The organism is Geothrix sp. (genome assembly GCF_049292215.1).
Classification (GTDB): domain Bacteria; phylum Acidobacteriota; class Holophagae; order Holophagales; family Holophagaceae; genus Geothrix.
In genome coordinates this window covers 1-53,651 of record NZ_JBATQW010000061.1, presented here as the reverse complement: position 1 = coordinate 53,651, position 53,651 = coordinate 1, and the positions used below count along the sequence as shown (strand labels likewise).

54 protein-coding genes and 1 tRNA gene are annotated in these 53,651 nt (G+C 67.9%); 30 read left to right on the top strand and 25 right to left on the bottom strand.

Annotation, left to right across the window (positions count from 1 at the left end):
- Positions 1-199: 199 nt before the first annotated feature.
- Genes WAS25_RS10550 through WAS25_RS10540 form a run of 3 tightly spaced genes read right to left on the bottom strand, consistent with a single transcriptional unit; the run spans position 200 to position 2,756 of the window.
- A complete protein-coding gene (locus WAS25_RS10550; RefSeq protein WP_422311822.1) occupies positions 200-871 on the bottom strand; it encodes a hypothetical protein in 672 nt (223 codons plus the stop codon).
- A gap of 29 nt (positions 872-900) precedes the next feature.
- The gene (locus WAS25_RS10545; RefSeq protein WP_422311820.1) at positions 901-1,374 is read right to left on the bottom strand and encodes a cytochrome C; all 474 of its coding nucleotides are present in this window, start codon (positions 1,372-1,374) and stop codon (positions 901-903) included.
- Positions 1,374-2,756, bottom strand: coding sequence for a hypothetical protein (locus WAS25_RS10540; protein ID WP_422311818.1), 1,383 nt, complete (start codon positions 2,754-2,756; stop codon positions 1,374-1,376). Before WAS25_RS10540 ends, WAS25_RS10545 begins: the two co-directional genes overlap by 1 nt.
- Positions 2,757-3,251: 495 nt before the next feature.
- Between WAS25_RS10540 and WAS25_RS10535 the strand changes: the two genes are divergently transcribed.
- The 6 genes from WAS25_RS10535 to WAS25_RS10510 all read left to right on the top strand — a co-directional run bounded on the left by WAS25_RS10535 (position 3,252) and on the right by WAS25_RS10510 (position 10,214).
- On the top strand, positions 3,252-4,913 hold the full coding sequence (locus WAS25_RS10535) for a thiamine pyrophosphate-dependent enzyme (protein ID WP_422311816.1): 1,662 nt from the start codon (positions 3,252-3,254) through the stop codon (positions 4,911-4,913).
- A complete protein-coding gene (locus WAS25_RS10530; RefSeq protein WP_422311814.1) occupies positions 4,910-5,509 on the top strand; it encodes an indolepyruvate oxidoreductase subunit beta in 600 nt (199 codons plus the stop codon). The genes WAS25_RS10535 and WAS25_RS10530 overlap by 4 nt, the downstream gene beginning before the upstream one ends.
- Position 5,510: 1 nt before the next feature.
- On the top strand, positions 5,511-7,649 hold the full coding sequence (locus tag WAS25_RS10525) for an acetate--CoA ligase family protein (RefSeq protein WP_422311813.1): 2,139 nt from the start codon (positions 5,511-5,513) through the stop codon (positions 7,647-7,649).
- A 62-nt stretch (positions 7,650-7,711) separates the two neighbouring features.
- Positions 7,712-8,479, top strand: coding sequence for a YwiC-like family protein (locus WAS25_RS10520; RefSeq protein ID WP_422311811.1), 768 nt, complete (start codon positions 7,712-7,714; stop codon positions 8,477-8,479).
- Positions 8,480-8,561: 82 nt separating this feature from the next.
- Positions 8,562-9,005 (top strand): RrF2 family transcriptional regulator, encoded by a 444-nt coding sequence (locus WAS25_RS10515; protein WP_422311809.1) that lies wholly within the window; start codon positions 8,562-8,564, stop codon positions 9,003-9,005.
- Between the two features lie 69 nt (positions 9,006-9,074).
- Positions 9,075-10,214 (top strand): molybdopterin molybdotransferase MoeA, encoded by a 1,140-nt coding sequence (locus WAS25_RS10510; protein WP_422311807.1) that lies wholly within the window; start codon positions 9,075-9,077, stop codon positions 10,212-10,214.
- Between the two features lie 6 nt (positions 10,215-10,220).
- On the opposite strand, the gene WAS25_RS10505 is transcribed toward WAS25_RS10510, so the two are convergent.
- The 4 genes from WAS25_RS10505 to WAS25_RS10490 form a co-directional block, all read right to left on the bottom strand.
- Positions 10,221-10,895 (bottom strand): Crp/Fnr family transcriptional regulator, encoded by a 675-nt coding sequence (locus tag WAS25_RS10505; RefSeq protein ID WP_422311805.1) that lies wholly within the window; start codon positions 10,893-10,895, stop codon positions 10,221-10,223.
- A gap of 293 nt (positions 10,896-11,188) precedes the next feature.
- Positions 11,189-11,755 (bottom strand): elongation factor P, encoded by a 567-nt coding sequence (gene efp, locus WAS25_RS10500; RefSeq protein WP_422311803.1) that lies wholly within the window; start codon positions 11,753-11,755, stop codon positions 11,189-11,191.
- A 94-nt stretch (positions 11,756-11,849) separates the two neighbouring features.
- Positions 11,850-11,924, bottom strand: a tRNA-Val gene (locus WAS25_RS10495).
- 55 nt (positions 11,925-11,979) lie between these two features.
- Complete coding sequence (locus WAS25_RS10490) at positions 11,980-13,188, bottom strand: pyridoxal phosphate-dependent aminotransferase (RefSeq protein WP_422311801.1); 1,209 nt, start codon at positions 13,186-13,188, stop codon at positions 11,980-11,982.
- Between the two features lie 22 nt (positions 13,189-13,210).
- Between WAS25_RS10490 and WAS25_RS10485 the strand changes: the two genes are divergently transcribed.
- Together WAS25_RS10485 and WAS25_RS10480 are read left to right on the top strand one after the other, a co-directional pair.
- Positions 13,211-14,182: a YeiH family protein gene (locus WAS25_RS10485; RefSeq protein WP_422311799.1), complete on the top strand. Its 972-nt coding sequence runs from the start codon at positions 13,211-13,213 to the stop codon at positions 14,180-14,182.
- A 22-nt stretch (positions 14,183-14,204) separates the two neighbouring features.
- Entirely contained in the window at positions 14,205-14,786 is a 582-nt protein-coding gene (locus WAS25_RS10480) for a gamma carbonic anhydrase family protein (RefSeq protein ID WP_422311797.1), read from the top strand.
- A 27-nt stretch (positions 14,787-14,813) separates the two neighbouring features.
- Here WAS25_RS10480 and WAS25_RS10475 read toward each other — a convergent pair whose 3' ends face one another.
- Positions 14,814-15,551, bottom strand: coding sequence for a hypothetical protein (locus WAS25_RS10475; RefSeq protein ID WP_422311795.1), 738 nt, complete (start codon positions 15,549-15,551; stop codon positions 14,814-14,816).
- Positions 15,552-15,646: 95 nt separating this feature from the next.
- On the opposite strand from WAS25_RS10475, the gene WAS25_RS10470 reads away from it, so the two are divergent.
- From WAS25_RS10470 to pyrH, 6 genes are all read left to right on the top strand, one after another.
- Positions 15,647-16,726 carry a hypothetical protein gene (locus tag WAS25_RS10470; RefSeq protein WP_422311793.1) on the top strand — a complete coding sequence of 360 codons (1,080 nt, stop codon included), beginning with the start codon at positions 15,647-15,649 and terminating at the stop codon, positions 16,724-16,726.
- 108 nt (positions 16,727-16,834) lie between these two features.
- Positions 16,835-17,269 (top strand): 50S ribosomal protein L13, encoded by a 435-nt coding sequence (gene rplM / locus WAS25_RS10465; protein WP_422311791.1) that lies wholly within the window; start codon positions 16,835-16,837, stop codon positions 17,267-17,269.
- A 13-nt stretch (positions 17,270-17,282) separates the two neighbouring features.
- Complete coding sequence (gene rpsI / locus WAS25_RS10460) at positions 17,283-17,675, top strand: 30S ribosomal protein S9 (RefSeq protein WP_422311789.1); 393 nt, start codon at positions 17,283-17,285, stop codon at positions 17,673-17,675.
- 139 nt (positions 17,676-17,814) lie between these two features.
- Positions 17,815-18,567, top strand: coding sequence for a 30S ribosomal protein S2 (gene rpsB, locus WAS25_RS10455; RefSeq protein ID WP_422311787.1), 753 nt, complete (start codon positions 17,815-17,817; stop codon positions 18,565-18,567).
- Positions 18,568-18,649: 82 nt separating this feature from the next.
- Positions 18,650-19,300, top strand: coding sequence for a translation elongation factor Ts (gene tsf, locus WAS25_RS10450; RefSeq protein ID WP_422311785.1), 651 nt, complete (start codon positions 18,650-18,652; stop codon positions 19,298-19,300).
- An 80-nt stretch (positions 19,301-19,380) separates the two neighbouring features.
- A complete protein-coding gene (pyrH, locus tag WAS25_RS10445) occupies positions 19,381-20,085 on the top strand; it encodes a UMP kinase (RefSeq protein WP_422311783.1) in 705 nt (234 codons plus the stop codon).
- A 13-nt stretch (positions 20,086-20,098) separates the two neighbouring features.
- On the opposite strand, the gene WAS25_RS10440 is transcribed toward pyrH, so the two are convergent.
- Positions 20,099-22,618 carry a PAS domain S-box protein gene (locus tag WAS25_RS10440; protein WP_422311781.1) on the bottom strand — a complete coding sequence of 840 codons (2,520 nt, stop codon included), beginning with the start codon at positions 22,616-22,618 and terminating at the stop codon, positions 20,099-20,101.
- 45 nt (positions 22,619-22,663) lie between these two features.
- On the opposite strand from WAS25_RS10440, the gene WAS25_RS10435 reads away from it, so the two are divergent.
- Entirely contained in the window at positions 22,664-24,001 is a 1,338-nt protein-coding gene (locus tag WAS25_RS10435; RefSeq protein WP_422311779.1) for an FAD-binding oxidoreductase, read from the top strand.
- Here the strand turns inward: WAS25_RS10435 and WAS25_RS10430 are convergent.
- Positions 23,998-25,188, bottom strand: a complete 1,191-nt coding sequence (locus tag WAS25_RS10430) for an HDOD domain-containing protein (RefSeq protein ID WP_422311777.1) — start codon at positions 25,186-25,188, stop codon at positions 23,998-24,000. The two genes, WAS25_RS10435 and WAS25_RS10430, sit on opposite strands and share 4 nt — an antisense overlap.
- 118 nt (positions 25,189-25,306) lie before the next feature.
- Here WAS25_RS10430 and WAS25_RS10425 point away from each other — a divergent pair, with 118 nt between their 5' ends.
- Positions 25,307-25,966, top strand: coding sequence for a glycerophosphodiester phosphodiesterase (locus tag WAS25_RS10425; protein ID WP_422311775.1), 660 nt, complete (start codon positions 25,307-25,309; stop codon positions 25,964-25,966).
- Positions 25,967-25,983: 17 nt separating this feature from the next.
- Positions 25,984-28,113, top strand: coding sequence for a M28 family peptidase (locus tag WAS25_RS10420; protein WP_422311773.1), 2,130 nt, complete (start codon positions 25,984-25,986; stop codon positions 28,111-28,113).
- A 169-nt stretch (positions 28,114-28,282) separates the two neighbouring features.
- Here WAS25_RS10420 and thrC read toward each other — a convergent pair whose 3' ends face one another.
- The 4 genes from thrC to WAS25_RS10400 all read right to left on the bottom strand — a co-directional run bounded on the left by thrC (position 28,283) and on the right by WAS25_RS10400 (position 34,549).
- Positions 28,283-29,551: a threonine synthase gene (gene thrC, locus WAS25_RS10415; RefSeq protein WP_422311771.1), complete on the bottom strand. Its 1,269-nt coding sequence runs from the start codon at positions 29,549-29,551 to the stop codon at positions 28,283-28,285.
- Complete coding sequence (locus WAS25_RS10410) at positions 29,548-30,564, bottom strand: homoserine kinase (protein ID WP_422311769.1); 1,017 nt, start codon at positions 30,562-30,564, stop codon at positions 29,548-29,550. The genes thrC and WAS25_RS10410 overlap by 4 nt, the downstream gene beginning before the upstream one ends.
- A complete protein-coding gene (gene thrA / locus WAS25_RS10405) occupies positions 30,564-33,041 on the bottom strand; it encodes a bifunctional aspartate kinase/homoserine dehydrogenase I (RefSeq protein ID WP_422311767.1) in 2,478 nt (825 codons plus the stop codon). Before thrA ends, WAS25_RS10410 begins: the two co-directional genes overlap by 1 nt.
- 221 nt (positions 33,042-33,262) lie before the next feature.
- The gene (locus WAS25_RS10400; RefSeq protein WP_422311765.1) at positions 33,263-34,549 is read right to left on the bottom strand and encodes an NTP/NDP exchange transporter; all 1,287 of its coding nucleotides are present in this window, start codon (positions 34,547-34,549) and stop codon (positions 33,263-33,265) included.
- A gap of 89 nt (positions 34,550-34,638) precedes the next feature.
- Between WAS25_RS10400 and WAS25_RS10395 the strand changes: the two genes are divergently transcribed.
- Complete coding sequence (locus WAS25_RS10395) at positions 34,639-35,763, top strand: SDR family oxidoreductase (protein WP_422311763.1); 1,125 nt, start codon at positions 34,639-34,641, stop codon at positions 35,761-35,763.
- A gap of 64 nt (positions 35,764-35,827) precedes the next feature.
- Here WAS25_RS10395 and WAS25_RS10390 read toward each other — a convergent pair whose 3' ends face one another.
- The gene (locus tag WAS25_RS10390; protein ID WP_422311761.1) at positions 35,828-36,256 is read right to left on the bottom strand and encodes a CBS domain-containing protein; all 429 of its coding nucleotides are present in this window, start codon (positions 36,254-36,256) and stop codon (positions 35,828-35,830) included.
- 244 nt (positions 36,257-36,500) lie between these two features.
- On the opposite strand from WAS25_RS10390, the gene WAS25_RS10385 reads away from it, so the two are divergent.
- The 6 genes from WAS25_RS10385 (at position 36,501) to WAS25_RS10360 (ending at position 41,308) form a co-directional block, all read left to right on the top strand.
- Positions 36,501-38,024, top strand: a complete 1,524-nt coding sequence (locus WAS25_RS10385; RefSeq protein WP_422311826.1) for an acyl-CoA carboxylase subunit beta — start codon at positions 36,501-36,503, stop codon at positions 38,022-38,024.
- Positions 38,025-38,065: 41 nt separating this feature from the next.
- Positions 38,066-38,407: an acetyl-CoA carboxylase biotin carboxyl carrier protein subunit gene (locus WAS25_RS10380; protein WP_422311759.1), complete on the top strand. Its 342-nt coding sequence runs from the start codon at positions 38,066-38,068 to the stop codon at positions 38,405-38,407.
- 85 nt (positions 38,408-38,492) lie between these two features.
- Positions 38,493-39,485 carry an ornithine carbamoyltransferase gene (argF, locus tag WAS25_RS10375; RefSeq protein WP_422311757.1) on the top strand — a complete coding sequence of 331 codons (993 nt, stop codon included), beginning with the start codon at positions 38,493-38,495 and terminating at the stop codon, positions 39,483-39,485.
- A 371-nt stretch (positions 39,486-39,856) separates the two neighbouring features.
- Complete coding sequence (locus WAS25_RS10370; protein WP_422311755.1) at positions 39,857-40,354, top strand: hypothetical protein; 498 nt, start codon at positions 39,857-39,859, stop codon at positions 40,352-40,354.
- A gap of 29 nt (positions 40,355-40,383) precedes the next feature.
- Positions 40,384-40,914 carry a hypothetical protein gene (locus WAS25_RS10365; RefSeq protein ID WP_422311753.1) on the top strand — a complete coding sequence of 177 codons (531 nt, stop codon included), beginning with the start codon at positions 40,384-40,386 and terminating at the stop codon, positions 40,912-40,914.
- A gap of 22 nt (positions 40,915-40,936) precedes the next feature.
- Positions 40,937-41,308, top strand: a complete 372-nt coding sequence (locus WAS25_RS10360; protein WP_422311751.1) for a cupin domain-containing protein — start codon at positions 40,937-40,939, stop codon at positions 41,306-41,308.
- 19 nt (positions 41,309-41,327) lie between these two features.
- Here the strand turns inward: WAS25_RS10360 and WAS25_RS10355 are convergent, their stop codons facing one another.
- The 5 genes from WAS25_RS10355 to WAS25_RS10335 all read right to left on the bottom strand — a co-directional run bounded on the left by WAS25_RS10355 (position 41,328) and on the right by WAS25_RS10335 (position 45,739).
- Entirely contained in the window at positions 41,328-42,671 is a 1,344-nt protein-coding gene (locus WAS25_RS10355) for a metallophosphoesterase (protein ID WP_422311749.1), read from the bottom strand.
- 65 nt (positions 42,672-42,736) lie between these two features.
- Positions 42,737-44,107 (bottom strand): NADH-quinone oxidoreductase subunit NuoF, encoded by a 1,371-nt coding sequence (gene nuoF / locus WAS25_RS10350; protein ID WP_422311747.1) that lies wholly within the window; start codon positions 44,105-44,107, stop codon positions 42,737-42,739.
- 13 nt (positions 44,108-44,120) lie between these two features.
- Positions 44,121-44,696, bottom strand: a complete 576-nt coding sequence (locus WAS25_RS10345; RefSeq protein WP_422311745.1) for an NAD(P)H-dependent oxidoreductase subunit E — start codon at positions 44,694-44,696, stop codon at positions 44,121-44,123.
- Positions 44,697-44,795: 99 nt separating this feature from the next.
- Positions 44,796-45,038: a CDGSH iron-sulfur domain-containing protein gene (locus WAS25_RS10340; RefSeq protein WP_422311743.1), complete on the bottom strand. Its 243-nt coding sequence runs from the start codon at positions 45,036-45,038 to the stop codon at positions 44,796-44,798.
- Between the two features lie 113 nt (positions 45,039-45,151).
- Entirely contained in the window at positions 45,152-45,739 is a 588-nt protein-coding gene (locus WAS25_RS10335; RefSeq protein WP_422311741.1) for a YceI family protein, read from the bottom strand.
- A gap of 111 nt (positions 45,740-45,850) precedes the next feature.
- Between WAS25_RS10335 and WAS25_RS10330 the strand changes: the two genes are divergently transcribed.
- Positions 45,851-46,345: a MarR family winged helix-turn-helix transcriptional regulator gene (locus WAS25_RS10330; RefSeq protein ID WP_422311739.1), complete on the top strand. Its 495-nt coding sequence runs from the start codon at positions 45,851-45,853 to the stop codon at positions 46,343-46,345.
- A gap of 12 nt (positions 46,346-46,357) precedes the next feature.
- On the opposite strand, the gene nuoD is transcribed toward WAS25_RS10330, so the two are convergent.
- Genes nuoD through WAS25_RS10310 form a run of 4 tightly spaced genes read right to left on the bottom strand, consistent with a single transcriptional unit; the run spans position 46,358 to position 49,052 of the window.
- Positions 46,358-47,512, bottom strand: coding sequence for an NADH dehydrogenase (quinone) subunit D (gene nuoD / locus WAS25_RS10325; protein ID WP_422311824.1), 1,155 nt, complete (start codon positions 47,510-47,512; stop codon positions 46,358-46,360).
- A 48-nt stretch (positions 47,513-47,560) separates the two neighbouring features.
- On the bottom strand, positions 47,561-48,049 hold the full coding sequence (locus tag WAS25_RS10320) for an NADH-quinone oxidoreductase subunit C (protein WP_422311737.1): 489 nt from the start codon (positions 48,047-48,049) through the stop codon (positions 47,561-47,563).
- A gap of 12 nt (positions 48,050-48,061) precedes the next feature.
- Complete coding sequence (locus WAS25_RS10315; RefSeq protein WP_422311735.1) at positions 48,062-48,670, bottom strand: NADH-quinone oxidoreductase subunit B; 609 nt, start codon at positions 48,668-48,670, stop codon at positions 48,062-48,064.
- A gap of 1 nt (position 48,671) precedes the next feature.
- Positions 48,672-49,052 (bottom strand): NADH-quinone oxidoreductase subunit A, encoded by a 381-nt coding sequence (locus WAS25_RS10310; protein WP_422311733.1) that lies wholly within the window; start codon positions 49,050-49,052, stop codon positions 48,672-48,674.
- Between the two features lie 138 nt (positions 49,053-49,190).
- Between WAS25_RS10310 and WAS25_RS10305 the strand changes: the two genes are divergently transcribed.
- From WAS25_RS10305 to WAS25_RS10285, 5 genes are all read left to right on the top strand, one after another.
- Complete coding sequence (locus WAS25_RS10305) at positions 49,191-49,448, top strand: phosphopantetheine-binding protein (RefSeq protein ID WP_422311731.1); 258 nt, start codon at positions 49,191-49,193, stop codon at positions 49,446-49,448.
- Between the two features lie 2 nt (positions 49,449-49,450).
- On the top strand, positions 49,451-49,858 hold the full coding sequence (gene fabZ, locus WAS25_RS10300; protein ID WP_422311729.1) for a 3-hydroxyacyl-ACP dehydratase FabZ: 408 nt from the start codon (positions 49,451-49,453) through the stop codon (positions 49,856-49,858).
- Positions 49,855-51,033, top strand: coding sequence for a beta-ketoacyl-[acyl-carrier-protein] synthase family protein (locus WAS25_RS10295; protein WP_422311727.1), 1,179 nt, complete (start codon positions 49,855-49,857; stop codon positions 51,031-51,033). The genes fabZ and WAS25_RS10295 overlap by 4 nt, the downstream gene beginning before the upstream one ends.
- A complete protein-coding gene (locus tag WAS25_RS10290) occupies positions 51,030-52,112 on the top strand; it encodes a beta-ketoacyl synthase N-terminal-like domain-containing protein (RefSeq protein WP_422311725.1) in 1,083 nt (360 codons plus the stop codon). Before WAS25_RS10295 ends, WAS25_RS10290 begins: the two co-directional genes overlap by 4 nt.
- Before the next feature lie 70 nt (positions 52,113-52,182).
- Positions 52,183-52,725 carry an SPOR domain-containing protein gene (locus WAS25_RS10285; protein ID WP_422311723.1) on the top strand — a complete coding sequence of 181 codons (543 nt, stop codon included), beginning with the start codon at positions 52,183-52,185 and terminating at the stop codon, positions 52,723-52,725.
- Between the two features lie 9 nt (positions 52,726-52,734).
- Here the strand turns inward: WAS25_RS10285 and WAS25_RS10280 are convergent.
- A partial coding sequence (locus tag WAS25_RS10280) for an NFACT RNA binding domain-containing protein (protein WP_422311722.1) occupies positions 52,735-53,651 on the bottom strand: 917 nt, incomplete at its 5' end.

Here is a 53,651-nt window from a genome sequence, read left to right as displayed (position 1 = left end):
GCGCCATTCTTGCCGTTGCAACCGACCAGCACGAGCATGATCGCTGCGGTGGCGATGAGCCCGCAGAGTTGTTTCAGAGGACGGTGCTTCATGGTCTTGTCTCCCTTGAGGTTTGGGGGGTGGAGCGTGATGGGAAAGGTCAGATCAACTGCAGGTCACTTTGTTCGGGATAGGGCACCTCCTGTCGGAGCAGAGTCCCTCAGGGGGCCGTGGTGGGCAGGATTCGGATGCCGGCAGCGGAGGAGATGGTCGTGCTGTGGCACATGGTGTCATTCAGGCAGCCCGGGGCGGTGCCGGCAGGCGGCGTGGTCAGCGGGTGGACGGTCGAGTTGGCCCCGGCCGCGTGGCACTTGAAGCACTCAGGGACATTGGCCTGGTCCGTGAAGATGTGGTTGGTCAACGTCATGGTGGTACCAGTCCAGGGCTTGTCGGGGTGCGGGGCCTTGGTGTGGCAGGCCTTGCAGGAGTTGGCGATCCCGCCCGCGTAGGTGGCGCCATGGCACTTGGCGCAGTGGCTGAAGCCCACCATGGCGATGGGATTGGCACTCGGCGCCTGCTTGGCGGCCAGGCCATGCTGGGCCGGGGCAGCCCAGCCAGTGGGGTGATTGACGCCGCCGGTGTGGCAGGTGAAGCAGCTGACCTTGGAGATGCCACCGGCAAGGGCGGGATCCGTGGTGGAGCCGTGGCAGGTCTGGCACTGCTCAGGCGTCCCGATGTAAGAGGCGTAATGGACCTGGACCCAGTTGGCCGGGTGCTGGCCCTTCACCTCTTCGAACGGAACGGCCTTCTGGGCCTTCCCGGCGCAGCCCCAGGCCAACAGGGCCAGGGCCATCGCAAAACAACTGCCCGCCATCCATTTAACGTTGCGCATCGTATTCCCCTTCGAGACTCAGCGGATGACTACCGATGACAAGCGCGGCACTTGTCGTTGTTGGCGCGGCCGTGGCACGTGTAGCAGCTCGACGGATCCATCTTCCCTTCCAGCTTGTGGAGGGTCAGGTAGTCGCCCCGGTGCGGCGCCAGCCGGTCCGGGCTGTCGCTCAGCTTGATCGCCGGCTTCATCGGCACCTTGCCACCGTGGCAGTCCGAGCAGAAGGACTGGGCGTGGCAGGAGGCGCAGGTGTTGGCATCCTGCGTCGCCTGATACTTGTGGCTCTTCACGAACGTCTGGGTGTGATCGAAGGCCGCGTAGGGCTTGAGGGCGCCCTTCGACACGTCCGTCGTGTGGCACTCGGAGCACATGGGCCGGCCGGCACCCACGCCTTCCGGATGGGTCGCCGCGAAGCTGGTCTCAGGCGAGATCAGGCTGCAGGCCATGAGCAGGCCCAGGCCGAACAGGATCCCGAAAAACTGGAGGACGGACTTGCGGGCCATTACTGACCTCCCTTCTTACCAAAGCCGAACCGATACTCGGCACGCAGCAGACCCCGGGTCTCATCCTTCGCCACCGGCGTGCTGCCGCGGCTGATGTCCCCCGACAGCTTCAGATTCTCGGTCGCCTTGAAGCCCACCGAAGCCACCACCTCGTAGAGGCTGGTGAGCCCGTTCAGGTAGGGGTTGCCTTCCTTGTACTGCTGGAAGATGCCATCGAGGCTCAGCGAGAGCCGCTTCCGCTCGATCATGGTGAAGGCCCGGAGCTCCGTGTGCGACAGGCTGCGGCCCGGCGCCGTGGGATCCACCTGGATGGTCTTGCTGGCGCTCACGGAACGCATGCCCAAACCGGCCATGTAGTGCTTCTCGGTGGAGGCGTAACGGACCTCGCCGCCGACCCGAGTCACATCCCCGAAGGACTCCCGGTTCATGTGCCGGAAATCGGCGACCAGCTGCAGGTTGCCGCTGGCGCTCACCGTCAGGCTGCCGCCGTAGCCCTTGTACTTGTCCTTCTCGTCCTGCCGGAACAGAGAGGGCAGGTTCGTGCCCGCGAAGTAGGCGTAGAAGTTCCGCTCCGCGACATTGGCCGTGACGGTCACCTTCGAACCGAACTTCACGATGGCCGTGTAGTCGTGCTCGGCGATGTTCGAAGGCTTTGCGGTCCCCGCGGGCAGCGCCGCGTGGTCGGCCAGATCGAAGATCGTCCGGCCGCGCAGCTGGAACGCCGGGGCCGGCGCGATCAGGAGGTCCACACCCATCTGCTTCCGGCTGTAGTCCACCGTCGAGGGGATCGGCAGGTCCTTGGCGGCCTTCGTCCCGTCCTGCAGGTATGACACGCCGATCTCGCCCACCTTCGGGATGCGCCAGCCCAGCCGCGTCCCGTAGATCACGTCCCGCTGGAAGTCGTAGTCCTTCTGCGAGGTGAGGTCCACCGTCTTGTAGAGGACGGGCTTGCCCCCGAAGGCCGAGAAGGTGAAGCCGCCCCGCAGGTCCGTCCGTAGGCTGACACCATCCACCTGCTCGAAGCCGGTGCCCTGGCTCACCGTGAAGCGGCCAGCCTTCACTTCAGCGTTCGCCTGGTTGAACCGATACTGCAGGTAGCCGAAGTTCAAGTAGCCCGAGGTCTTTGACCCATCCAGGTTGCTCGAGTCCGACAGGTCGGTGCGGCCCCAGCCGAAGAGGTGCAGGGACAGGTTGTCGGAGCCCAGCTTGTTGGCGTCGATGCCCAGGTACTGGGTTGCCGGAGTGTAGGTGGCCTTGTCGAAACCCACCGTCTCCGACTTCCACATCTGCGCCATGGTCGTGCCATACAGGCTGACCTCCTGGCCCCAGGCCGTCGCTGTCATCAGGGTGGCTAGCAGGGCCACAAGGTTTTGTCGTTTCATGGTTCGCCTCATCTCGCAGTGCACTGTGCGTTTGGCCGTTTCAGAAGACGAGTGGTACGTGGATCGAACTTTGTAGATGGCAGTGGCCCAGGTAGATGGTCAGGTCAGGCTCGACAGTAGGCCTCTATTTAGCCGACCTCAAGAGTGAGAATGCTTCCCTGGGTATGCCTGAATGGTTCTACAGAGGGGTTTCATCACGCATTCGTGACAATTTAAAAAAATTTATAAATTCATCTATTTCAATATTTTAGTATATGAAATATTGGTGAAAAATATGCATTGTCATTGATTTGAAGCTTAATAACTCACCCCATGGGGGACAAAGTTGTGACCTTGGGCACTGAGAAAGGTTCCCGGGTGCCAGCGGGTTTATTTGCACCCCCCGGCAGGCGCTGTGACCCCGCGCACACTGAGGGGCCCCGGGTGCCTCCGTGTGACCCCTGACACGGGCCAGGCCCCACATACTTCCCCGCTGGCATGACGGTGGAGGTTGACATGGCACAGGGCACCCTGGCGCTGGGCGTGGAGGCGGTGGGTTGCGCGGCCTTCGACGCGGGCATCAAGGGCGCGTTCGGCTATCCGGGCACGCCCTCCACCGAAGGTTTCGAGTTCGTCGAGGCGATGATCCACGAGGCCCCCGAGGGACGGGTGGCGCAGTGGGCCGCCAATGAGAAGGTGGCCTACGACCTGGCCCTGGGCGTCAGCTATGCCGGGCACCGCACCCTGGTGACCATGAAGCACGTGGGCCTGAACGTGGCCATGGACGCCTACGCCAACTCCGCCCTCACGGGCGTGCGGGGCGGCCTGGTCCTCCTGGTAGCGGACGATCCGGGCATGCACAGCAGCCAGAACGAGCAGGACAGCCGCCGCCTCGCCAAGTTCGCCTGGCTGCCGGTCCTCGAACCGAGCACCGTCCAGGAGTGCTACGACTTCACCTGGCGTGCCTTCGAGCTGTCCGAGTCCCTCCAGGTCCCCGTGATGGTGCGTCTGGTGACCCGCCTGGCCCACTGCCGGGCCCACCTGGTCCGGCGCGAGGTGCTCGCCCCCACCGGCCTGGGGGTGGCCCCCAAGGAGACCATCCAGGACTGGGTGCTCATTCCTTCCAACGCCCGCCGCCGTTACGTGGACCTGCTGGCCAAGCAGCCCCGCATGGTGGCCGAGCTGTCCTCCATGAACCGCATCATCTCCGGGACCAGCCGGCGCGGCGTGGCCGTGGCCGGGATGGGCCGGGCCTACTTCGAGCAGCTGGCCCTCGAGCATCCCGAGTTGCTGGAGCTGCCCCGCCTGGAGGTCTGTGCCTATCCCATGGATCCCGGCCTTGAGCCCGTCTTCCTCAGCCTGGTGGACGAGGTCTTCGTGTTTGAAGAGGACTACCCAGTGCTGGAGGAGCGCCTGACCTTCCAGCGGGCCGGTACGATCCACGGCCGCATGGACGGGGCCCTGCCCCGCACCGGGGAGCTGACCCCGCGGCTGCTCAAGGAGGCGCTCGGCCTGAGCACGGCGGACGGCAAGGCCGCCAGCACCCTGGACCTGCCGATCCGGGCCCCCCGCTTCTGCGACGGCTGCGGCCACGTGGACGCCTACGAAGCCATGCAGGAGGCCTTGCAGAACATCGGCAAGGCCGATGCCCGCGTCTTCGGCGACATCGGCTGCTACACCCTGGCCGCCCAGGAACCCATGAGCGCCATCCACGCCGTGGTCGAGATGGGCGCCAGCATCAGCATGGCCGTCGGCGCCGCCATGGCTGGCCAGACCCCCTCCATCGCCGTCATCGGCGATTCGACCTTCGGCCACAGCGGCCTTCCCGCCCTGCTGACCGCTGCCGATTCCGGCGTGAACGTCACCGTCATGATCCTGGACAACCGGGTGGTGGGCATGACGGGCCAGCAGCCCAGCCAGGCCCTCGACCAGGTGGAGCGCATGGTGCTCGGCATGGGCATCCCCGCGTCCCAGGTCCAGGTCCTCACGCCGCTGCCCAAGCAGCACGAGGCCAACGTGAAGGCCATGGAGTCCGCCCTCCGGCACCCGGGGCCCTCGGTGGTTGTCTTCCGCCGGGAATGCATCCAGTCGCTCCGCCGGGGCGTGCTGAAGGAATACGACCGCGACGAAAAGGCCCGCCAGGAGCAGGGCTGCTGCAGCACAGAGGTTCTCCCATGAGCGAACATCGCATCCACGGCATTGTCTTGTGCGGCGTCGGCGGCCAGGGGGTCCTCTCCCTCGCCCAGATCGTCCTGGAGGCGCTGCGCCGCAGCGGGCTCCAGGCGCTGCAATCCGAGATCCACGGCATGAGCCAGCGGGGCGGCAGCGTCCACGCCCAGGTCTGCTTCTCGGAGGTCCCCCTCAGTTCGCCCATCATCGACGAGGGCTGCGCGGACCTCCTCGTCGCCCTCGAACCGCTGGAGGCCCTGCGCTACGTGGCCATGCTGCGCATGAACGGCCACCTGGTGGTGTCCGAGGAACCCCAGGTGAACATGGAGGGCTACCCGCCCCTGGAAGACATCTACGCGGCCCTGAAGGCCGTGCGTGGCTGCCATCTGGTGGACACCGAGGACCTGGCCCGCAAGCTCAAGCACAAGCAGGCTGGCGGCATGGCCCTCCTGGGCATGGCCTCCAAGTTCCTGCCCGTCACCGACGAGGTCTGGTTCGAGGTCATCCGCCAGCGCTTCGAAGCCAAGGGCGCCAGCGTCACCGAGAAGAACATCGAAGCCTTCCACGCGGGCCGCGGCCTCGTTCAGGAAACCGTAGGAGTCTGACATGCACCCGACCACCGGATTCCTCCACGAGGGGCGGGCCTACGGCCTGCTCGCCGCTGCCGGCCTGCGCGTGCCGCGGCACGGGTTCCTGGAAGCCGGGTCCCCGCCCTTCGAAGCCGGGGAGCCCATCGTGCTCAAGGGCATCGCGGACCACCTGTGGCACAAGTCGGATCGCGGGGCCGTGCACTTCGGCGTGTTCGACGCCGAGGCCCTGAAGGCCGAAGCTGCAGGCATGCGGCAGCGCGTCCCGGAGCACCCCTGGATCGGCGGCCTCGTGTGCGAGAAGGTCGCCTTCAAGAAGCTGTCGGGCCTGCCCACCGAAGCCCTCGTGTCCCTCAAGCGCGATCCCGATGCGGGCTGGCTCGTGGTCTTCGGCATCGGCGGACTGCAGGCGGACGCCTGGGCCGCGATGGCTCCGCCCCTGATCTGGGCCATCGCGCTGACCACCCCTGAACAGGCGCTTACCGACCTGCGCGGCCATTGGCTGGGTCGCACCTGGCTGGGCCGGCAGCGCGGCACGGAAGCCCTCACCGATGAAGGCAGGCTCCTGGCCTTCCTCCAGGGCCTCTGGCGTGCGGTGGAAGGCCTGCAGCGCGAAGGCGTCACCCTGCTCGAGCTCAATCCCATCGTGCTGGACAGCGAGGGCCTGCCCACGGCCCTGGATGGCGTGGGCACATTGGAGGACGCCACACCCGCGACCATCGCGACCCCGGATCCCGCTTGGTACCAGGCGCTGGTAAATCCCCGCAGCCTGGTGATCGCGGGCGTCTCCAGCCGCGAAGGCACCGTGGGCCGCATCATTCTCGAAAACGTCAGGAAATCCGCCCTGCCGGAAAGCTCGCTGCGCCTCATCAAGCCGGGCGCGACAGAGTTTCTGGGGCTGCCCTGCCTCGCCTCGGTGGCCGAGCTCGCGACGGCCCCGACGGATCAGCTGATCCTCTCCCTGCCTGCGCCCCAGACGCTGGACGTGGTGGAGCAGCTCTGCCGTCAGGGCGGCGGCGCCACGGTGGTGTATCTCGTCGCCGGTGGCCTGGGGGACGGCGCCGATACCGAAGGCCTCGGCAAGCGCCTCGTCGCCTGCCTGGACGAGCACCGACGCGCAGGGAAGTGGACCCCCGCCCTCGTGGGCCCCAACGGCCTGGGACTCTTCAGCCCCGACCAAGCCTTGAACACGCTCTTCATCCCCACCGTGAAGCTGCCCCTCGCCGCCAAGCCCGGCCACGTAGCCCTGGTGAGCCAGAGCGGCGCCTTCCTCATCACGCGCCTCAGCCGCCGCGCCGAGCTGGGCCTGCGGGCCGCCGTGGCCATCGGCAACCAGATGGACCTGCGCTGCTCGGACTTCTTCCAGGGCTTCGCTGCCGACCCGGCCGTGAAGGTCGTGGGCGCCTACCTGGAGGGCTTTGCCCCCGGCGACCTGCAGACCACGGCCAGGGCCGCCAAGGCGCTGCGCGCCTCCGGCCGTCGCGTCCTGCTCTACAAGGGGGGCCGGAGCCAGGAGGGGATGGCCGCCGCCAGCAGCCACACCGGTGCCCTCGCCGGTGACCACGCCCTGCAGGCCGCGGTGCTGCGCAGTGCGGGCGTCATGCTCGCGGAGCGCATGGAGGCCTTCGATGCGGCCCTGGCCTGGCTCGGCACCTACCCGGTGGGTCGGCCCACGGCCGTCGCCATCATGACCAACGCCGGATTCGAGTCCGTGGCCTCGGCCGACCTGCTCACGGGCCCCTTCCGCGGCTCCAGGCTGACCGAAGCCGAGACCCACGCCCTGGCCACCACCATCGAGGCCGAGGGCCTCACGGGCCTCGTCAGCCCGAGACTCCCCCTGGACCTCACGCCCATGGCCAACGAGTCCGCCTACCTCGCCACGGCGAAGCTGCTGCTGGCCACCGAGGCCGAGGCCGTGGTGGTGGGCCTGGTGCCCCTCACGGTCCGACTGAACACGACCGCGCCAGAGGCCATCCGGGCCTTCGCCAGTTCCCTGGCCGACCTCGCCAAGGCCTCCGGGAAGTGGGTGGGCGTCGCCGTGGAGGGTGGTCCTCTCTTCGACCTCTACCGTCAGGGCCTGCGGAGCGTCGGCCTGCCGGTCTTCCTCACCATGGAGGAAGCCCTGGAAGGCCTGCGCCTCATCGCCTCCGAGGTGTGACCCGGCGCATGGCCAGGGGCAGGGAAAGAAGCCACACTCTATTTCGGAGTCTGGATACCGAAATGACTAAGTGGCTGCCCCCCCTGCGCTCCATTCTGCCCGCCGAACACGGCAGCTGGTTCATGCTCGGGTTTCCGCTGGGGCTGGGCCTCCTGCTGCGCCCCAGCCTCGCTGGGCTCTGCCTTGGGTGCGCGGCACTTTCCTTCTTCCTGGGCCGGCCCCCCCTGCGCCGCGTGCTCCAGGGCCAGAAGGATCCGGTCCAGCTGCATGGGCTCCTCCTGCTCGGCGTCCTGACCATCGCCTTCGGCCTCCTGACCCTGACGATTTCTGATGCACGGTTCCTCATTCCCCTGGCCTGTGTCAGCCCGCTCGTGTTCCTCGCGTTGCGGGCGGATCTGGCGCGAACGACGCGGACCCTGGCCGTGGAGATGGCGGCCCAGGGCGCCTTCGCCGGGCTGGCGGCCGCCATGCTCGTGGCCGCCGGGGACTCCCAGGCAGAGGCCCTCCGCGCCTGGTGGTTCGTGACCCTCGTCGGCAGCGCGAACCTCGCCCATGTGCGCCGGTGGCTGGGCCGGGCCCACGGCCTCGCGGATTCGGACCTGCGCCGGCGGATGATCCTCGTCCACATCCTCCACACCCTGCTGGTCGGCTCCTCGGCCCTCCTGCTGGCGACCCGGGGGCTGGCGGGAGCCCTGTGGACCGCGTGGACGGCCCTGCTCTACCTGAGGGCCCTGGTGCCCGTCCGGGTGATCCCCGCCCGCACCCTCGGCTGGCGGGAAGGTGGCCTGAGCATCATCGGGCTCGCCCTCCTCTGGCGTGCGCTGCTCTGACCTGGAGCCCGGACATCGGTCACAAAGGGCTGGACTCCTGAATCGAGGAACCGGATGCTCGATTCAGAACAAGGATTCCTGAATGCTCTTCTCCACCGCCACCGGCTATGCCCTCCGCGCCCTTGCGGCCCTTCCCGAAGACGGGTCCTTCAGCCTGGCGAAGGACCTCTCCTCCAAGCTGGAGCTGCCCGGCCCCTACCTCGCGAAGATCCTGCAGGGCCTCGTACAGGCCGACATCCTGGAGTCCGTGCGCGGCCCGAAGGGGGGCTTCCGCTTCACCCGCCCCTCGCACCGCATCACGGTCGGAGAGGTGGTGACGGCCCTGGAAGGTCCGGATGCCCTGGAAGGCTGCATCATGGGCTTCCCCAGCTGCGGTGGCGACCACCCCTGCCCGCTGCATGACGCCTGGGCCGCCGTGAAGACCCAGGTGACCTCCTCCATGACCGAGGCCACCATCCGGGACCTCCAGCTCTTGGACATCCGCCACCAGAAGGAAGCGGAAGGGCGAGCTCCGAAGCACGGCTGAGTTCGAGGTCCCTTTGGGAATCGAACGGAAAAGCGCCGCCGCCCCGGTGGGCTCCCTATCATCGAAGGCATGGCGATGAGCTGCGATCACCCCGACCTGCTGCCCCTGGAGGAGGCCCTCCGGCGCCTCTGGGAGGCCCTACCCACACCGCATCTGCCGGAGCTGCGCGCCGAGCGGGACGATCCCGCCACGGACCGGGCCAGCATGGATGGGATCGCCCTGAAAGCCTCGGAGGGCCGCGCGCCCCGCCGCGTCCTGGGCACCCTGTTCGCCGGCAGCGATCCGGCGGCCTTCTCCCTCACGTCAGGAACGGCGGTCCGCATCATGACCGGCGCCGCCCTGCCCCTGGGAGCCGATGCCATCGTGCCGGTCGAGCAGCTCGAGAGCGCGGATGGCATGGCCCTTCCAACCATCGACCCGGCAGCCGGAGACCATGTCCGCCCCCGCGGTGAGCAGGCCCGCGGTGGCGACCTGCTGCTGGCCGCAGACACGCCCCTGAATGCGGCCCGCGTGGCGCTCCAGGCCCAGGAGGGTCGGCCCCTGCCCGCCCGCACCCGGCTGCGGGTGGGCGTGGCCTCCACCGGCGACGAGCTGGTGCCGACACCAGCCCCACATCAGATCCGGGACTCGAACGGCCCCATGCTCGCGGCCCTGGCCCACATCCTTGGCGCCGAGGTGGAGCTCCGCTCCGCCCTGCCCGATGACCCCGCCGCCCTGGCGGCGGCCCTGCAGCATCCTGGCGACATCCGCATCCTGCTCACCTCCGGAGGGGTGAGCATGGGGGACCACGACCACCTGCCCGCGGTGCTCAGGGACCTGGGTGCCACGATCCTCTTCCACCGCATCCGCCTCAAACCCGGCAAGCCCATGCTCGCCGCCCTGCTGGGCGACCTGCTGGTGCTGGGGCTGCCCGGCAATCCCGTGTCGGCCTACCTCAACGCCCTGCTCTTCCTGCCCCAGGCCATGGCGCGGCTTGAAGGGCGGTCCGCCCCGGACCCCTGGCGTCGGGCCCGCCTGACGGCCCCCGTGAAGCACAAGGGCGACCGCCCGCTGCTGCACCCCTGCCGTCTGGTGGAGGGACGCCTCGAGCCCCTGCCCGGCAAGGGCTCCGCAGACCTGATCACCCTGGCCAAGGCCGATGGCTTCGCCTGGATCGAGCAGGGTGGACTGGAGGCCGGCGCCAAAACGAGGTGGCTGCCCGTGGTGTAGTCCTGATCAGCCCTTGGCGTAGCGCTGCAGCTTGCCCAGGTCGAGGATGCGCACCACCGGGAAGGTGCTCTGGATGAGGCCAAGGTCCGTCAGCAGGCGCAGGGCCCGGCTGAAGGCTTCGCGGCTGGCACCGATGCACTGGGCCAGGTCCTCCTGGGTCTCCTGGAATTCCACCAGGGACCGCCCGGGGTTCGCTTCGTGGGCTTCCAGCAGCAGCTGCGCGACGCGCTCCGGCACACTGTGCAGGCTGAGGGTCTCGACCAGGGTCACCAGATGCCGCACCTTCGCCGTGAAGTGGTGGATGATCATCTCGGCCACTTCGGGGTAGCGGTGCACGAGCTGGCGCAGCGGCGCCGCGGGGATGAGCCAGCACTCGGTCTCGCCGTGGGACTCGGCGCTGGAGGGCGTGGGTCCGCCATCGAACACCGGGACTTCCCCCACGCAATCGCCGACTTTTAGGAACTGGAGCACCTGAACCCGCCCCCGACCATCGGTGCGGAAGACCTTCAGCCCGCCCTTGACCACGACGTAGATCCCCGAGACCAGATCGCCCTGGGTGTAGACCCGGGCGCCGTCCGGGAAGCGACGGAGCTCGGCGATGCTGGCCATCTCTTCGGCTGCGTTCATCGGCAGGCCGGCCAGGAACTCGATCCTTCTCAGGTTGAGGACTGCTTGAGGCATGGGGCTCCACCGGGTGAGTCGTCAGTTATCGCATAATTCCCGTCCGATTGTGACGAAGGTCACGCCCCCGGGAACCAACCGACCAGTACTTTACCGCGGGGTTGGAATTTCGTCCGGGGAAAATCATAAAGGACAAGGTCCCGGCGGCTTCTGCCTAATGATCCTGGATCGGCCACAAGTCAGGCCACCGTGAGGGTGGATGAATCACTCTCCTCGGCGTTGAGTAGCCCACCCCGATGGGTCGCGGGGCTTCGCCCAGTTCAGTGTCCAGCTTGCAAGCCTCGGGTCGGGCCCTACTTCACCCGCTCCATGAAGGTGCGATCCACCGTGTTCACGCGGATCTTTTGACCGGCTTCCATGTAGGGGGGCACCCCCACGCTGATGCCGTTGTTCAGCTTGGCGGGCTTGTAGGAGCCCGTGGCATTGGCGTTCTTCATGACTGGGTCGGTCTCCACGATCTCCAGGACCACGCTGGGGGGCAGGGTGGCACCCATGGGCTGGCCCTCGTAGAACTCGATCTCGACCTGCATGTTGGGTTCGAGGAAGACCATGTCGTCGCCCAGGATGTCCTTGCCGACCTCGAGCTGCTCGTAGGTCTCGTTGTTCATGAAGATGAGGTTGTCGCCGTCCTCGTAGAGGAACTCCAGCATGTGCTGTTCGAGGCTGGCCTTGTCCACCTTGTCGGAGCTGCCGAAACGGTTCTCCCGATTGATGCCGTCCTTCAGGCGTTTCATCTTCACCTGGACCCGGGCCGGCAGGTTGCCGGGGGTCTGGTGCTCGACGCTGATGACGCGGCAGAGTTCGTTCTCAAAGTTGACGATCATCCCGGCGCGAACCTGGGTGGCGAGGATCAGAGGCATGGGAGGCTCCCGAAGGGATGGAGGACTGACGGGGAAGAGACGACGCGCGGGAAGAAGAAAAGGCCCCGATCACGATCAGGGCCTTGGTTTGGAGTGGTGGGCGTACCAGGATTCGAACCTGGGACTTCTACCGTGTGAAGGTAGCACTCTACCGCTGAGTTATACGCCCGCGGCCGATCAGAATACCCCAGGATGGGGGCCTTTCCAAGCCAGAATCACCATCCTTACAGGACCTGCTGGAGCGCCTGGGCGAGGCGTGGCGCCTCTGAGGCACGCATCCCGCAGAGACCCACCCGCAGCCCCTCGGGCAGGGGAACCGTGAAGACGCCCCGGGCTTTCAACTGGGTGCAGGCAGACTCGGGGTCGGGCACGGGCACGCAGACGAAGAAGCCCCCCTGCCAGTGGACCGGCGGCATGGCCGCCTCGACGAGGGCCGCATCCAGGGCCGAGGCCCGGGCCGATAGGACTTCCGACCAGTGGCGGTGCTCTGCGGCCAGACGTTCCTGCGCCTTGCCGTCCTTCGCCAAGCGCAGGAGCAGGGACTGGGGGGCCTTGGCACAGTTGGACCAGGTGCCCCGGCAGGACTGGGTCAGGGCCGCCTGCAGGGCCGGGTCTGAGTTCCAGGGGAAGCCCAGCGCCCCGCAGCGCGCGCCGTAGAGCGTCATCGACTTGGACAGGGACATGGAGGCCCCGACCAGGATGCGGCCTTCGGCACCCAGCGCCGCATAGTCGGCCAGCGCGGCGGCGACAGAGGCCGGTTCACAGGTGTAGTCGAGGTAGGCGAAGTCCAGGAGCAGGGTGATCGGCCCCAGGGCGGAGGCCTCGCGCAGGAGGCCCGCGAGCACCTGGCGATCCGCGGCACTCAGGCTGCGCCCGGTGGGATTGTGGCAGGGGTCATTGAGGAGGACCAGCACCCGCCCCTGTGCCTTCAGCACAGCCTGAAGGGCCCCACCCCAGGCTGCCGCGTCCAGGGGCTGGCCCGCCTCGGGCCAGGGGGCCGTGGCCAGGCTCAGGCCGTTCTCGGTGGCCATGGTGGCGTAGGGCCCCCAGTACGGGGCCGTGGTCAGCACCTTCTGGCCGGCCTCCAGGAAGTTGCGCATGGAGAGGGCGATCGCGCCGCTGCCACCGGGCGTGGAACAAGCCGCACCGGCCGAGCCGAGCGAGGGCCAGTGCCGCTGGACCAAGGCTTTCAGAAAGGCCGGGTCACCTGCGATCGGAGCGTAGGGTGCCACCTCCAGCGCCGTCAGGTCCCGCCAGAGCTCCATCACGGAATCCAGCACGACGAGCTGGCCCGAGTCATCCAGCAGGGCGCCAACGGTGGCGTTCAGCACCGGCTCGCCGGCAGCCTTCCGGCCCAGAGCCTCGGCATTCAGGGCGAAGATCGGATCATCTGCCGGAAATGCGCGCCGAGAGGGGATGAGCTGGTCAGTCATCACCCCAGGGTACCCTGAAGCCATGCGTCCGATCGCGTCCGACTCCAGATTGGCCAAGCCCATGCTGCTTCTGGGGGGACTCCTGGCCCTGGCCCCCTTCACGCCCGCAGCCGCATCCTTGGTGGGCGGAACCCTGCTGGCGCTCACCGTGGGCAACCCCCTGCAGGACCTGACCCGCAGCTGGACCCATCGGCTCCTGCCCCTCGCGGTGGTGGGACTGGGCGCGGACATGAACCTGCGCGCGGTCGCGCGAGCCGGACTCCATGGCCTCGGCTACACCGCCATCAGCCTGGCCCTGGTGCTGGCCCTGGGCTGGGGACTGGCGCGGCTGATGAAAGTCGAGCGTGATGCGGGGATCCTGATTTCCGTCGGCACCGCCATCTGCGGCGGCAGCGCCATCGCCGCCGTGGCCCCAGTACTCCGCGCCAAGGAACATGAGATCTCCCTCGCCCTGGCCACGGTGTTCCTGCTGAACGCGGCCGCGCTGGTCCTCTTCCCACCCCTGGGCCATGCTGCGGGCCTGGGCCAGGAGGCCTTCGGCCTCTGGTCGGCGCTGGCCATCCATGACACGAGCTCGGTGGTGGGGGCCGGCCTTGCCTACGGTCCCCGCGCCCTGGAAGTGGCCACCACCGTGAAGCTGGCCCGCGCCCTCTGGATTGTGCCATTGACCCTGGCCATTGGCTGGCTGGTGGCGCGCCGGGGCGAGACGACACCCGAGGCGCCGCCGATGAAGAAGCCCTGGTTCATCGCAGGCTTCCTGCTTGTGGCGGCCCTGGTCACCTTCGTCCCCATGCTGCAATTGGCTGGACATGTCGTCGCCAGCGCGGCCCGGCGGGTGCTGGTGCTGACCCTCTTTCTCATCGGGGCCGGGCTGAGCCGCGAGGCGCTGCAGAGGGTGGGGCTCCGCCCGTTCCTGCAAGGCCTGGCCCTCTGGGTGATCGTCGCGGCACTGGGCCTTGCCGCGGTGAAGCTGGGCCTGCTCACCGTGGGGTAGACTCTCGGGCTGGAGAGCGCCCATGATCCGTCCCTTCCAAGGCATGGTCCCGAGCATCGGCAACCGGGTCTTCATTCCCGACAGCGCCCTGGTGCTGGGCGACGTGAGCATCGGCGACGACGCCAGCATCTGGTTCAACTGCGCCGTCCGCGGCGACGTGAACTGGATCCGCATCGGCGCCCGCACCAACATCCAGGACGCCTGCTGTCTGCACGTGACCAACCAGAAGTGGCCCCTGCTCATCGAGGACGAGGTGAGCATCGCCCACAACGTGATGCTGCACGGCTGCACCATCCGCCGGAACGCGCTAATCGGCATGAGCACCACCATCATGGATGGGGCCGAGATCGGCGAGGGCTGCCTCGTGGCTGCGGGGAGCCTCGTGCGCGAAGGCTTCCAGGCCCCGCCCCACAGCCTGGTAGCCGGCTGGCCCGCCGTGGTGAAGGGCCCCCTCAGCGAGGACCAGCGCCAGTTGGTGGGCAGCGTCTGGGCCCGCTACGTGCGCTACAAGGAAGCCTACTTCGCGGACGGCTGGCCCCTCGCCGAAGCGCCGAAGGTGGAAGCCCCGCAACCAGGCTTCGCCGAGGGGCATCCCTTCCCCTGAGGGCGCTCGGCAGCAACTGAACGCGCCCTATTTGGGCTCGGCAGGCGGCGCGGCAGGTGTCTCCGCAGCCGGTTGGACCACCTCCCAGCCATCCTCGGTGCGGCCGTGGACCTTCTCCTGGGTGTGGGTGATGACCTCGGCCTCGATCAGGTGTTCCTGGCCGCCGCGCCGGGTGGTCCCCCGGAACTTGATGGACCAGGTGGTGACGCCGCCCACCTCTTCCATGTCCGGATAGACCGTGACGGTGCCAAGGAGACCTTCCTTCCCCCGCTTGAAGGCCGGCGCCGAGGGCGTGTAGGGGTTCTTGAAGGCCAGGATGCCGGGATCCCGCGACAGGGCCTGGATCACCGCATCCTGGGAGGGGACCTGGCCCGGGGCCTTGGCGTGCAGCTCCGTCACGATGACCTCCGCCTGCCGGCGGGCCGACTCGACCATGGTCTGCACGGCCACTTCCCTGGCCCGGTCCCGCTGGCCCAGGAAGGCCGGAATGGCGATGGCGCTGACGATGCCGACGAGGGGCAGCATCAGCAGTGGAAGCACCAGCCCGATGATGCCCGTGACCAGCCCCGTGACCGGCACGGGCAGGTAGGTCTGCGGCTCCGCCTTGGCGAGGCGCTTGGCCTTGGCCTGCTGCACCAGCGCGACGATGCCCAGCACGATGGCGACGGGAAAGCCGACGCAGGTCAGGGCGAAGACGATGGCCAGGATGCCGCAGAGCTTGGCGGCCTTGGCGCCTGGGGCGGGCGTCAGGAAAGCATCGGACATGTGGATCTCCAGTGGCTGCCTCCAGCATTCCATGAAGAAGACCTCAGAGCATCCCCTTCCCCCTCCACGAGAAGGACGGGTAGACTCTCCGGATCATGTCCCCCCTGCTGATCCTCCGCGTCCACGCCGATCTGCGCCTTGGGCTGGGCCATGTGGCTCGGGCGCTGGCCCTGCAGGAGGCCTGGCGCGGTCTCGGTGGCCAGGTCTGTATTGCCATCACGGGCGACGAACGGGCCCGCCGCGTGGGCGGCGGCACCCACCCCTTCCTGGACCAGCCCCTCGCCTGCGAGGCGAGCTACCTCGGCGAGGCGCTCCACGCGCCCCTGCCCGAAGTGCTCAAGGCCCGCGCCGCCGTGGTTCTCGTCGATCAGTGGGACACCACGCCAGCCTTCCTCCAGGCCCTGCGGCCCCTGCGGGTGGCCGTCATGGAGGACGACACCGATGCCCACGAGTCGGCCGACCTCCTCTTTCAGCCCTTCCTCGAGGGCGTGCGCTGGCCGGACCATCCCGTGAAGGTGGTGGATGGCCGCAAGATCCGTCCTTTCGAGACGCGCTCCGCGGGCTGTCGCGTGCTGCGCGGATCCCACTTCATCGTGGTGGACAGGGCGGCCCTGGCCCTGCGGCCGAAACGAATGCCGCTGCAGCCCCTGGCCGTCCACAAGCTGCTGGTCACCTTTGGCGGCAGCGACGGCCCCAACCTGGCCCAGAAGGCCTACGACACCCTGGCCCAGCTCGCCGCCGAGGACCGCTGGCGTGGCGCCTGCACAGTGCTCGCCCCCAACGGCATCCAGGGGGAGCCCTTCCCAGGCTGCACCGTGGTCCGGGGCCTGCCGGGCCTCACCCAGCTCATTCCGGGCTTTGACGCCATCTGGTGCTCCGCCGGCGTCACCCTGGCGGAATCGCTCTGCATGGGCATTCCGGCCGCCGTCTGGGGCCAGAACGAACGCCAGCACGGCATCCTGTCCGATCTGGCCATGGCCAATGGCTGCTTCGACCTGGGCGTGGGCCCCGAGGCGGACCTGGCCATCGTGCGTGAGGCCCTGGCCCAGTGGCTGGGCCCCGAGGGCCAGGACAACCGCCAGGAGCAGGTTCGGGACGGCATGGCCCTGGTGGACGGCATGGCCGCCTCCCGCATCGCCCAGGAGCTGTGGCAGCTCGCGGGAAGCTCTGCCTAGAAATCCCGGCTTGACCCTCCGGGCTGTCAACGATAAGCTTTCCCTTCTGTGAATTCTCCGCCCATGGGGTGGTGTGTTTGCGGATCGATCGTGATTCCGGAGCAGGCCATGAGCACGTACTTCCCGAAAGCCAATGATCTCAAGCGTCAGTGGTTCCTGGTGGACGCCACCGGGATCGCCGTGGGTCGTCTGAGCACCGCCGTGGCGGATGTCCTGTCCGGCAAGAACAAGCCGACCTGGACTCCCTTCCTCGACACCGGCGACCATGTGATCGTCATCAATGCCGAGAAGGCCGTCCTGACCGGCAAGAAGGGCGTTCAGAAGATCTACCGCCGCACCACCACCCAGCCCGGCTCCATGAAGGAAGTCCGCGCCGAGGTGCTGAAGGCGACCTTCCCCGAGCGCATCATCGAGAGCGCCGTCAAGGGCATGCTGCCCAAGGGCCCCCTCGGCCGGGCGATGTATCGCAAGCTCAAGGTCTACGCAGGCCCCGAGCACGATCAGTCCGCCCAGCAGCCCCAGCTCATGACCATCCAGAAGTAGAGGCGAGGACCCCATGGCCATTTCCCAGAACTACGGAACCGGTCGCCGCAAGAGCGCGGCCGCCCGCGCCTTCCTGCGCCCCGGCACCGGCAAGATCACCGTCAACGGCCGCACCCTGGAGAACTATTTCCCCAATGCCGTGCTCCGCATGATGGTCCACCAGCCCCTGGTGCTGGCTGACCTCGACGGCAAGTTCGACATGATCATCAGCGTGTGCGGCGGTGGCCCTGCCGGCCAGGCTTCGGCCATCCGCATGGGCATCTCCCGCGCCCTGCTCGGCTACAACGACCAGCTCAAGTCCCTCCTGCGCGGCGCCGGCCTCCTGACCCGCGACCCCCGCATGAAGGAGCGCAAGAAGCCCGGTCGCAAGGCCGCCCGTCGCCGCTTCCAGTTCAGCAAGCGCTAGTCCGTCTCTGGAAGGGGGATCCTCGGATCCCCCTTCTGTTTTTCCGGCCCGCGAAAGCGGGCGATTCGGGCCGAGGGAACCAACCCAACGCCTTTCATCCCACCCGCGGCGCCTTCGCCGCTTGACCAGGGAGGCCAGCATGGCTGCCATCCAGATGAAGGAACTCCTCGAGGCCGGTGCCCATTTCGGACACCAGACAAAGCGCTGGAACCCCAAGATGAAGAAGTACATCTTCGGGGCCCGCAACAGCATCTACATCATCGACCTCCAGAAGACCCTGCGCCTCTGGAACACCGCGGCGAACTTCCTCACCAAGTCCGCCTCCGAGGGGAAGAACTTCCTCTTCGTGGCCACCAAGCCCCAGGCGCAGGAGCTCATCGCTGAGCAGGCCGCCCGCTGCGGCGCCTTCTACGTGAACAACCGCTGGCTGGGTGGCATGCTCACCAACTTCGCCACCATCAAGAAGAGCCTGGAGAAGTTCCGTGAGATCGAGGCCACCCTGGCCGATCCCGCCCGCACGGCCCTGCTCTCCAAGAAGGAGCTGCTCACCCTGAACCGCACCCGCCTGAAGCTGGAAGCCTCCTTCCACGGCATCCGCGACATGCGCTCGCTGCCCGACGTCATCTTCGTCATCGATCCGCACCGCGAGGACATCGCCGTCACCGAGGCCAAGAAGATCGGCATCAAGGTCGTGGGCATCGTGGACACCAACTGCGATCCCGACATGGTGGACTACGTGATCCCCGCCAATGACGATGCGATCCGCTCCATCCTGCTCTTTTCCGAGCGCGTGGCCGACTCCATCCTCGAGGGCCGGCATTCCTTCAAGGACAAGAGCGACAGCGACGAGATGAAGAAGATGATGGCCGAAAAAATGGAAGTCGAGGGCTAGACCCAACCCACCCATTCCTCAGCCATCGGTGGTCCACCCGCTGATGGCTGAAGCTTTGAATCCCCAACGATCAGGAGATGACATGGCATTCACCGCCCTAGATGTGAAGGCACTGCGCGAGAAGACCGGCCTCGGCATGATGGACTGCAAGAAGGCTCTGGAAGAGAGCAACGGCGATATGGAGCAGGCCAACGAGTGGCTGCGCAAGAAGGGCCTGGCCGCTTCCGCCAAGAAGGCCGACCGCATCGCCGCCGAAGGCATCGTGGAGGCCTACATCCACCCCGGCGGCCGCGTGGGCGTGCTGGTGGAAGTGAACTCCGAGACCGACTTCGTGGCCCGCAACGAGGCCTTCCAGCGCCTCGTGAAGGAGATTGCGATGCACATCGCTGCCGCCGACCCCGCGCCCCGCTTCGTCACCAAGGAGGAGGTCACCGCCGAATTCCTGGAAACCGAGAAGCGCATCGCCACCGAGCAGGCCCTGGCCACCGGCAAGCCCGCCAACATCATCGAGCGCATCGTCGAGGGCAAGATGAACAGCATCTTCAAGGAGGTCTGCCTCCTGGAGCAGCCGTTCATCATGAACCCCGACCTCACCATCCAGCAATACCTGTCCCAGCGCACCGCGGAGATCGGCGAGAAGCTCAGCATCCGCCGCTTCACCAAGTACGTCATGGGCGAGGGCCTGGAGAAGCGCAGCGAGAACTTCGCCGCCGAAGTCGCTGCCGCCAAGTAAGGTTTCCATCAACCGGAAAAGGGGCGGCATTCGTGCCGCCCTTTTTTTGGGCTAGGCTTTATCCAACCTCCGGGGTCCCCATGAAGTTCAAGCGCATCCTCCTCAAGCTCTCCGGCGAGGCCCTCATGGGCGAGCAGAAGGGCGGCATCGACCCCGCCGTGGTGTCCATGATCGCGGACCAGGTGAAGACCATCCGCGAGATGGGCGTGGAGGTGGCCCTGGTCATCGGCGGCGGCAACATCTTCCGCGGCGTGGCGGGCGCCACCAAGGGCATGGACCGCACCACCGCCGACCACATGGGCATGCTGGCCACCATGATCAACGCCCTGGCCCTGCAGGACGCCCTGGAGCACAAGGGCGTGCACACCCGCACCCTGTCGGGCCTGGAGATGCCCAAGGTCACCGAAACCTACATCCGCCGCCGCGCCACCCGCCACCTGGAGAAGGGCCGCGTGGTCATCTTCGGCGCCGGCACCGGCAACCCCTACTTCAGCACCGACACCGCCGCCGCGCTGCGCGGCAACGAGATCAACGCCCAAGTGGTCATGAAGGCCACCAACGTGGATGGCATCTACACCGCCGATCCCAAGAAGGACCCCACCGCCACCCGCTTCGACCACATCAGCTTCCAGGACGTGCTCGAGAAGGGGCTCAAGGTCATGGACGCTCCCGCCATCGCCCTGTGCATGGACAACAAGCTGCCCATCCTCGTCTTCGACATGAACAAGCCCGGCAATCTGGTGGCAGCGGTTAATGGCGAGCCAGTGGGAACGCTCGTCAACTGACAGTCGCCCCCAGCTAAGCCAAGACCTTCCCCACCGCGGCCAGCAGCTCATCCGCGCTGAAGGGCTTCCGCAGGAAGGGGGCCTTGGGATCCGGGGCGGCTTCGTTGAAAGCGTACCCGCTCCAGCGGATGACGGGACCAGAGAACCCCAGAGCCCGCATGTTCAGCAGGGCCTCTTCGCCCCCCAGCCTCGGCATGGTCAGATCCAGCAGCACGAGGCGCAGCTCATGCTGATGGGCCCGGACGTGCTCGACGGCCTCCACGCCGTCTTCCGCGACGAGGACTTCGAACCCGGAGCGCGCCATGACCCGCCGGGCGAAGTCGCGGATGCCCGGTTCGTCGTCGGCCACCAGCACGAGACCCGCTCCAGCCAGCTTCACGCGTGCCGCGATGGGTTCAGCGGCTTCGACCGGTTGGACCGTCCCAGTCTGGGCGGGGAGGTAGACCCGGAAGAGGGTGCCGGCCCCAGGTCGGCTCTGGATGTCCACGCCGCCGCCGTGTCCCCGCACGATGCCCTGCATGGCCGCGAGGCCGAGCCCGCGGCCCGTGAACTTGGTGGTGAAGAAGGGGTCGAAGATCCTGGCCTGGGTCTCCCCCTCCATCCCTGAACCCGTGTCCACCACCTCTAGGAAGACGAAAGGCCCGGGATTCAGGGCCTCGGCCACGCGCAGGCCGGGTATGTCGGACTCGCCGAGCTGCCGCACCCCGGAGCGCAGGGTCACGGTGCCCTCCTTCTCGCCGATGGCCTCCGCCGCGTTGGTGACCAGGTTCATGACCACCTGCTGCAGCTGGGCGGCATCCGCCGACACCAGGGGCAACGCCTCCGCCAGTTCGTATTTCAGGGTGATCGCTTTCGGGATGGACACGCTGAGCAGCTGGGCGATGTCCTGGACGAGTCGATTCAGGTCCAGCAGCTGGAACTGGACGGTCCCCCGCCCGGAGTAGGCCAGCATCTGCCGCACCAGGTCGGAAGCGCGCCGGCAGGTCTCCTCGATGTTCCAGAGGCAGGCCTGGGCCAGCTCCGGCTCGTTCACCGCCTCGCGCACCATGCCCGCGTTGCCCTGGATGACCGTCAGCAGGTTGTTGAAGTCGTGGGCCACCCCACCAGCCAGCAGGCCGAGGCTTTCCAGGCGCTGCGCCTCCAGCAGCTTGCGTTCGACCTTGAGCCGGGCCTCGTTGGCCTTCACCCGCTCCGTGACGTCGAAGGCCGTGCCCAGGCCATACATCCGGTCCCCGAGGGTCACGGTTCCAGCGGCGAAATCGATCCAGCGGGTCTCGCCCTGCTTCGTCCGTAGCCGGAACTCGTAGCGGAGGGGCACGGAATCACCCCGGAGCCGGGCCTTTGCACGCGCGGCCACCAGTTCCTGGTCCAGGGGATGGATCAGCTTGGAAAAGGGCAGACCCACGATCTCCCCCAGGGAGAAGCCCGTGATCCGGGCACCGGCCTCATTCATGTACTCGATGCGGTCAGAGTAGATGAAGATCGCACAGGAGGCGGTCTCCGCCACGGACCGGAAGCGGGCTTCGCTCTCCTGGAGCTGATGGGTCAGCCCTTCCAGCTTCGAGCGGCCATAGGCCAGGAACAGGGTCAGCCCGAAGGCTAGGAGGCTCGCCGTGGCTCCCCCGATGGCCACCATGATGGAACGGTCGCTACGGAAGCTGGACACCGCGGGAATGAACCCGACCACCAGGGTCCACTGCCGGCCCCCGACTGACAGGGGCACTGACCTAGAGCCCGGGCGCTGCACGATGCTGTCGCCGCCACTGGAGACACAGAGATCCCGGTCGTAGAGCAGGCCACCCTTCCGGCAGGAGGGATCGTCATAGATCTCCACGTCCAGGTCCGGGATCGGACTGGAGCCGTACATGGGACTGAACATGTCACCACTGTCGGCCAGGCAGACCACCAGCCCCTGGAAGCCGACGCGACGGGCCTCGGTGCCCATCGGCACGCTGAAATCCCTGAACACCGGGAGCAGGAGCGCCAGGAACCCCCTTGGCTCCCCGGGCAGGTCCAACCGCCCGGTGACGGCCAGCTCACCGGAATCGCGGGCCCGGCTGGCTGCCTCCTGGAAGCCGGGAAGCCGCAGCAGACCGGCACCATCGGCGCCCGAGGTGGTCCCCAGGCCCGGCGGCTCCAGAAGGGTCGCGGCGCCCCGCCGGCCTTCCAGGACGTCTCGCGGGAAATAGCCCATGAGCCGTGTCCCCGGAGACAGCCGCCGGGGTTCCAAACTCGTCACGAAAGCTCGCCAGTCCGAGGCACTGAGTTGGGGCCGGCCCACCACTAGACCCCGGGAGGCATGCAGCAGCTTGGTCTGTTCCTCGATGCGATGGTCCACGGCTTCCATGGTCTGGGCCAGGGCGGATTCCAACCGGCCAGCCTGAAATCCGGCCTCCTGCAGCCTCAGGGCGCGCCAGGCCCACGTCGTCCCCCCAAGCCCCAGCAACAGCACAAGCCAAGGCGTCACATGGCCCAGGATCTGCAAATACCGGCCCCGGTGGGCCCGGGGGGACGGCGCATAGGACGGAGACATGAGGGCCAGCTTACCTGGGGCCAGGCAAATCCGTCAGACTGAAGCATGGACGCATTCAAAGGACTGCCGGAGGCCAGGGTTATCTCGGATCCGAGTGATCTGGCGCCCTTCCTCCAGGACGAGTCTCACCTGCGCGGGATCCTGCCTCTGGCGGTGGTGAAGCCCCATGGCCCTGCGGCCCTCCGCGAACTGGTCCGCCGGGCCAAGGCCGAAGGCTTCGGGCTCGTTCCCAGGGGCGCCGGAACCGGCAAGGCCGGCGGCTGCCTTCCCACCGAACGGACCGTGGTGGTGGACTTCTCCGAGTGGCCCGGCGAGATCCAGGTGTCGCCCCAGGACCTCTGCCTCCGTGCCCCGGCCAGCGCGCCCCTCCGCGACGTGAAGGCAGCGGCCGAGGCCCGGGGTCTCTTCTACCCGCCGGATCCGAACTCCTGGGAGAGCTGCGCCCTTGGCGGCACCCTGGCCACCAACGCCGGCGGGCCCAATGCCTGCAAATATGGGATGACCCGCCACTGGGTGCTCGCCGTGGATGCCCTGCTCGAGGACGGCGAGCTCCACACGTTTGGCATCAGCAGCGTGAAGGCCAACGCCGGTCCCAGCCTCGGCCAGCTGCTCATCGGCAGCGAGGGCCTCTTCGGCTTCATCACGGGCGCCACCCTGCGGCTCACGCCCCTGCCCCGGGAATACACGACCCTGCTGCTTCCGGTGAAGCGCTGGGAGGACCTGCTGGAGTTGCCGGGGCGCCTCTGCGGCGCGGGCTACCTGCCCAGCGCCTTCGAGTTCTTCGACCCCGCCGTGCTGGCGGAGCTCCGCGCCCATGGCCCCGAGGAGGCCCGGCGCCTGCCTGGCGAGGCCCTGGCCATCCTGGAGTTCGATGACCGCGGCAGCACCTCGGACGCCTTCCTGGAGGGCCTGCTGGACCTGCTGGGTCCGGTGGCCGACCAGCTGGAGGTTGCCTCGGACGCGCGCCAGCGCCAGGGCATCTGGGCGGTGCGCCGCATGACCAGCGTCTTCCTGAAGGAACGCCACCCGAGAAAGGTCAGCGAGGACATCGTGGTGCCCCGCAGCCGTCTGCGGGAGTTCTTTGCGGGCGTGGGACGCCTCGACATTCCCGCGGTCACTTACGGCCACCTGGGCGATGGCAACCTGCACGTGAACCTGCTCGCAGCCGGGGAGACCGACCCCGCCCTGCTGGACCGCCAGCTCATGGACCTCTTCAGCCTCGCCATTAGCCTGGGCGGCACCCTCAGCGGGGAGCACGGCATCGGCCTGGCCAAACGCGACGCCTTCCTCGCCCTGAGCGACCCGGGCCACATCCGAACGCTGCGGGCCCTCAAGCAGGCTCTGGATCCGCAGGGGATCTTCAACCCCGGGAAGATGGTCTAGGCTGAGTTGCCGCCATCCATGGCCAAGCAGGTCTTCCACCGGGCGAAGCGCTCGGGATCACTCAGCACGTGCGGATGCAGACCCCACCGGCCATCGGCGAAGATGCCCGCGGTCTTGCCGCCGCCGTGGCGGGCATCGGCCAGGTGCAGCGCAGCCGAAAGGGGGAATCCTTCTCCATCCGGGGGCGGGGCATGGTGTTCGCGCACGGGCCGGCAGAAGGCGGGTGGCAGGCCCCATAGGTTGAGCAGGTGGGCGCCGACCTGGGCATGGTCCACGCCGTACGTGTCGTGCTCAAGCACGGCCAGCGGCGTCCTGCTGGTCTGGGCCTGCTCCAGGATGGCGCGGTAGCGGCCCGCCGGGTCCGTGGCCAGCACCACCAGCCCGATGTCGTGGAGCAACCCGGCGGAGAAGGCGAGGTCGGCGAGCTGCGTCTCGCCCTCCAGGATCACCAGCTTTCGGACCCCGGTGGCCACCTCGAAGGAGTGGAACCACAGCTTCTCCAGATCTAGGCCCTGGGGGCGTGGGGACTCCATGCTGGAGATGAGCCCCCGGAACAGCACCAGGGATCTCAGCGAGTCCACGCCCAGCATGGCCACCGCCCGACCCAGCTCCGCCACTGGGCGGTCCGAGGCGCAGTGGACCGAGTTGGCCAGCTTCAGCACCTGGCTCGCCACGCCAAGATCCTTGCGGATGAGGCGGGCCACCTCGTTCATGCCAGCATCCTCACGCTGCAGGAGTGCCACCAGCTCGGAATAGAGGCTCGGCAGACTCGGGATGCGCCCCAGGCCGCCCACGAAGGCGCGGACTGCCCGGACACTGGTCTCGTCGTCCTCGATGTCCAGACTCTCCACCACGCCGATGAGGAAATCCGGCTCCAGCGGCTTGATGAAGAGCCGGTGCAGGTCCCCCTCCGCCTTCTCCAGCCACTCGGCTAGGGGGTGCTCGGCCAGGGCGATGCGCACCGCCCCGGGCTGCGCCTCGCGAACGCGGTGGAGCAGGTCGGCGCCTTCCATATCCGGCAGCCCCATATCCGAAATGACGATGTCCACCGGATCACGGGCCAGCACCTGGACGGCCTCGGCGCCGGTCTGGGCCAGGAGAACCTCCCAGGTCCGATGGCGCTTCCAGAAGGCGCGCCGGAGCGCCTGGAGCAGGTCTCCATCACCATCCACCAGCAGGATCCGCATCCTAGATTCCTCTCAGGCCCCCTTCATCGGCTGGGCAGGGCCAAAGGTGGAATCCCGTGCGGGATCCCCCGGATCAGCGGGTTTCCAGGCAGAATCAACCTCTGCCCCGGGAGTCGCCATGCCCCCCACTCGTCCCCTCCTCCTCGGCCACCGGGGCCTGTCCTCGAAGCACCTTGAGAACAGCCTGGAGGCCTTCCGCGCGGCCCTGGCCGCGGGGATGGACGGCTTCGAGCTGGACGTGCAGCCCAGCCGCGACGGTGTCAGCCTGGTGCTCCACGACGAAGACCTCTCCCGCACCACCAAGGGCTCGGGCCAGCTCCGGCAGATGAAGGTGGCCGAGCTGCCCCTCCTGAAGAACGGCGAGCCCGTGCCCCGCCTGGCGGATGCCCTGGAGCTGCCCGCCAAGCTCATCAACGTCGAGCTCAAGGGTGAGCCCGGCTGGCAGCAGGCCCTGGCCACGGTGGAGGCCGCCGAGGCCCTGGACCGCGTGCTGTTCAGCAGCTTCGAGCACAGCGAGGTGCTGCAGCTGTGGGCCGCCTGCGAGACCGCCCGCTGCGGCTTCCTCTGGGAGACCGACGAGGCCCTGGACCTCACCGCGGAGGAGCTGGCCGACCTGCCCGCGGCCCTGTGGTTCCACCCGCCTCTGAAGGCCGTGAAGGCCCGGCCCGAGCTGTGGGCGCCCTATGCCGACCGCCTGGCCCTGTGGGGGATGAAGACGCCGGCTGAAGCCAAGGACCTGCCATTCAGCCCGGCGGTGCTCATCGCGGACGGGCTCTGACGCCGGCCGGCCCCGCGATGAACCTGCTGCAGCGTCCCCTCGCCACCCTGCTGCTGCTCGGCCTCATCACGGCCGGCGTGGTCCTCCTCCAGGCGCCACCGGAGCCGGTCCCAGCCAGCGCGCCCGCGGACCGGTTCTCCGCGGAGCGGGCCATGCTCCAGGTGCGCGAGCTCGCCCGGGCCCCACACCCGCTTGGCACGCCGGAGCATGACCGCGTCCGGGACCACCTGGTCGGGGCTTTCCGCCAGCTCGGGTTCGTCACCACCGTCCAGAAGCGGGTCGCCCGGCGCCTGGAGAGAGGTCAGGACCTGGTCATGGCGACCGTCGAGAACATCGTCGCCGAGAAGCCCGGCAGCGCCTCCACCGGCACGCTGCTGCTGGTCGCACACTACGACTCGCACGGCACCGGTCCTGGCGCGGGCGACGATGCCGCCGGGGTGGCCGCCCTGCTGGAAACGGCCAGGGCCCTGACGCCGGGCCGGAACACGCTCCGCATCCTCATCACCGACGGCGAGGAGGTGGGCCTCCTCGGCGCCCAGGCCCATGTGGATGCCATCGGGGAGAAGGTCCCCACCCTCGCGCTCAACTTCGAGGCGCGGGGCGGCGGTGGCCCGGTCTTCATGTTCGAGACCAGCGAGGGCAACCTGCCCCTGCTGCGCGCGTTCGCGGTGGCCGCCCCCAGGCCCCACGCCTCCTCGCTGATGTACGCCCTCTACAGGCTGCTGCCCAACGACACGGACCTGACCGTGCTCAAGCAGGCGGGGATGGCCGGGCTCAACTTCGCCTTCGTGGGCCGCTGGCAGCACTACCATACGGCGCTCGACACGCCGGATGGTCTGGACCGGGGCAGCCTCCAGCAGCACGGGGACATGGCCCTCGCCCTGGGCCGCCACTTCCTCGCCGCCGATCTCGGGGCCCTCACCCGGCCCGGCCAGGGCGAGGCCATCTACTTCGACCTGCTGGGCCGGGTCCTCCTGCTGTATCCCGCCACCCTGGCCTGGCCCCTGACCGGGCTGGCCCTGGGCGCCTTCGCCGCCCTGCTCTGGCGCCTCCGCCGCGAGCCTGGGATGTCGAAGGGCTTCCTGGTCGGCATGGGCCTCGCGCTTGGCAGCCTGGCCCTGGGCGCCCTCGTCGGTCAGGCCCTGGGCCTCGTGGTGACACCCTTCCGCGAAGGGATTCCCAACCGGGATCCCTACGGCGTGCGCTGGTTCGAGGCGGCCCTGCTGGCCACCGCGCTGGCCGCCCTGGCGGCCGTGTGGGGGTGGGCGCTCCGCCGCTTCGAGGGGCGGGGGCTCGCCCTGGGGGCCCTGCTCTGGTGGCTGCTGGCCCTCGTGATCGCCACCGCCTTCCTGCCTGGCGCCACCTACCTCCTGCTCTGGCCCCTGCTCTTCGCCATGCTGGGGCTCTGGTGGGAGCAGCCCTGGGTCGCCGCCCTGCCGTTGCTGCTGCTCTTCCCCCCGGTCTGGCACAACCTCGCCCTCCTGCTGGGCTTCAGCCTGCCGATCTTCCTGGGCCTGCTGGTGGCCTTCGGGCTGCTGCCACTGCTCCCGCTCCTTCGGCGGCTGTTCCAGACGCGTCTCTGGACGCTTCCCCTCGCTGGCCTTGGCGCCGCACTGCTCTGCTTCGCGGTCGGAGCCACCAGGACGGGCCCGCGCCTCAGCACCCTGGCCTACCTGGAGGACGCAGATTCGGGGAAGGCGCAGTGGGTGAGCTTCCACGCGCCGGATGCCTGGACCCGGCTGGTGATGGCCGTGCCCACCCGGGAGATCCGCTTCGGGGGCAGACACGCCTTTGCCAGCCCCGCACCCAGCCCCCGCCTCGCAGGGCCGCAGGCAATCCTGGTGGGACCTCAGCTGACCCTCTGTCCACCTGAGCGGGCCCTGGCCGTGGTCCTCACGGCAGATGGGCCCTTCACGGGGCTGAGCCTGGACGGGAAACCACTCCCGGCTTTCCGGCGGCTCCAGTGGTTTGCCCCGCCCGCGAGCCTCACCTTCGGGCTGGCACCCCAGGCGGGCTCTCGCCTGACCGTGGAGGTCATCCTGCCCGGCCTGCCACCCGGGACGCCGAGCCGTCCCGCAGGTCTGATCCCGGCCCCCGTGGATCCCTACACGGATACGAGGGTGATTCGCCGGGTCCTGGTCTTCTAAGGGCTGTTCGGGATCCGTGCCGCGTGTGCTCGGCCCCCACGACGGCGGATCAACCACTGCGCCAGTGGGCACCAGGTAGCCACGGCCTGGGTTGAGGCCTCTCAGGGCACCGCGGGCGTTGGCCAGAGGGTGCGCTCCTCGCCCTTCTGCGTCGCATTCGTCGCGCGCCTCAGCTCAAGCGGCGTCTGAGCGCCGCCTGATCCGGGGCCAGCGGCTCGCTGAGCAGCGGCAGCTCCAGCAGATCGCGGAGCGACTTCGGCAGGGGGAGCTCGCGGCCCAGGGCCGGGACCAGGGCCTCCATGAACTTCGCGGGATGGGCCGTGGCGAGGAAGATGCCCTGCTCGCCCTCGCGCAGGTTCGACTGAAGCACGTGATAAGCCACTGCGCCATGCGGGTCGGCCAGATAGCCCGTGCGATCCAGGTCGATGACGATCCGTTCCGTTTCCGCATCGGTGCAGCTGCCCCAGCGCAGGGCGGCGGCCATGGCCAGGTGGTCACCGCCGAACAGCGCGAAGATGCGCTCCCAGTTGCTGGGTGAGCCCACATCCATGGCGTTGGACAGCGTGGCCACCGAAGCCTTGGCCTGGTACACGCCCGTGTCGAGGTAGTCCGGCACCACCCGGTTGGCATTGGTGGCGGCCACGAAGGTGGCAATCGGCGCGCCCATCCGCTGCGCCCAGAGGCCCGCCGTGAGGTTGCCGAAGTTGCCGCTGGGCACGGAGACCACCAGGGGGGCGTCGCCTTCCACCTGCGCCGCGGCCTCGAAGTAGTAGAGCGTCTGCGCCAGGAGCCGCGCGATGTTGATGCTGTTGGCGGAGGTCAGGCCCAGGCGCGCCACCAGCTCCGCATCCTCGAAGGCGCCCTTCACCAGCCGCTGGCAGTCATCGAAAGCGCCGTCCACGGCCAGTGCCAGCACGTTGCCGCCGCAGGTGGCGAACTGGCGTTCCTGCAGGGGCGACACGCGGCCCGCCGGATAGAGCACCACCACCTGCGCGCCGGGCAGGCCATGGAAGGCCTGGGCCACAGCGGCGCCGGTGTCGCCGGAGGTGGCGGTCAGCACCGTGCGGCGGTGGCCCTCCCTGCCCAGGGCCAGCACGCGGGCCAGGAAGCGCGCGCCGAAGTCCTTGAAGGCGAGGGTCGGTCCGTGGAAGAGCTCCAGGGCCGAGCTGCGCCCGTCCACCTTTACCAGCGGCGCGGGAAAAGTGAAGGCGGAGCGCGCCAGCTGCTCGACCACGGCCCGGGGGAGCTCGTCGCCCAGCAGGCGGTGGAGGATCTCCGTGGCCCGGGCGGGGAAGTCCAGCTTGAGCAACTCGGGTACGTCGGCAAAGCGCGGCAGGGCAACCGGAACAAAGAGGCCACCATCGGGGGCGAGACCCACCTGCGCCGCCTCGACGAAGGTCGCGGCAAGGTTGGGCGTGCGGGTGCTGACCAGTCTCATGGGTGGGCCTCGCGCGACGGATGATGCGAACCAGGGGTGATGACGCGGGCGCCGTCGGGATCCAGGGCGCAGACCCAGCTCCGACTCTCCAGCCCGGCCCCGGTGAAGGCCCCGCGGATGGCGTCGGCGATGGCCACGGCCTGTGCCTCGTCCTCGGCCACGGCGAACACCGAGGGGCCCGAACCCGACAGGCTGCAGCCCAGGGCGCCGAGCTGCTTCGCCGCGGCCTGGGCCGCATGGAAGCCGGGCACCAGGGGCGCGCGGTGGATCTCCACGATGGGATCCCGCAGGCAGCGGGCGAGCAGCGCCCGGTCCCCACTATGGAGGGCCTGCACCAGGCTGGCCAGGTTGCCGGCGAAGTCCACCGTGGCGTTCCAGTCCGGGCGCTCCGGCAGCGCGCCTCGGCTCTTCGCCGTGGACAGCTGAAAGGCCGGATGCACCACCACCAGCAGCAGGTCCGCAGGCCAGGGCAGCCGGCGGGTGGCGGGCGCGCCGTCCCGCCCGGGCACCATCAGCTGCAGACCGCCCAGCAGCGAAGGCGCCACGTTGTCGAGGTGCCGGCCGCCGCTGGTGAGCCCCTCGGCCCGGCCCGCCAGGTCCAGCAGGTCGGAGCCGTTCAGGGGCTCGCCGCAGAGGGCCTGCAGGGCCACCAGGGTGGCCACGATGGAGCTGGCGCTGGAGCCCAGGCCACTGGCCACGGGCAGGCGCTTCTCCAGAGTGATAGCGAAGGGACCCACCTCCTCGCCCCCGGCCCGGACCGCCTCCACGAAGAGGTCGCGAACCCGCAGCGCGAGGTTGGGTCGGGTGTCGTCCGCCAGGGCCCCGGCGAAGGGACCCGTGACGCAGAAGGAAGACTCCTGCGCGTGATCCACCTGCACCAGGTCTCCGAGCAGGCTGCCGTCCAGAGGTGCCAGGGCGGCGCCCAGCAGGTCGAAGCCCGCAGCCAGGTTGCCGATGCTCGCCGGAGCGTAGGCCACTAAGCCCGTGGCGGGCAGGTCTGAGAGACCCGCCATCACAGCCTCCGGGCCGGGCGAGCGCCGGGGGGCACCAGCCGCAGGATGTCCGCCAGCACCCCGGCGGCCGTGACCTCGGCACCGGCGCCGTAGCCGCGGATGACCATGGGATGGGGCTGGTAGCGCTCCGTGAGCAGGGCCAGGGCGTTCTCGCCACCCTTGATGGCGATGAAGGGATGGTCCGAATCCACGGGCAGCAGGCCCACTCGGCAGCCGCCCTCGGAGAGCGAGCCCACATAACGCAGGGTCTTCCCCGCGCCCTGCAGCGCGGCCAGCCGCTCGCGGAAGGGCGCATCCAGCTGGGGCAGCCGCGCCATGAAGGAGGGGATGTCGCCCGTGGCGTCGAAGTCCGCAGGCAGCAGGCCCTCCACCACCACGTCGTCCAGTTCCAGCTCCAGGCCCAGCTCGCGGGCCAGAATGAGTAGCTTGCGGGCCACGTCCATGCCGCTGAGGTCATCGCGGGGATCGGGCTCCGTGAAGCCGCTCTCCTTGGCGCGGCCCACGGCCTCGGAGAGGGCCACGCCCTCGCCCAGCAGGCCCAGGATGTACGACATGGAGCCCGAGAGGATGCCCTCGGCCCGCAGCACGCGGTCCCCGGTCATGACCAGATTCTTCACCGTGTCGATGATGGGCAGTCCCGCGCCCACGTTGGCCTCGTAGAGGAAGCGCAGGCCCCGCTTCGAGGAGCGCGCCCGCAGCTCGCGGTAGAAGCCCTGGCTGCTGCTGTTGGCCTTCTTGTTGGCCGTCACCACATGGAAGCCCGCGTCGAAGATGTCGGGGTAGCGGGCGGCCAGCTCGCCGCTGGTGCTGCAGTCCACCAGCACGGACAGGGCGGGCGGTCCCGTGCGCACCGATTCCAGCAGCAGGTCCAGGTCCATGGGGTCGCCCTGGGCCAGCTCCTCCCGCCAGCGGGCCAGATCGAGGCCCTTCAGATCGGTCTTCATGCGCCGGCTGGTGGCCACGGTGGTGACCCGGAGGTCCAGGCCCAGACCCAGCAGCTGATCATGCTGGCGCTGGATCTGCCCCAGCAGGCTGCCGCCCACGTTGCCCGCGCCCAGCAGGTGCACGTCCACCACCACCTGGGTCTGGAAGAAGCGCCGGTGAATGTGGGCCATGGCGCGGGCGCCATCGGCCTCCTCCACCACGGCCGAGATGATGCGCTCGCTGGCGCCCTGGGCGATGGCCACCACGTTGCAGCCCACCTCCGCCAGGGCGTCGAAGAAGGTGCCCGCCACACCGGGGCGGGTGCGCATGCCATCGCCCACGATGCTGAGCACGGCGAGCCCCGTGCGCAGCAGCACCGGATCGATGAAGCCCGCCGACAGCTCCGCCGGGAAGGCCTCCTGGATGGCCGCCACGGCGCCCGGGCCATCGGCCCGGCGCACGGCGAAGCAGATGGAGAGCTCGGAGGAGCTCTGCGTGATGAGCACCACAGAGATGCCCCGGCGGGCCAGGGCGCCGAACACGCGGCCCGCGATGCCGGGCACGCCGGGCATGCCGGGGCCTGTGAGGTTCACCACCGTGAGGTCCCGCAGGAAGGAGAGGCCGCGGACGCCGCTGGGTGGCGGCGGCACCTCCTCGCGGATCACGGTGCCGGGGTGGAGGGGATCGAAGCTGCTGCACACGCGCACGGGGATGCCCCGCTCCCGCACGGGGGGGATGGTCTTCGGGTGGAGGACCTTGGCCCCGAAGAAGGACAGCTCCATGGCTTCCTCGAAGCTGGCCTCGGGCAGCGGGAAGGCCTCGGGCACCAGCGAGGGATCGGCACTGTAGAGGCCAGCCACGTCCGTCCAGATCTCCAGGAGGTCCGCCTTCAGGGCCGCGGCGGCCAGGGCCGCGCTGTGGTCCGAGCCGCCCCGTCCCAGGGACAGGATGCGGCCCTGGGCATCGCCGCCGAAGAAGCCCGGCAGCACCCAGAGTCCGCCCGGCGCCGCGATGACGGCGGCGAAGGCCGTCTCGATGTCCGCCATGCGGGGCCGGGCCTGCAGGGGATCGCCCTCGACCTTGATGTGCTCCACGGGATCGAGGTACCGGGGCGACAGGCCGCGTGCCTTCAGCAGGGCCGTCAGGATCAGGGAGGAGGCCCGCTCGCCGAGGCTGGAGACCTGGGCCAGCACCGAGGGTGGCCCCTCCTCCAGGAGGGCCATGCCGTGCAGGAGGCGGCGGCCCACGGCCTCGAGGCCCTCCAGCTCACCTCGCAGCAGGCCGGCCTCGGCGCCCAGGTCCACCGCCAGGTCCGCCACCACCAGGGCATGCCGGTCCCGGAACGCCTCGAGCAGGCGGTCGGCCTCCTCACGGTTGGGGACGCGGCCCCCGTGCAGCAGCAGGTTCGTGATGCCCGCCATGGCGGAGGCCACGACGCAGACCCGGTGCGTGGCGCAGGCGGAGGCCGCGAGGTCCGCCACGGTGCGGAACCGGTCTGCATCGGCCAGGCTGGTGCCGCCGAACTTCATGACGCGGATGGAGCTGGGCTGCATGGGCACTCCGGGGAAACGAAAAAGCCCCGCGTGGGGTTCGCGGGGCTGAGATCTGAAGGGTGGGATCAGGTCAGGTGCCCCGCACGGCAGTGTGCGTGGTGGTCATGCCAATGGTGTTGCCCATGCGGAAGCTGCCCTCGCCAGCGGGGCTGGCGGACCGGGACGGCATGGGGTTCAACGAAAACGGCATGTCCGCAATCATCCGGGAAGCCGCTGAAAAGTCAACCCGGATCCGCGGAGGCCTTCGCCTTCACGCGGCTTCCCAGGACCAGGCTGCCCCCGATCCACAGGCCCGAACAGCCCACCGCGGCAAGGCCCACGGGAATGGCCAGGGCCGCCAGGACCGTGGGTGCCCACACGCCGATCAGGTCCCCACCCCGGTAGACGAAGGTGTCGATGAAGGGCTTCGATTTGTACCGCTCCTCGGGCCCCAGGGGGATGTAGAGGAGCTCCCGGGCCGGGCGGTCCACCGCATAGTGCAGGCCGCGACGCAGCACCTGGAAGAGGGCCATGACGCCGAACGTGGGCCAGAGCCAGAGGGCGCCGAAGCCCGTCAAGGTGAGCACCGGAAGGATGGTCAGCACGAAGGGGATGCCCAGGGCGGTGATGAGGCGGCCCGTGAGGAAGACCTGCGTGGCCAGGGTGAGCACGTTCACCCAGAGATCAATGCGGGCAAAGGCGGCCGTGCGGGCGGCGGTGCCGCTGAAGGCCCGCTCCACGATGCTGCCCTGCTGCAGGTAGAGGAAGGTGCTGGTGATGGTGAAGAGCAAGATGTAGGCGCAGATGAGCTGCAGGTACCGGGACGTCGCGATGAGGCGCAGGCCTTCAAGCGGCCCCGGTCCCGGCTCCCGAACGCCATGGGCCACATCACCCAACTGGAAGAGGGTGGCGAGGCGCTTCACGCACTGCACCGCCAGTTCCAGAGTGATCATCGACAGCAGCAGCAGAGAGAGAGGATTCACCTTCACCTGCAGGCCGCCGAGGTGGAAGCCCTTCGCCAGGACACCTGTGAGCGCCGCCCCGGCAATGGCGCCGAGGGTGCCGCCGGTGGCGATGAAGCCGAACAGGCGCTTGCCCTGGCCTTCGGACCACACGTCCGACATCAGGCCCCAGAACACGGACACCACGAAGAGGTTGAAGACGCTGAGCCAGATGTAGAAGGCATAACCCAGGGCCGGGCTGCGGTGGGGCAGGAAGCGGAAGGCCAGGAAGAAGGCCAGCATGGTGAGGGCGAAGAAGCGGTAGACCCAGGGGATGAAGCGTCGCCGCGGCAGCTTCGACACCAGGGCGGCGAAGGCCGGATTGGCCAGCGCCATGGCGATCAGGGTGCCCGTCATGAGCCAGGGCAGCTTGTCTGCGCCCCGGGCGATGCCGATGGCCTCGCGGACGGGCCGCACCAGGTAGTAACCGAAGAAGATCAGGAAGAAGTAGGCCGTGGACCAGAGCAGGGCCGGGGCTTCGCCTTCGTCCAGCAGGACCAGGCGGCGGAGGAGGCGGGCGGGCGTCATGGGGATCCAAAAAGGCTGTTGCGGCAGGGACTGGAAGGAGTATATATCGATTCACGAGGTATCAACCCCAACCCACCGTCGGAGGTCCCATGACCGTCTCCCGCCGCGAGTTCATCCAGTGGTCCGCCGCTGCCACCACCCTTGCGGCAACAGGACTCGAGTTGTCCGCCGCCCCGGCCGTGAAGCCCAAGCGCATCCTCATCCTCGGAGGCACCGGCTTCCTGGGGCCCGCCACCATCGAGATCGCCCAGGCCCGCGGCCACCAGGTGACCATGTTCAACCGCGGCAAGACGCGCCCCGACCTCTTCCCCGGCGTGGCCCGGCTGCACGGCGACCGCGACCCCAAGAAGGGCGATGGCCTGAAGGAGCTGGAGACGGGCACCTGGGACGCCGTCATCGACAATAGCGGCTACTACCCGCGCATGGTGGGGGCCTCCGCCGCGCTGCTGGCGCCCCGGGCCAAGCAGTACCTCTACATCTCCAGCATCAGCGCCTACAAGGAGCCGAACCCCGAGAACGGCACTGAGGACGCGCCCCTGGCCTCCATGCCCGATCCCACCCTCGAGACCATGGGCAAGAGCTACGAGTACTACGGCGCCCTGAAGGCCCTCTGCGAGCAGGCTGCGGCGAAGGCCATGCCGGGCCGAACCGCCATCATCCGCCCCGGCTACATCGTGGGCCCCGACGATCCCACGGGCCGCTTCACCTACTGGCCCGTGCGCTTCGACAAGGGCGGCGAGATCGCCGTGCCGGGCGCGCCCACGGATCCCGTGCAGATCATCGACGTGCGGGACCTGGCCGCCTGGCTGGTGCACCTCGTGGAACAGGGCACCACCGGCGCCTTCAACGCCTGCGGCCCCGAGAAGAAGCTGCCCTGGGGCGACCTCATCGCCGCCTGCCAGAAGGCCGGCAACCCAAGCGCAAAGCCCGTCTGGATCCCCGCCGAGTTCGTCGTCAAGCAGGAGGGGGTGGACTTCCCCATCTGGGCTCCCTACGTGGGCGAGACCAAGGGCTTCTCCACTTGGCGCAACGACCGCGCCGTGAAGGCCGGCCTGACCTTCCGCCCCGCCTCCGAGACCGTGAAGGACACCCTGGCCTGGTACAAGACCCAGGAGAAGGTGGAGAAGGGCCGCAACAAGCTGGCCGGCCCCGCTGCCGACGCCGAGGCAAAGTTCATCGCGGCCTGGCGGGAGTCTGCCAAACCCAAGGGCTGAGGCAGTGGCTTGCAGGAGAAGGGCCCAGCAGCTGCTGGGCCCTTCCCGTCCATGAGCTTGCGATTCAGTTCTGGATGTAGGACACCAGCTGCTCGATGGTGAACTTCTGGTGGGAGATCATCTCCTTCACCAGGTCGCCGATGGAGATGATGCCCAGCACTTCCCGGTTGGCTCCGATCACCGGCAGGTGCCGCACGTGCTTGTCCGTCATGAGCGCCATGCACTCCTCGACGGTCTGGGCCAGCGTCACGCAGCTGAGTCTGTCGCTCATGATCTCCCGCACCGGGGTGTCCTTGGAGGCCTTGCCCTTCAGGACGACCTTGCGAGCGTAGTCCCTCTCCGAGAAGATCCCCACCAGCCGACCCTGGTCCAGCACCAGGAGGGCGCCGATATCGAACTGCGCGAGCAGGTTCAGCGCGGTGAACACGGTGTCTTCGGGCCCCACGGTCACGGTGGGCGGCTTTGCCTCGATCAGCTGCTTCAGTGGCCTCATCGTTGACTCCGCAGCCCGGCCATCCGCCGGGGTGAAAGGGTTGGTGGAGATGACTATACGGCGAACCTGGACAGACCGGGACACCCGATTTCAGGACCGCGGGCATCCAAACTTTGATCAATGCCGCAACACCCTCCTGGCATAGTCTATTTGCGATGCGACAGTCATCTTTTACAACGGTTCACCGAAGCCTCGCCAGCCTGACCAACCTCCCCGAGGAATGTCCATGTCCCTGAAGAAGAAGATGAAGGACCACGCCACCAAGCACGCCGAGGCCACCGAGCCCCACCCCGCCGCGGCGGCGAAACAGGCCGCCCAGGGCAAGCTGCAGGCCCGGGAGCGCATCACGGCCATCCTGGACCAGGACTCCTTCCACGAATACGACCTCTTCGTGGAACACAAGTGCTACGACTTCGGCATGGAGAAGAAGCAGCTGCCGGGCGATGGCGTCATCACCGGAACCGGGACCATCCTGGGCCACCCCGTGGCCATCTTCGCCCAAGACTTCACCGTGGCTGGCGGCTCCCTGGGCCTGGCCCACGCCCGCAAGATCACCAAGATCATGGACCACGCCATCAAGCTGGGCATCCCCCTCATCGGCATCAATGACTCGGGCGGCGCCCGCATCCAGGAGGGCGTGAACTCTCTGGCGGGCTACGGCGAGATCTTCTACCGCAACACCCTGGCTTCGGGCGTCATTCCCCAGCTGTCCATCATCCTGGGCCCCTGCGCGGGCGGCGCGGTGTACTCACCGGCCCTCACGGACTTCGTGTTCGTCGTGGACAAGATCTCCAAGATGTTCATCACGGGGCCCGAGGTCATCAAGACCGTGCTGGGCGAAGAGATCTCCATGGAAGACCTGGGTGGCGCCCGGGTCCAGGCCGAGATGACCGGCAATGCCCACTTCTATGCCGAGAGCGAGGCTGAGTGCTTCGAACAGGTTAAGCGTCTGGTGACCTACATCCCCTGGAACAACCGGAAGAAGGCCGACACCTTCAGCGTCATCCCCTCCCGCAGCGAGGTGGACCTGGAGCACATCATCCCGGCGGAATCCAACAAGCCCTATGACGTGCGGGACGTGATCCGGGCCGTGTGCGATGGCTCCGACTTCATGGAGGTCCAGGCCCTCTGGGCGGCCAACATCGTGGTGGGATTCGCCCGCATGGACGGTCGCACCGTGGGCATGGTCGCCAACCAGCCCGCCGTGCTGGCGGGCGTGCTGGACGTGGACAGCTCCGACAAGGCCGCCCGCTTCATCCGCTTCTGCGATGCCTTCAACATCCCGCTGGTGACCTTCGTGGACCTGCCGGGCTACCTGCCGGGCATCGACCAGGAGCACGCAGGCGTCATCCGCCACGGCGCCAAGCTGCTTTACGCCTACAGCGAGGCCACCGTCCCCAAGATCACCGTGATCCTACGCAAGGCCTACGGCGGCGGCTACATCGCCATGTGCTCGCGGCACCTGGGTGCGGACTTCGTGTTCGCCTGGCCCTGCGCCGAGATCGCCGTCATGGGCCCCGAGGGCGCCGCCAACATCATCTTCAAGGGTGAGATCGCCGCCGCCGCCGATCCCGAGGCCTTCCGCCGGGAGAAGGTCAAGGAATACACGGAGAAGTTTGCCAGCCCCTACGTGGCCGCCGCCAACGGCCACGTGGACGCGGTCATCGCCCCCCACCAGACCCGGGACTTCTTGCTGCACGCCCTGGAGATCAGCGCAGAAAAGCAGGAGCTCCGGCCGGACCGGAAGCACGGCGTGCCGCCCTTCTGAGGCCCGCCCCGCCCTCCCCTGCACCCCTTTCCCGAGATGCCATGACCCCCGCCCAGAAGACCGCCCGCCAGACGATCCGCCTGAACGACACGGCGTACGAGACCACCCTCACGAAGAAGTACGCCCAGCGGAGGCCCTACCAGCCCAAGGATCCCAGCCGTCTCACGGCCATCATTCCGGGCCTCATCCTCGAGCCCATCGCCCAGCCCGGCGAGCAGGTCCGCCGAGGCCATGATCTCCTGATCCTGGAGGCCATGAAGATGCAGAACCACATCACGGCCCACGACGACGTCACGGTGAAGGCCGTCCATGTGACCCCCGGCGAGACGGTCACCAAGGGCCAGCTGCTGATGGAGTTCGAGCCGGGTCCTGACGCTTTGTAAATCCCAGGCCCCACTTGGTCTTTTCAAGCCACTGGGCCGGAGGCTCAGCGCTACCCTGGGCCCTACACCTGTTTCGGAGGACCACATGGCCGTCAATCTCAAGGGTCGCAGCTTTCTCACGCTCATGGACTTCTCTCCGGAGGAGGTGCGCTACCTCCTGGACCTGTCCCGGGATCTGAAGGCCAAGAAGCGCATGGGCGTCTTCAACTACCTCCTGAAGGGCAAGAACATCGTGCTGCTCTTCGAGAAGACCAGCACTCGCACCCGCTGCGCCTTCGAAGTGGGCGCGCTTGAAGAAGGCGCACATGTCACCTTCCTGGATTCCGCCAGCTCCCAGGTCGGCAAAAAGGAATCCATCGAGGACAGCGCCAAGGTGCTGGGCCGTTTCTATGACGGCATCGAATACCGCGGCTACAAGCAGGAAGTGGTCGAAGCCCTGGCCAAGCACAGCGGCGTGCCCGTGTGGAATGGCCTCACCGACACCGACCATCCCACCCAGATCTTGGCGGACTTCCTCACCATCGAGGAGCACGTGGCCAAGCCCCTGCACAAGGTGAAGCTGGTGTTCTGCGGCGACATCCGGAACAACATGAGCTACGCCCTGATGTACGGCGCCGCCAAGACCGGCATGCACATGGTCGCCCTGGGGCCCAAGGAGCTGGCGCCCGATCCAGCCGTGCTCGCCGCCGCCCGCGAGGCCGCCAAGCTCACCGGCGCCACCATCGAGGTCACCGACAACGTGGATGAGGCCGTGAAGGGCGCCGACGTCATCTACACGGATGTCTGGGCCAGCATGGGCGAGGAGGACCAGATCCCTGCCCGCGTGAAGCTGCTCACCCCCTTCAAGGTCACCATGGAGATGATCGCGAAGACCGGCAACGCCGACGTGAAGTTCCTCCACTGCCTGCCTGCCTTCCACGACTTCGAGACCAAGCTGGCCAAGGAGATGAAGGCCCAGGGCCACGACATCCGCGAGGTCACCGACGAGGTCTTCCGCAGCCGCCACAGCGTGGTCTTCGACGAAGCCGAGAACCGCATGCACACGATCAAGGCGGTGATGGTGGCGACCATCGGATAGCTGCGGAAACCACCGATTCTCCTAAGTCCACAAGGTACAGGTCAGGGACCATGACCTGAACGATTGGTTTCCCAGCTTGTGGCCTCAGGGAGGTTTTAACCACCGATGAACACCGATAAAGGAATGAGCAGGGCATGACTGCCGAGCCCGGGCAGATAAGCGCCTTCCGGCACGAATGCCCTTCAGTCCTTATCAGCTTTTGATCGGTGTCCATCGGTGGCTAAAATTCTCTTCCTCTTCACACCTGCCATTAGGCGGCAGCCCCTGAGTCACTGCAGCTGCCCTTCCATGAGGGCCCCATCGGTGGGGCTTGATGGAGATCCTTTTCATTACTGCTATTGTTGGGACCACCAACCCCACACGGAGATCCCATGCGCTCAGCCCGGCTGTTCCTCGTCCCCGCCTTCGCGGCCCTTTCCCTCATGGCCCAGGACCATTCCCTCTCCGGCACCTGGAGTCAGGTGCGGGCCGATGACATCGCGGCGGCCATCAACAGCACCGTGGCGGACATGAACTTCATCAAGCGCCCCATCGCCCGGGGCCGCCTCGCCAAGCTGAACCCCGCCTACAAGAAGGTCGTCATCTCCATCTCCAGCCAGGAAGTGCTCATCAAGCTGGATGAGCGCGATGCCATCCACATGCCCCCCGACGGCAAATCCGCCCCCTGGACCCGCGAGGACGGCGACAAGTTCCAGGTGGCCGCCCAGGTCTCGAAGGACCAGCTCATCCAGACCTTCAAGAACGACGAGGGCGAGCGCACCAACCTCTTCAAGCTGAGTGCCGACGGCAAGTCCCTCACCATGACCGCCACCGTGAAGAGTCCCCAACTGCCCAAGCCCCTCACGTACTCGATCACCTTCGGAAGGTAGGCCACCTACGGGCCAACCCCCGCTTCGCCATGCCCGTCCAGGCCTTCTTCCCGACTCACCCGCCGGCCATGCCGGCCCATGTGAGCCTTGTCTGCCCACAGTGCACCCACCTGGCCAGCTTCGAGGCTCCCTACTGGCTCATTCCCCAGGGTGAGCCGGCGCCAGGATCCGGCCCGGTGGTCCAATGGAAGGAGCGGCTCGTCCAGGCGAGGTTCCCCGGGCAGGTGCCCTGGGATGATCCATGCAACGCGGCCTGCCAGCCCTCTGCCCGGTCGAAAACCCTGGGCGTGGCAGTGTGCTCGGCCTGCGGGCTGGTCCGCAGGCACCTACTGGACTGGCCCAACGACGCCTTCTTCAAGTGCGACATCCAGGGCAGGACGCTGTGGGCCTGGAACCGGAGCCACCTCCAGTCAATCCGCGACTCCCTCCAGGGCATCCGCGACTCGCGCGAACAGGCCGAAAACAGACATGCGAAGATTCCCCGCCACTTCCAGATCTCGAAGCATCGTGATCAGGTCCTGGAGGCTGCCGCCAGGCTCCTGGAGTCCATCCGTGTCTGACCCACTTACCTCCGGAAATGCCATGCCCAGCATCGTCTCCCCCAGCCAGGTCGCGGCTTCGCTCACGGAGCTCTGGTCGCCGCGGGTGGTGGGCGAGGTGGATGAGGCCTACATCAAGGTGGCCAAGGTTCAGGGCTCGCTGGTGTGGCACAGCCATGAGGCGGAGGACGAGCTGTTCCTCGTGCTCAAGGGCCACCTGCGCATCGAGCTGGAGGACGGGTCCGTGGAGCTGGACGAGGGCGAGCTGTTCGTGGTGCCGAAGGGCGTGCGCCATAACCCGGTGGCCGAGCAGGAATGCCATCTTCTGCTCATCGAACGCAAGTCCACCCAGCACACCGGCACGGAAGTCACGGAGCGAACCCGCTCCGTCGCCGAGCAGCTCCGGCCCCTCTGAGGCGTGCCGGGCGTGAGAGCTACTTCGTCAGCGTGATGGTATCCAGTTCCCGGCCCTCGGCATCCAGCTGGCGCAGCGTCAAGCTCTTCGCCGTCACATCCAGCACCGTGAAGGAGTGCTTGTCGGATATGAAGGCGCGGGTCCAGGGCTGCCAGCTGGCCTTGGCGTCGGTCTGCCAGGGGTCGTAGAGCTCGGCGCCGCCGGCGCCGGTGACGATGTGGATGGGCCCCTTGGCCCGGGTAATCGTCTTGCCATCGAAGGCTTCGTCCATCGTGAACTCGCCCGTCACCGGCTTCCCGCGCGAACCGACCTGGGTGGGCCGGAAGCGCAGCGGCGCCGTGCGCTGGTAGTTGTGGACATGTCCCGCCAGCACCAGATGGACGCCGTACTGCTCGAGGAGCGGGCTGATGGGGCGCATCCACTGGTCGTCGAAGTGGCTCCGCGCGCTCTGGAACAGCGGATGGTGAAGGGCCACGATTCGCCATGCGGCCCCTTGCGCCGCCTCGAGGTCGGCCTCCAGCCAGGCCCTCAGACCGGGGCTGCCCCAGTCCGTGTAGCCATTGGAATCCAGGACCGTCCAGTGGATCCCTCCGTAGTCGAAGCTGAAGCTGGCCATGCGGGGAAAGGCGGGGCCCGAGGCCGCCACCATGGCATCGTGGACCCCGGACTTCACCGGGGCAGCACTCTTCTCACCGGTCCGCAGGGCCGGCCCGTTCAGGGGCTGCGACCAGTATGCGAAGTAGGCGGAGGCATCTGGATATCCCGCGAAGGACACGTCATGGTTGCCCACCACGCCCAGGAAGGGCACCCGCCGCATCAGGGGCACCGCTTCGCTGTTGTAGACGGGGAAGAAGTGGGCGCGGTACTCGGAGGCGCGGCCCCGGCCATAGACCAGATCGCCCGTGATGAAGACCGCATCCGGCTGGACGGCCAGCACTGCCTTGGCGATGGCGGCCTGCCCCTTGGAAGCATCGGCCGCATCGCCGAACACAACCATGCGATGGGCGCCCGGCCTGCGGGGCTGGGCCTCCGCCTCGAAGACGACCTCGCCCTTGCGCTTCACGCGGTAGGGGACGGTCGCGCCGGGCGCCAGGTTCCGCAGCGTGGCCCGATATATCCGGTGGGGGGCCAGGGGCGGCGCATCGAGGCGGTGGTAGGTAGGTGCGCCCTGGACCTTCCAGGAGGCTCCGGCCTTCACCTCCACGGACCAGGCAGCCTCTTCGTCCCCCGTGTGCCAGAGCAGGTCCAGCCGCTCCCGGACCGCCGCCGTCGGCGCATCGCCCAGCTGCAGGTAGGGCTTCACCAGAAACGCGTCCTGGGCAGGCAGGAGGGCGCAGAGGAGGCAGAGCAGGAGGCTTCGCATCCCGCATTATCCAGCAACGCAAAGGGCGCCGGTGGCGCCCTTTGCTGGAATGGATCAGAAGAAGGCTAGTGCGCCCCCACCTTGGACAGCAGACGTGACCCGGTGGCGTAGCAGGTCTTATGGGTGATGTGATGTTCGAACTCGTGGCGGAACTTCTGCAGGGCCGAGTCCACGGGGCCGCAGGCCGCGTCGCCCAGGGGGCACAGCGTCCGCATGCCGATGCGGGGTGTGAGGCTGGCGATGAGGTCCAGGTCCTCCATGCGGCCCTGCCCGTGCTCGATGCGGTGGAGGATCATCTCCAGCCAGTTGCAGCCTTCGCGGCAGGGGGTGCACTGGCCGCAGCTCTCATGCGCGTAGAAGCGGATGAGCCGCAGCGTGGCCTGGACGATGCACGTGTCCTCGTCCATGACGATGAGGCCGCCAGAACCACCCATGGAGCCCCGGGCCCTCAGGTTGTCGAAGTCCATGGGAACGTCGAAGTCCTTCTCATCCAGCATGGGACAGCTGGCGCCGCCGGGGATGATGGCCTTGATCTTGCGGCCCGTGCTGGAGCCGCCGCAGAGTTCCTCAACCAGGAAGTTCATGGGCGTGCCCATGGGCAGCTCATAGATGCCCGGGCGCTTCACGTGGCCGCTGACGCCGAAGATGCGGGTGCCGGTGTTCTTCGGGGAGCCAATCTTGGCATACTCGGCGCCGCCCATGCGGAGGATGGGCGGTACTGCCGCGAGCGTTTCCACGTTGTTCACGGTGGTGGGCTGGCCGAAGGCGCCCTTGGCCGCCGGGAAGGGCGGTTTCACGCGGGGCTCGCCGCGGCGGCCTTCCAGCGAATTTAGCAGGGCCGTTTCCTCGCCGCAGATGTAGGCTCCGGCGCCGCGATACACGAGGATGTCGTAGTCCCAGCCTGTGCCCAGGATGTTCTTGCCCAGGTAGCCGGCCTCGCGGGCCTCCTGGAGGGCGGCCTCGAGCTTCTCGATGAGCCATAGAAACTCACCGCGGATGTAGACGTAGCCCATGGCACACTGCATCGCCCAGCCGCCGATGATCATGCCCTCGATGAGCTGGTGGGGGTTGTACTCGAGGATGACGCGGTCCTTGAAGGTGCCAGGCTCGCCCTCGTCGCCGTTGCACACGAGGTAGCGGGTGAACTTGCGGTCAGCCGTGTCCTTGGGCATGAAGGACCACTTGAGGCCCGCAGGGAAGCCCGCGCCGCCTCGCCCGCGGAGGCCGGAGGTCTTGACCTCTTCGGTGACGGCCACAGGTTCCATCTTCAGCGCAGCCTTCATGGCCATGTAGCCTTCGTGCTGCTGCTCGTAGACCTTAAGGTGCCAGTTGTTCAGGTCGCCTGCGCCCCGGAGCATCAGGTTCGGGAACTTCTCCGAACCGAAGCCCGGGAAGGTGTATGTGTGGTGATCAGGCTTGGTGCGGATGGCGGCCATGGTCGTTCCTCCGCTACTGAGCCCAGGGGCGATAGTCGCCCCGCTTGCAGGCTTCCATCACTTCGATCAGCTTCTGCTCGTCCACCAACTCGTCGTAGACGTCCTGATTCACCTGGATGCAGGGTGCCACGCCACAGCCGGCCAAGCACTCCACTTCCTCCACGCTCCACATGCCGTCGGGGCTGGGGCCCTGGCCGGGCTTCGCGCCGGTCTTCTCGCAGACCTTCTCCAGCAGTTGGGCGGCGCCGCGCAGGGCGCAGCTGATGTTGGTGCAGACCGAGAAGTGATATTTCCCGACGGGCGCCTTCTGATACATGGTGTAGAAGGTGGCGACACCGAAGACGTGGCCTTCGGGAATGCCTATGGCCTTGGCCACGGCCTTCATGGCCGACAGGCTCACGAACCCGAACTCACGCTGGGCGATGTACAGGGCCGGCAGGGTGGCCGCGAGCTTGTCGGGGTATTGCGCCATGATGGCGTGGATCTCGGCGATGGCTTCGGGGCTGAACTCCCTGCGCTCGGATTCGGGCAGGCGCTGGCCCGGGGCCAAGGGTTCGTTCGAGGTTTCGGGAGGCTGGGGATGGTTCATGGGCGCGCTCGCATGAGGGGCCAGTTTAGCCCGAAACAGAGAGGGGGCGCCCAGTCAAACCGGGTGCCCCCCATCACGACCAGATCTGGTCCAGTGGCCTCAAAGGGCGCAGTGGCTCCCGTCGCAGAACGGGGCGGTCTTCGTGTGCTTGCACTGGCAGAGGGCCTTCCTGCCTGCCTCCGTGACTTCCACCTTCAGGGGGCGCAGGTCGCAGACCTTGTGGGCGCCGTCGCAGAAGGGCTGCTTGGCGCTCAGGCCGCAGGTGCACCAGAAGTAGGTGCCGGGCTCCAGGTCCAGCACCGCCGGGACCTTGGCCGCCACTTTCGGGAATCCTTCGCTCATGATCGACTCCTCGGGGCCGCTACCGAATCAATCCAGCAGAAGTGGCAATTCCGTTACGGCCCCTGATGCCGCATTCGCCACCTGGATAAAAGCTGGGAACAGGTCTGAAGGCCTTACTTCTTGGGTTCTTCGACCTTGCCCGCTTCGACGTTCAGGCTGATGGCCACCTCATCGCCCAGGGCCCCGGGGTAGGTCTTGATCCCGAAGTCGTTCCGGTTGATGGTCACGGCGCCGTCGATGAACCCGGCCACCACGGCCCCCGGCTTCATGCCAGGTCCGGTGCCCGCATTGGTGATGGGGATGGTGATGCGCTTGGTCACGCCGTGAAGGGTGAAGTCGCCCGTCACTTCCAGCTTGCCCTTCGCGACTTCCTTCACCGAAGTGCTCTTGAAGGTGATGGTGGGGTATTTCTCCACATCAAAGAAATCAGCAGACTTCAGGTGCTTGTCCCTGGATTCGTTGTCTGTATTGATGCTGGCCGCATCGATGGTGACCTCCACGCTGGATTTGCTGATGTCGGCCGTGTCCACCTTGATGGTGCCGCCGAACTTCGCGAAGCGGCCGCTGGTCTTGGCCAGGAGGTGGCGGATCTTGAAGCTGATCTCGCTGTGGACGGGGTCGATCTTGTAGGTGTCCTGGGCCAGGGCGGGCAGGGCCGCCAGGGCGAGAACCGCAAGAACGGTACGAAAGGGATGGCGCATTGGACCTCCAAGGAATAGGTGTTTCACCATGTAATTCAGTCTAGGCCTTGATTCGAGAGTTGCAACTTCTTTTTTTGGAAATCTGTCATCCTTTTCCCCACGGAGCTGTTCATGCACATCCGCGAGGAACTCCAGATCACCAAGCCCATCGAGCCGGGCCATGAGGTGGCCCTGGCCCTGCTCCTCACCCGGGAGTACGTGGCCCGCCTCTTCGATGCATGCCTCTACGAACCCGAGGGCCTCTCTGACCAGCAGTTCAACGTGCTGAGGATCCTCAAGGGCGGCCCCAAGGATGGCTACCTGGTGAAGGACCTGCGCTGCCGCATGATCTACCGCTTCGCCGACGTGCCCCGCCTGGTGAACCGCCTGGAGGCCCGGGGCCTGGTCAAGCGCTGCGAGAACCCCGCCGACCGCCGCGGGAGCCGCGTGCAGATCACGCCCAAGGGCCTGGCCCTGGAGGCCAAGATGTTCGCCCGACACAACGCCCTCTGCCAGCAGGTGGACCGCTGCCTCGGGGCCGAGGAACGGGACGCACTGCTGGGCATCCTGGAGCGGCTTCGGAATGACCATCGGTCGCAGCTGGCGGAACTGCAGACGAGCGAATGACGGAGCGCGAGCTTAGCGGTCGAGCTCGCCTGCGATCACATTCATCGCGCCGAGGACAGCGACCGCATCGGCGATCAGCCCGCCCTTCACCTGGTCCTCGAAGCTGCTGAAGATGGGGAGGCAGGGGGGACGGACGCGGATGCGGTAGGGGTTCTTGCCGCCGTCGCTCACGATGTAGAAGCCCAGCTCGCCGTTGGCGGCTTCGGTGGCGCTGTAGACCTCGCCCACGGGCATCTCCATGCCGTGCATGATGAGCTTGAAGTGGTGGATGAGGCTCTCCATGCGGGTGTAGACCTTCTCCTTGGAGGGCAGGGCGATCTTGGGGTCGTCCACCATGACGGGCCCTGGCTCCAGGCGGTCCAGCACCTGGCGGATGATGCGCAGGCTCTGCCGCATCTCCTCGGTGCGCACCAGGTAGCGGTCGAACACGTCGCCGGTGGTGCCGATGGGGATGTCGAAGTCGTAGGTCTCGTAGCCCAGGTAGGGCTGGGCCTTGCGAAGGTCCTGGGGCACCCCCGCAGCGCGCAGGCAGGGGCCGGTGTAGCCCCAGTTCACCGCGTCCTCCGGGCTGATGGCGCCGATGCCCTTGGTGCGGTCATGCCAGATGGGGTTGTGGGTGAGCAGGTTCTCCATCTCGTCGAGGCTCGCCTCGCACTCCACCAGGAAGCGCTCAGTGAGGGGCACGAAGCCCTCGGGGATGTCCCGGAAGAGGCCGCCGATGCGAGTGAAGCTGGTGTGGAGGCGCTGGCCGGCGGCCATCTCGAACAGGTCGTAGATGGTCTCGCGCTGGCGGAAGAGGTAGAGGAAGGCCGTGAATGCGCCGATGTCGACGGCGTTCACGCCCACGCACACCAGGTGATCGGCGATGCGGGCCAGCTCGGAGACCAGCACCCGGATCTGCTGGGCGCGCTTGGGGATCTGGATGTCCAGCAGCTTCTCCACCGCCGTGGTGTAGCCCACGTTGTTCATGATGGAGCTGCAGTAGTTCAGCCGGTCCGTCAGGGGGATGAACTGCTGGTAGCTGAGGCTCTCGCCCAGCTTCTCCACCCCACGGTGGAGGTAGCCCATCTCGGGGGTGGCCTTGGTGATGGTCTCGCCCTCAAGTTCCAGCACGATGCGGAGCGTGCCGTGGGTGGTGGGGTGCGACGGCCCCATGTTGACGATCATCTTGTCGCCGTCGAGCTGCTGCCGGGTCATGGCGATGGATTCCATGGTCTAGCTCCGTTCGCCGTTGTTGTAGGGCGCGGTGCAGCCTTCCATGCAGAAGACATCGCCGCCATCCAGGGGGAAGTCCTTGCGCAGGGCGTGGCCCTGGAAGTCGTCCCAGGTGAGCAGGCGCCGCAGGTCCGGGTGGCCGTCGAAGCGGATGCCGAAGAGGTCGAAGACTTCTCGCTCGAACCAGTTGGCGGTCTTGAACAGGCCGGCCAGGCTTGCGACGGACTCGCCGTCCGCTACGGGCACCTTCACCCGCAGGCGCTCCTGGCTGGCCAGGTTGAGCCAGTGGTAGACCACGTCGAACCTCTGCTCACGCTCGGGCCAGTCCACGGCGGTGATGTCCACGAGGAACTGGAAGCCTTCGCGGTGGAGCAGCTCCACCACGGCCAGCAGGTTCTCCTTGGTGATGACGACGGTTTGGTCGCCCCGGAAGTCGTGCCGGTCGGTGATGGTCCCTGGAAGCTGTGCGTCGATGTGCTCGATGATCATGATCTGCCCCGCCTAGAAGATCGTTCCCACGCCGCGCTCGCCGGCGTCCATCAGCATTTCGCGGATGGTCTGCTGGCTGGTGAGGCCCTTCGTCGCCTGCAGCGCGTCCTGCCGCTCCAGGCTCTCGTAGAACCGCGCGATGTGATCCTTGCGCATGGAGAGCGATTCCTTCTCGATCTGCTCCTGCAGCTTCATGACGCCGTAGATGATGCTCTCGGGGCGGGGCGGGCAGCCCGGCACGTAGACATCCACGGGGATGATGCGGTCCACACCCTGCAGGGTCGCGTAGGTGCGGTACATCCCGCCCGAGCTGGCGCAGACGCCCACCGAGATCACCCACTTGGGCTCGGCCATCTGTGCGTAAATGGTGCGGAGCACCGGGGCCATCTTGTTGGTGATGGTGCCCAGGATCAGCATCATGTCGCTCTGCCGGGGGCTGAAGCGCATGGCCTCGGCACCGAAGCGGCTGAGGTCGTACTTCGACGACATCATGCTCATGAACTCGATGGCGCAACAGGCCACGCCGAAGGGCATGGGCCACAGGCTGTTCTTGCGGCCCCAGTTGACGACCGCGTCGAGGCGAGTGGTCAGCACGGCATCGTTGATGTCCAGCTCGGCCATGTCAGCGCTCCCACTCGAAGGCGCCCTTGCCCCAGGCGTAGACGAAACCCACCAGCAGGGTGGCCATGAAGCTCAGCATGGCGCCGAAGGTCCAGAGCGCCGTCTTGAAGTTCACGGCCCAGGGCAGCAGGAAGGCGGCTTCCACATCGAAGAGGATGAAGAGCATGGCGGTCAGGTAGAACTTCACGGAATACTTGTGCCGGGCGCCGGTCTGGATGGGCGGCACGCCGCACTCGTAGACCCGCAGCTTGGCCTCCTGGGGATTGTTCGGCTTAAGCAGCGGCAGCACCCAGCCGGACAGCACGAGGATGGCGGCGGCCGTGACAGCGGCGACCAGCAACAGGATCAGGACCGGCAAGAAGGGCGATGCGGGATGGGCCATGGCGCTCTCGGGCGGAGGATTCCGCGAGGATCCAGCTTAGCGCCCTTTGAAGCGGCGAGAGCCCTGTCAAGATCACAAGCGACCTGGACCCCGGGGTTCGGGATAGAATCGGCCTTCCACCCTCCTGAGGGGAAACCCATGAGCGACCTCAAGCTGCGCGTCAAAGAGATGATCATCGAGCGCCTGAAGCTCGAGGGGATGACGCCCGACCAGATCGAGGATGGGGCCCCCCTCTTCGGCGATGGCCTGGGTCTGGATTCCATCGACGCCCTGGAGCTGGTGCTGGGCATCGAGCAGGTCTTTGGCGTGAAGATCGAGGACGAGGCCGCGGGACTCAAGGCCTTCAAGTCCGTGCAGGCCCTCACGGAGTTCATCGCCGAGCACGCCAAGGCCTAGCCATGACCGACATTCCGGCCCACCTGCCGCACCGCTACCCCTTCCTGCTGGTGGACCGGGTGCTTGAGCGCGAGCCGGGGGTGCGGGTGGTGGCCGAGAAGCTCGTCACGATCGGCGAGCCCTACCTTCAGGGCCACTTCGAGGGGCGCCCCCTGGTGCCCGGCGTGCTCCTGCTGGAGATGCTGGCCCAGGCCGGGGGCTTTCTGGAGGCCGAGCCCCTGAACGGCGCCGCCATCTTCCTGGCCGGCGTCCAGGACGCCCGCTTCAAGGGCCCCGCCCTGCCCGGCGACCGCCTGCGGCTGGAGGTCCGGTCTGAGGGTGCCTTCGCCGGGATGATGAAGGTCCGGGGCACCGTGAGCTGCGAGGGCCGGGACCTCTGCACCGCCGCCCTGCTGGTCAAGCGCCTATGAACAGGGTCGTGGTGACTGGCCTCGGCATCGTGTCCTCCCTGGCCCTGGACCGGGAAGGCACCTGGTCCGCCATGCTCGCCGGAAAGGATGGCCTGGGCCCCCTCACCCGCCTCTCTCTGCCGCTCGAACCGGCCCAGCTGGCCGGACAGGTGGCCATGGACCCGGGCCGCCACCAGACCCTCTGCGAGCGCATGGCCCTCCGCGCCCTGGACGAGGCCCTGGATGGCCTGGCGCACCAGGGGGACCCCGCCCGCATCGGCGTCTTCCAGGGGGCGGGCACCAGCGGCCTGCCCGTGGCGGAGGCCTTCCTCGAGGAACGGCTGGCCGGGCATCGGGGCCGGGCCTCGGAGCCCGCCTACCAGAGCCCCAGCACCGTCACGGATGCCCTGGCCCGCCGGATGGGCGCCCAGGGACCCCGGAGCACAGTCATGAACGCCTGCTCTTCCAGCCTGCTGGCCATCGGGCAAGCCTGGGAGCGACTGGCGGCGGGCGAGCTCGACCTAGCCGTGGCCGGAGGCGCCGAAAACCTCTGCCGCACCACCTACGCCGGCTTCTCCTGCCTCAAGGCCGTGGACGCGAGGAAGTGCCGACCCTTCAGCCGCGACCGTGCCGGTCTCAACCTGGGCGAGGGCGCCGTGCAGCTGGTACTGGAGACCCTGGACGAAGCCCAGGCCCGAGGCGCCGTGATCTACGCCGAGGTGCTGGGCTACGGCGCCAGCATGGACGCCCACCACCCCACCGCCCCCCATCCCGAAGGCGAAGGTGCCGCCCGGGCTATGGCCATGGCCCTGCGCACCGGTGGCCTGGACACCTCCGGCGTCGACCTGGTCTCCGCCCACGGCACCGCCACCCCCGCCAATGACGGCGCCGAGTGCCTGGCCATACGCCGCGCCCTTGGAATGGCCGCCGAGGCAGTCTCGGTCACCAGCACCAAGAGCCAGTTCGGCCACACCCTCGGGGCCGCCGGGGCCTTCGGCGCCGCCGCCGCCATCCTGGCCCTGCGTGACCAGGTGGTGAGCCCCACGCTCCGCCTGGAGGAGCCCGATCCCCAGTGCGATCTGGACTGCACGCCGAAGCAGGCGAAGCAGCGGCGGCTCCGTGCGGCGCTGGTCAATGCCTTCGCGTTTGGCGGCAACAACGTGTCGCTATTGCTCCAGCGATGGGAGGGCCGGTGAGCGGCGCCGATCTCGTCATCACTGGCCTGGGCGTCGTGCTGCCCTGCGGGGACGGCATCGAGTTGGCCCGCGCCAACCTGGCTTCCGGAACCCCCTGCTTCGCGAACCTTCCCGATGCCCTCGGCCAGGGCCGCGGGGCCGCCTGCACGGCCTTCAACCCGGTGGGCACCATCCCGCCCATGCAACTGCGCCGCCTGGACCGGCCCTCCCGCTTCGCCTGGGTGGCGGCCCACCAGGCTTTCGCCGATGCAGGCCTCGATCCGAAGACCATGGGCGAGCGCATCGCCGTGACCGTGGGTTCGCTCACGGGCGGCAGCGAGGCCAGTGAGGCCTTCATGCGGCCCTACCTCCTGCGGGGGCCAGAAGGCGCCTCGCCGCTGGTCTTCCCCAACTGCGTGGCCAATGCCGCCAGCGGGCACCTGGCCCTGGCCTACGGCCTCAAGGGCCCCAGCGCCACCATCGTGGACCGGGAGAACGCCACCTTCGCCGCCCTGGAGCAGGCTGCGCGCTGGCTCCGCATGGGTCTGGCGGACGCCGCCCTGGTGATCGGCACGGATGGCCTCTTCCCCCTCCTGCTGGACCTCTGTCGGGGGGCCCGTCTGGCGGCCCGCCATGGCGATCCCGAGATCGGCTCCGGGCGGGGCTTCCTCCCCGGCGAAGGCGCCCAGGCCTTCCTCCTGGAAGGCCGGGATCACGCCGAGTCCCGCGGCATCCGCCCCCGGGCGGTGCTGCGCGGCCTGGCCTCCAGGTCCTCATCCGACGACTCGGGCCCTGGTCGCAGCCAGGCCCTGGCCCGCGCCGTGACAGCCCTGGGCGAGGTCGCCCCAGAGCGCCGGGTGGGGGGAGCGAACGGCCTCTCACGCCTGGATAGCCTGGAGATCCACCTGGCAGAGTCCCACCCGAAATGGCCCGTCGCGCTGCATCCCAAGCAGTTGTGGGGCGAGTTCGCCGGCTCCGGCGGCCAGCTGCTGGCGGCGGCGCTACTGGCACCCTCGGACCTGACGCTGGTCACCGCCCCCGCCAGCAGTGGCAGCCAGTTCGCGGCCCTGCTCGAAGGCGTTACGCTGGATCGACGATGAGCATGAAGCAGGAGCGAAGTGCCACTTTGGCGCAGCCGAAGCCCATAGGGCGCGGCACAGGAGGTGCCGCGTGAGTCAGCGCGACCAGATCAGCATCCAGAGCCAGTCCATCCTCTGGGTGGCGGGCGTGGGCGTGGGCCTGCTCACCCTGGCCTTCGTCCTGGGCGTGCAGGTGGGCAAGCAGAGCGCCGCCTTGCGCCGCCCCATGCAGAAGGGCGTGGAGGACGAGCTGAAGGACCTGCCGGAACCCCTGCTGGACCAGCTCAAGATCTTCGAAGGCGACGGCCCCGACAAGATGGTGCCCACCCCGAAGGTGGACGGCACCGCTCCGAAGGAGGAGTCCAAGGCCGAGTCGAAGGCCGAACCCAAGGCCGCGGAGAAGCCCACCGAGCCCGAGGCTTGGACCCTGCAGCTGGTGGCCACCGCCGAGGCTGCCGAAGCCAAGCGGGTGGCCGACAAGGCCAAGGCCGCAGGCTTCGCCACGACCACCGTGAAGGAGAAGGGCCAGCTGAAGGTGCGTCTGACGAAAGCCACGGATCGCGCCGCCACCGACAAGACCGCCGAGAAGCTGAAGAAGGCCGGCTTCAAGCCCTTCGCGGTGAAGGTGGAGTAGCGGCTCCGGTCAAGGCTTCGGATACACCCGGATTCCCACCCACTTTTTCAGAATCACCTTCCCCGGCGCGAAGCCCCGGGGCTTGCTGATGTCGGCGATGCGGGCCATGTGGACTTCCACCTTCCCGCCGTCCCGGGCCTTGCTGTGGTAGGCGGCCAGCTCGGCGGCGCGCTCGATGACGCTGCGCGGCAGGTCGCTCAGCTTGTCGGGGTTGCGGATCACCACGTGGCTGCCGGGCACGCTGGCCACGTGGAACCAGAAGTCCAGGTTGTCGGCCACCTTGAAGGTGAGCTGGTCGTTCTCGGCGTCGCCCTTGCCGATGAGCACCTCGAAGCCATCCACCATGACGCTGCGGAAGGCCGTGCCCTTGCCATCCTTGCGCTTGCCTTCACCTGCCTGCATCCGCTTCGTCCCCTTGTCCTTCGTGGGCTGCTTCCCCTTCGGTTGTCTCGCAGTCGGCGGCTCCGGCGCAAGGCCTTCCCCCTCCATCTCCGCCCGCCTCAGCCAGGCGGCCCGCTCCCGCACGAGCTCCCCTTCGAGCTCGGCCACCCTCGCCAGGCCCCGCTCGGCCTTCTTGACCGCCGTGAACCAGGTCTGCACCGCATCCTCCACGGTGGCCCCCTCCGGCAGGGCGATGCGGGTGCCGTCCAGCAGGACCGCCTCCCGAGTGGCCCCCTTCAGCCGGTAGAGCTCTGTGGAGAGGCTTCGCGCCTGCGCCTTCAGGGGCAGCTGCGCCTCATGCTTCGCGCGGTCCCGGGCCATGGCTTGGGCCAGGCGGTCCAGGCGCGCAGACTCGGCCTGCCGTTTGCGTTCCGCCGCGGCCTGGGCCGGTGCCAGGATGAGCTGGTCGGCCCGTCCTTCCGACCAGGCGCGGTGGCGGGTCAGCAGGTCGCCCTCGCCCTCCAGCACCTCGGGCAGCTCTCCGG

What these genes read in the sequence shown, in the direction of transcription:
- WAS25_RS10340 (WP_422311743.1), bottom strand. Translation starts at nt 45,038, where the DNA reads ATGAGCGAAGGATTCCCGAAAGTGGCGGCCAAGGTCCCGGCGGTGCTG.
- WAS25_RS10530 (WP_422311814.1), top strand. Translation starts at nt 4,910, where the DNA reads ATGAGCGAACATCGCATCCACGGCATTGTCTTGTGCGGCGTCGGCGGC.
- WAS25_RS10315 (WP_422311735.1), bottom strand. Translation starts at nt 48,670, where the DNA reads ATGGCCGAGCTGGACATCAACGATGCCGTGCTGACCACTCGCCTCGAC.
- WAS25_RS10385 (WP_422311826.1), top strand. Translation starts at nt 36,501, where the DNA reads ATGAAGGACCACGCCACCAAGCACGCCGAGGCCACCGAGCCCCACCCC.
- WAS25_RS10330 (WP_422311739.1), top strand. Translation starts at nt 45,851, where the DNA reads ATGCACATCCGCGAGGAACTCCAGATCACCAAGCCCATCGAGCCGGGC.
- WAS25_RS10295 (WP_422311727.1), top strand. Translation starts at nt 49,855, where the DNA reads ATGAACAGGGTCGTGGTGACTGGCCTCGGCATCGTGTCCTCCCTGGCC.
- WAS25_RS10505 (WP_422311805.1), bottom strand. Translation starts at nt 10,895, where the DNA reads ATGCCTCAAGCAGTCCTCAACCTGAGAAGGATCGAGTTCCTGGCCGGC.
- rplM (WP_422311791.1), top strand. Translation starts at nt 16,835, where the DNA reads ATGAGCACGTACTTCCCGAAAGCCAATGATCTCAAGCGTCAGTGGTTC.
- WAS25_RS10380 (WP_422311759.1), top strand. Translation starts at nt 38,066, where the DNA reads ATGACCCCCGCCCAGAAGACCGCCCGCCAGACGATCCGCCTGAACGAC.
- nuoF (WP_422311747.1), bottom strand. Translation starts at nt 44,107, where the DNA reads ATGGCCGCCATCCGCACCAAGCCTGATCACCACACATACACCTTCCCG.
- WAS25_RS10430 (WP_422311777.1), bottom strand. Translation starts at nt 25,188, where the DNA reads ATGCGGATCCTGCTGGTGGATGGTGATGGAGACCTGCTCCAGGCGCTC.
- WAS25_RS10335 (WP_422311741.1), bottom strand. Translation starts at nt 45,739, where the DNA reads ATGCGCCATCCCTTTCGTACCGTTCTTGCGGTTCTCGCCCTGGCGGCC.
- WAS25_RS10345 (WP_422311745.1), bottom strand. Translation starts at nt 44,696, where the DNA reads ATGAACCATCCCCAGCCTCCCGAAACCTCGAACGAACCCTTGGCCCCG.
- WAS25_RS10400 (WP_422311765.1), bottom strand. Translation starts at nt 34,549, where the DNA reads ATGACGCCCGCCCGCCTCCTCCGCCGCCTGGTCCTGCTGGACGAAGGC.
- thrC (WP_422311771.1), bottom strand. Translation starts at nt 29,551, where the DNA reads ATGAGACTGGTCAGCACCCGCACGCCCAACCTTGCCGCGACCTTCGTC.
- WAS25_RS10310 (WP_422311733.1), bottom strand. Translation starts at nt 49,052, where the DNA reads ATGGCCCATCCCGCATCGCCCTTCTTGCCGGTCCTGATCCTGTTGCTG.
- WAS25_RS10320 (WP_422311737.1), bottom strand. Translation starts at nt 48,049, where the DNA reads ATGATCATCGAGCACATCGACGCACAGCTTCCAGGGACCATCACCGAC.
- rpsI (WP_422311789.1), top strand. Translation starts at nt 17,283, where the DNA reads ATGGCCATTTCCCAGAACTACGGAACCGGTCGCCGCAAGAGCGCGGCC.
- WAS25_RS10360 (WP_422311751.1), top strand. Translation starts at nt 40,937, where the DNA reads ATGCCCAGCATCGTCTCCCCCAGCCAGGTCGCGGCTTCGCTCACGGAG.
- WAS25_RS10420 (WP_422311773.1), top strand. Translation starts at nt 25,984, where the DNA reads ATGAACCTGCTGCAGCGTCCCCTCGCCACCCTGCTGCTGCTCGGCCTC.
- WAS25_RS10395 (WP_422311763.1), top strand. Translation starts at nt 34,639, where the DNA reads ATGACCGTCTCCCGCCGCGAGTTCATCCAGTGGTCCGCCGCTGCCACC.
- WAS25_RS10390 (WP_422311761.1), bottom strand. Translation starts at nt 36,256, where the DNA reads ATGAGGCCACTGAAGCAGCTGATCGAGGCAAAGCCGCCCACCGTGACC.
- WAS25_RS10515 (WP_422311809.1), top strand. Translation starts at nt 8,562, where the DNA reads ATGCTCTTCTCCACCGCCACCGGCTATGCCCTCCGCGCCCTTGCGGCC.
- WAS25_RS10535 (WP_422311816.1), top strand. Translation starts at nt 3,252, where the DNA reads ATGGCACAGGGCACCCTGGCGCTGGGCGTGGAGGCGGTGGGTTGCGCG.
- WAS25_RS10425 (WP_422311775.1), top strand. Translation starts at nt 25,307, where the DNA reads ATGCCCCCCACTCGTCCCCTCCTCCTCGGCCACCGGGGCCTGTCCTCG.
- WAS25_RS10305 (WP_422311731.1), top strand. Translation starts at nt 49,191, where the DNA reads ATGAGCGACCTCAAGCTGCGCGTCAAAGAGATGATCATCGAGCGCCTG.
- WAS25_RS10365 (WP_422311753.1), top strand. Translation starts at nt 40,384, where the DNA reads ATGCCCGTCCAGGCCTTCTTCCCGACTCACCCGCCGGCCATGCCGGCC.
- WAS25_RS10520 (WP_422311811.1), top strand. Translation starts at nt 7,712, where the DNA reads ATGACTAAGTGGCTGCCCCCCCTGCGCTCCATTCTGCCCGCCGAACAC.
- thrA (WP_422311767.1), bottom strand. Translation starts at nt 33,041, where the DNA reads ATGCAGCCCAGCTCCATCCGCGTCATGAAGTTCGGCGGCACCAGCCTG.
- WAS25_RS10370 (WP_422311755.1), top strand. Translation starts at nt 39,857, where the DNA reads ATGCGCTCAGCCCGGCTGTTCCTCGTCCCCGCCTTCGCGGCCCTTTCC.
- WAS25_RS10525 (WP_422311813.1), top strand. Translation starts at nt 5,511, where the DNA reads ATGCACCCGACCACCGGATTCCTCCACGAGGGGCGGGCCTACGGCCTG.
- WAS25_RS10490 (WP_422311801.1), bottom strand. Translation starts at nt 13,188, where the DNA reads ATGACTGACCAGCTCATCCCCTCTCGGCGCGCATTTCCGGCAGATGAT.
- WAS25_RS10355 (WP_422311749.1), bottom strand. Translation starts at nt 42,671, where the DNA reads ATGCGAAGCCTCCTGCTCTGCCTCCTCTGCGCCCTCCTGCCTGCCCAG.
- WAS25_RS10545 (WP_422311820.1), bottom strand. Translation starts at nt 1,374, where the DNA reads ATGGCCCGCAAGTCCGTCCTCCAGTTTTTCGGGATCCTGTTCGGCCTG.
- efp (WP_422311803.1), bottom strand. Translation starts at nt 11,755, where the DNA reads ATGCCTCTGATCCTCGCCACCCAGGTTCGCGCCGGGATGATCGTCAAC.
- WAS25_RS10410 (WP_422311769.1), bottom strand. Translation starts at nt 30,564, where the DNA reads ATGGCGGGTCTCTCAGACCTGCCCGCCACGGGCTTAGTGGCCTACGCT.
- WAS25_RS10510 (WP_422311807.1), top strand. Translation starts at nt 9,075, where the DNA reads ATGGCGATGAGCTGCGATCACCCCGACCTGCTGCCCCTGGAGGAGGCC.
- fabZ (WP_422311729.1), top strand. Translation starts at nt 49,451, where the DNA reads ATGACCGACATTCCGGCCCACCTGCCGCACCGCTACCCCTTCCTGCTG.
- WAS25_RS10470 (WP_422311793.1), top strand. Translation starts at nt 15,647, where the DNA reads ATGTCCCCCCTGCTGATCCTCCGCGTCCACGCCGATCTGCGCCTTGGG.
- nuoD (WP_422311824.1), bottom strand. Translation starts at nt 47,512, where the DNA reads ATGATCGTCAACATGGGGCCGTCGCACCCCACCACCCACGGCACGCTC.
- WAS25_RS10480 (WP_422311797.1), top strand. Translation starts at nt 14,205, where the DNA reads ATGATCCGTCCCTTCCAAGGCATGGTCCCGAGCATCGGCAACCGGGTC.
- WAS25_RS10440 (WP_422311781.1), bottom strand. Translation starts at nt 22,618, where the DNA reads ATGTCTCCGTCCTATGCGCCGTCCCCCCGGGCCCACCGGGGCCGGTAT.
- WAS25_RS10475 (WP_422311795.1), bottom strand. Translation starts at nt 15,551, where the DNA reads ATGTCCGATGCTTTCCTGACGCCCGCCCCAGGCGCCAAGGCCGCCAAG.
- tsf (WP_422311785.1), top strand. Translation starts at nt 18,650, where the DNA reads ATGGCATTCACCGCCCTAGATGTGAAGGCACTGCGCGAGAAGACCGGC.
- argF (WP_422311757.1), top strand. Translation starts at nt 38,493, where the DNA reads ATGGCCGTCAATCTCAAGGGTCGCAGCTTTCTCACGCTCATGGACTTC.
- WAS25_RS10540 (WP_422311818.1), bottom strand. Translation starts at nt 2,756, where the DNA reads ATGAAACGACAAAACCTTGTGGCCCTGCTAGCCACCCTGATGACAGCG.
- WAS25_RS10435 (WP_422311779.1), top strand. Translation starts at nt 22,664, where the DNA reads ATGGACGCATTCAAAGGACTGCCGGAGGCCAGGGTTATCTCGGATCCG.
- rpsB (WP_422311787.1), top strand. Translation starts at nt 17,815, where the DNA reads ATGGCTGCCATCCAGATGAAGGAACTCCTCGAGGCCGGTGCCCATTTC.
- WAS25_RS10485 (WP_422311799.1), top strand. Translation starts at nt 13,211, where the DNA reads ATGCGTCCGATCGCGTCCGACTCCAGATTGGCCAAGCCCATGCTGCTT.
- pyrH (WP_422311783.1), top strand. Translation starts at nt 19,381, where the DNA reads ATGAAGTTCAAGCGCATCCTCCTCAAGCTCTCCGGCGAGGCCCTCATG.
- WAS25_RS10550 (WP_422311822.1), bottom strand. Translation starts at nt 871, where the DNA reads ATGCGCAACGTTAAATGGATGGCGGGCAGTTGTTTTGCGATGGCCCTG.